The organism is Mucilaginibacter sp. P2_D11 (genome assembly GCF_056404435.1).
Window position 1 is genome coordinate 1 of the sequence record NZ_JBFUEA010000016.1, and the last position, 57671, is coordinate 57671.

42 protein-coding genes, 1 tRNA gene, 1 pseudogene and 1 riboswitch (1 of these 45 running past the window's edge) are annotated in these 57671 nt (G+C 44.8%); of the genes and pseudogenes, 16 read left to right on the forward strand and 28 right to left on the reverse strand.

Annotated features, from left to right (window positions below):
• The 7 genes and pseudogenes from AC1DXC_RS22110 to AC1DXC_RS22140 all read right to left on the reverse strand — a co-directional run.
• Positions 1 to 307, reverse strand: a 307-nt coding sequence (locus AC1DXC_RS22110) for a BACON domain-containing protein (protein WP_477461344.1), incomplete at its 3' end; no start/stop codon positions are given.
• A gap of 136 nt (positions 308 to 443) precedes the next feature.
• Positions 444 to 1916, reverse strand: a complete 1473-nt coding sequence (locus tag AC1DXC_RS22115) for a cellulase family glycosylhydrolase (protein ID WP_477461345.1) — start codon at positions 1914 to 1916, stop codon at positions 444 to 446.
• A 61-nt stretch (positions 1917 to 1977) separates the two neighbouring features.
• On the reverse strand, positions 1978 to 3474 hold the full coding sequence (locus tag AC1DXC_RS22120) for a glycan-binding surface protein (protein ID WP_477461346.1): 1497 nt from the start codon (positions 3472 to 3474) through the stop codon (positions 1978 to 1980).
• A gap of 25 nt (positions 3475 to 3499) precedes the next feature.
• The gene (locus AC1DXC_RS22125; RefSeq protein WP_477461347.1) at positions 3500 to 5089 is read right to left on the reverse strand and encodes a RagB/SusD family nutrient uptake outer membrane protein; all 1590 of its coding nucleotides are present in this window, start codon (positions 5087 to 5089) and stop codon (positions 3500 to 3502) included.
• Between the two features lie 31 nt (positions 5090 to 5120).
• Positions 5121 to 8312, reverse strand: coding sequence for a SusC/RagA family TonB-linked outer membrane protein (locus AC1DXC_RS22130; RefSeq protein WP_477461348.1), 3192 nt, complete (start codon positions 8310 to 8312; stop codon positions 5121 to 5123).
• A gap of 555 nt (positions 8313 to 8867) precedes the next feature.
• Positions 8868 to 11192: a hybrid sensor histidine kinase/response regulator transcription factor gene (locus tag AC1DXC_RS22135; RefSeq protein WP_477461447.1), complete on the reverse strand. Its 2325-nt coding sequence runs from the start codon at positions 11190 to 11192 to the stop codon at positions 8868 to 8870.
• Positions 11193 to 11534: 342 nt separating this feature from the next.
• A pseudogene (locus AC1DXC_RS22140) lies at positions 11535 to 12980 on the reverse strand (ligand-binding sensor domain-containing protein); the annotation flags it as partial.
• Between the two features lie 789 nt (positions 12981 to 13769).
• Here AC1DXC_RS22140 and AC1DXC_RS22145 point away from each other — a divergent pair.
• Positions 13770 to 15476 carry a cellulase family glycosylhydrolase gene (locus AC1DXC_RS22145; protein ID WP_477461349.1) on the forward strand — a complete coding sequence of 569 codons (1707 nt, stop codon included), beginning with the start codon at positions 13770 to 13772 and terminating at the stop codon, positions 15474 to 15476.
• A 430-nt stretch (positions 15477 to 15906) separates the two neighbouring features.
• Here the strand turns inward: AC1DXC_RS22145 and AC1DXC_RS22150 are convergent, their stop codons facing one another.
• The 3 genes from AC1DXC_RS22150 to AC1DXC_RS22160 form a co-directional block, all read right to left on the reverse strand.
• Positions 15907 to 16602 (reverse strand): VIT1/CCC1 transporter family protein, encoded by a 696-nt coding sequence (locus tag AC1DXC_RS22150; protein WP_477461350.1) that lies wholly within the window; start codon positions 16600 to 16602, stop codon positions 15907 to 15909.
• Between the two features lie 112 nt (positions 16603 to 16714).
• Complete coding sequence (locus tag AC1DXC_RS22155) at positions 16715 to 17965, reverse strand: sensor histidine kinase (protein ID WP_477461351.1); 1251 nt, start codon at positions 17963 to 17965, stop codon at positions 16715 to 16717.
• Positions 17962 to 18639, reverse strand: coding sequence for a response regulator transcription factor (locus AC1DXC_RS22160; RefSeq protein WP_477461352.1), 678 nt, complete (start codon positions 18637 to 18639; stop codon positions 17962 to 17964). Before AC1DXC_RS22160 ends, AC1DXC_RS22155 begins: the two co-directional genes overlap by 4 nt.
• A 186-nt stretch (positions 18640 to 18825) precedes the next feature.
• Between AC1DXC_RS22160 and AC1DXC_RS22165 the strand changes: the two genes are divergently transcribed.
• The 3 genes from AC1DXC_RS22165 to AC1DXC_RS22175 all read left to right on the forward strand — a co-directional run bounded on the left by AC1DXC_RS22165 (position 18826) and on the right by AC1DXC_RS22175 (position 20619).
• Positions 18826 to 19500 (forward strand): cytochrome b/b6 domain-containing protein, encoded by a 675-nt coding sequence (locus tag AC1DXC_RS22165; RefSeq protein WP_477461353.1) that lies wholly within the window; start codon positions 18826 to 18828, stop codon positions 19498 to 19500.
• Positions 19490 to 20269 (forward strand): hypothetical protein, encoded by a 780-nt coding sequence (locus tag AC1DXC_RS22170; RefSeq protein ID WP_477461354.1) that lies wholly within the window; start codon positions 19490 to 19492, stop codon positions 20267 to 20269. Before AC1DXC_RS22165 ends, AC1DXC_RS22170 begins: the two co-directional genes overlap by 11 nt.
• A 74-nt stretch (positions 20270 to 20343) precedes the next feature.
• Positions 20344 to 20619 (forward strand): hypothetical protein, encoded by a 276-nt coding sequence (locus AC1DXC_RS22175; RefSeq protein WP_477461355.1) that lies wholly within the window; start codon positions 20344 to 20346, stop codon positions 20617 to 20619.
• Here the strand turns inward: AC1DXC_RS22175 and AC1DXC_RS22180 are convergent, their stop codons facing one another.
• From AC1DXC_RS22180 to AC1DXC_RS22235, 12 genes are all read right to left on the reverse strand, one after another.
• Positions 20620 to 21843 carry a DUF3570 domain-containing protein gene (locus tag AC1DXC_RS22180; protein WP_477461356.1) on the reverse strand — a complete coding sequence of 408 codons (1224 nt, stop codon included), beginning with the start codon at positions 21841 to 21843 and terminating at the stop codon, positions 20620 to 20622. It lies immediately after the preceding gene.
• 16 nt (positions 21844 to 21859) lie between these two features.
• On the reverse strand, positions 21860 to 22132 hold the full coding sequence (locus AC1DXC_RS22185; protein WP_477461357.1) for a DUF4266 domain-containing protein: 273 nt from the start codon (positions 22130 to 22132) through the stop codon (positions 21860 to 21862).
• Complete coding sequence (locus tag AC1DXC_RS22190) at positions 22089 to 22982, reverse strand: FAD:protein FMN transferase (protein WP_477461358.1); 894 nt, start codon at positions 22980 to 22982, stop codon at positions 22089 to 22091. Before AC1DXC_RS22190 ends, AC1DXC_RS22185 begins: the two co-directional genes overlap by 44 nt.
• Before the next feature lie 43 nt (positions 22983 to 23025).
• Positions 23026 to 23466, reverse strand: a complete 441-nt coding sequence (locus AC1DXC_RS22195) for a thioredoxin family protein (protein WP_477461359.1) — start codon at positions 23464 to 23466, stop codon at positions 23026 to 23028.
• 12 nt (positions 23467 to 23478) lie between these two features.
• Positions 23479 to 23904: a QcrA and Rieske domain-containing protein gene (locus AC1DXC_RS22200; protein WP_477461360.1), complete on the reverse strand. Its 426-nt coding sequence runs from the start codon at positions 23902 to 23904 to the stop codon at positions 23479 to 23481.
• 414 nt (positions 23905 to 24318) lie between these two features.
• Complete coding sequence (locus AC1DXC_RS22205; RefSeq protein ID WP_477461361.1) at positions 24319 to 25764, reverse strand: rubredoxin; 1446 nt, start codon at positions 25762 to 25764, stop codon at positions 24319 to 24321.
• Complete coding sequence (locus AC1DXC_RS22210) at positions 25761 to 29270, reverse strand: molybdopterin-dependent oxidoreductase (RefSeq protein WP_477461362.1); 3510 nt, start codon at positions 29268 to 29270, stop codon at positions 25761 to 25763. Before AC1DXC_RS22210 ends, AC1DXC_RS22205 begins: the two co-directional genes overlap by 4 nt.
• 57 nt (positions 29271 to 29327) lie before the next feature.
• Positions 29328 to 30632, reverse strand: a complete 1305-nt coding sequence (locus AC1DXC_RS22215) for an MFS transporter (RefSeq protein ID WP_477461363.1) — start codon at positions 30630 to 30632, stop codon at positions 29328 to 29330.
• A 37-nt stretch (positions 30633 to 30669) separates the two neighbouring features.
• On the reverse strand, positions 30670 to 31542 hold the full coding sequence (locus AC1DXC_RS22220; protein WP_477461364.1) for an ABC transporter ATP-binding protein: 873 nt from the start codon (positions 31540 to 31542) through the stop codon (positions 30670 to 30672).
• Between the two features lie 30 nt (positions 31543 to 31572).
• Positions 31573 to 32358 carry an ABC transporter permease gene (locus AC1DXC_RS22225; RefSeq protein WP_477461365.1) on the reverse strand — a complete coding sequence of 262 codons (786 nt, stop codon included), beginning with the start codon at positions 32356 to 32358 and terminating at the stop codon, positions 31573 to 31575.
• Between the two features lie 75 nt (positions 32359 to 32433).
• The gene (locus tag AC1DXC_RS22230; RefSeq protein WP_477461366.1) at positions 32434 to 33651 is read right to left on the reverse strand and encodes a CmpA/NrtA family ABC transporter substrate-binding protein; all 1218 of its coding nucleotides are present in this window, start codon (positions 33649 to 33651) and stop codon (positions 32434 to 32436) included.
• Between the two features lie 27 nt (positions 33652 to 33678).
• The gene (locus AC1DXC_RS22235; RefSeq protein ID WP_477461367.1) at positions 33679 to 35286 is read right to left on the reverse strand and encodes an alginate export family protein; all 1608 of its coding nucleotides are present in this window, start codon (positions 35284 to 35286) and stop codon (positions 33679 to 33681) included.
• Positions 35287 to 35712: 426 nt separating this feature from the next.
• Here AC1DXC_RS22235 and AC1DXC_RS22240 point away from each other — a divergent pair, with 426 nt between their 5' ends.
• On the forward strand, positions 35713 to 36408 hold the full coding sequence (locus AC1DXC_RS22240) for a Crp/Fnr family transcriptional regulator (protein WP_477461368.1): 696 nt from the start codon (positions 35713 to 35715) through the stop codon (positions 36406 to 36408).
• On the opposite strand, the gene nirD is transcribed toward AC1DXC_RS22240, so the two are convergent.
• On the reverse strand, positions 36409 to 36759 hold the full coding sequence (gene nirD / locus AC1DXC_RS22245; RefSeq protein WP_477461369.1) for a nitrite reductase small subunit NirD: 351 nt from the start codon (positions 36757 to 36759) through the stop codon (positions 36409 to 36411).
• Positions 36760 to 36912: 153 nt separating this feature from the next.
• Entirely contained in the window at positions 36913 to 39408 is a 2496-nt protein-coding gene (gene nirB, locus AC1DXC_RS22250; RefSeq protein WP_477461370.1) for a nitrite reductase large subunit NirB, read from the reverse strand.
• Positions 39409 to 39698: 290 nt separating this feature from the next.
• Between nirB and cobA the strand changes: the two genes are divergently transcribed.
• Together cobA and AC1DXC_RS22260 are read left to right on the forward strand one after the other, a co-directional pair.
• On the forward strand, positions 39699 to 40478 hold the full coding sequence (cobA, locus tag AC1DXC_RS22255; RefSeq protein ID WP_477461371.1) for a uroporphyrinogen-III C-methyltransferase: 780 nt from the start codon (positions 39699 to 39701) through the stop codon (positions 40476 to 40478).
• Positions 40441 to 40788 (forward strand): DUF7009 family protein, encoded by a 348-nt coding sequence (locus AC1DXC_RS22260; RefSeq protein ID WP_477461373.1) that lies wholly within the window; start codon positions 40441 to 40443, stop codon positions 40786 to 40788. The genes cobA and AC1DXC_RS22260 overlap by 38 nt, the downstream gene beginning before the upstream one ends.
• A gap of 44 nt (positions 40789 to 40832) precedes the next feature.
• Here the strand turns inward: AC1DXC_RS22260 and AC1DXC_RS22265 are convergent, their stop codons facing one another.
• Positions 40833 to 42020 (reverse strand): winged helix-turn-helix domain-containing protein, encoded by a 1188-nt coding sequence (locus tag AC1DXC_RS22265; protein WP_477461374.1) that lies wholly within the window; start codon positions 42018 to 42020, stop codon positions 40833 to 40835.
• A 243-nt stretch (positions 42021 to 42263) separates the two neighbouring features.
• Here AC1DXC_RS22265 and AC1DXC_RS22270 point away from each other — a divergent pair, with 243 nt between their 5' ends.
• Positions 42264 to 43454 carry an acetyltransferase domain-containing protein gene (locus AC1DXC_RS22270; protein ID WP_477461375.1) on the forward strand — a complete coding sequence of 397 codons (1191 nt, stop codon included), beginning with the start codon at positions 42264 to 42266 and terminating at the stop codon, positions 43452 to 43454.
• 30 nt (positions 43455 to 43484) lie between these two features.
• Here the strand turns inward: AC1DXC_RS22270 and AC1DXC_RS22275 are convergent, their stop codons facing one another.
• Positions 43485 to 44738, reverse strand: a complete 1254-nt coding sequence (locus AC1DXC_RS22275) for a peroxiredoxin family protein (RefSeq protein WP_477461376.1) — start codon at positions 44736 to 44738, stop codon at positions 43485 to 43487.
• 209 nt (positions 44739 to 44947) lie between these two features.
• Between AC1DXC_RS22275 and AC1DXC_RS22280 the strand changes: the two genes are divergently transcribed.
• From AC1DXC_RS22280 to AC1DXC_RS22290, 3 genes are all read left to right on the forward strand, one after another.
• Positions 44948 to 45868: a family 2A encapsulin nanocompartment shell protein gene (locus tag AC1DXC_RS22280; RefSeq protein ID WP_477461377.1), complete on the forward strand. Its 921-nt coding sequence runs from the start codon at positions 44948 to 44950 to the stop codon at positions 45866 to 45868.
• Positions 45852 to 47765, forward strand: a complete 1914-nt coding sequence (locus AC1DXC_RS22285; RefSeq protein WP_477461378.1) for a family 2A encapsulin nanocompartment cargo protein cysteine desulfurase — start codon at positions 45852 to 45854, stop codon at positions 47763 to 47765. The genes AC1DXC_RS22280 and AC1DXC_RS22285 overlap by 17 nt, the downstream gene beginning before the upstream one ends.
• A 96-nt stretch (positions 47766 to 47861) precedes the next feature.
• Positions 47862 to 49118 carry a cation:proton antiporter gene (locus tag AC1DXC_RS22290; RefSeq protein ID WP_477461379.1) on the forward strand — a complete coding sequence of 419 codons (1257 nt, stop codon included), beginning with the start codon at positions 47862 to 47864 and terminating at the stop codon, positions 49116 to 49118.
• 54 nt (positions 49119 to 49172) lie between these two features.
• Here the strand turns inward: AC1DXC_RS22290 and cysM are convergent, their stop codons facing one another.
• A complete protein-coding gene (gene cysM / locus AC1DXC_RS22295) occupies positions 49173 to 50045 on the reverse strand; it encodes a cysteine synthase CysM (protein WP_477461380.1) in 873 nt (290 codons plus the stop codon).
• Between the two features lie 5 nt (positions 50046 to 50050).
• Positions 50051 to 50866 (reverse strand): serine O-acetyltransferase, encoded by an 816-nt coding sequence (locus AC1DXC_RS22300; protein ID WP_477461381.1) that lies wholly within the window; start codon positions 50864 to 50866, stop codon positions 50051 to 50053.
• An 815-nt stretch (positions 50867 to 51681) separates the two neighbouring features.
• Between AC1DXC_RS22300 and AC1DXC_RS22305 the strand changes: the two genes are divergently transcribed.
• From AC1DXC_RS22305 to AC1DXC_RS22325, 5 genes are all read left to right on the forward strand, one after another.
• Positions 51682 to 52800: a cysteine desulfurase family protein gene (locus AC1DXC_RS22305; RefSeq protein ID WP_477461382.1), complete on the forward strand. Its 1119-nt coding sequence runs from the start codon at positions 51682 to 51684 to the stop codon at positions 52798 to 52800.
• An 8-nt stretch (positions 52801 to 52808) separates the two neighbouring features.
• Positions 52809 to 52880 (forward strand) — tRNA-Cys (locus AC1DXC_RS22310).
• 109 nt (positions 52881 to 52989) lie between these two features.
• Positions 52990 to 53098, forward strand: a riboswitch (SAM riboswitch).
• Between the two features lie 97 nt (positions 53099 to 53195).
• Positions 53196 to 53768, forward strand: a complete 573-nt coding sequence (locus tag AC1DXC_RS22315; protein ID WP_477461383.1) for a TlpA disulfide reductase family protein — start codon at positions 53196 to 53198, stop codon at positions 53766 to 53768.
• A gap of 316 nt (positions 53769 to 54084) precedes the next feature.
• Positions 54085 to 57273, forward strand: coding sequence for a SusC/RagA family TonB-linked outer membrane protein (locus AC1DXC_RS22320; RefSeq protein ID WP_477461384.1), 3189 nt, complete (start codon positions 54085 to 54087; stop codon positions 57271 to 57273).
• 4 nt (positions 57274 to 57277) lie between these two features.
• A protein-coding gene (locus AC1DXC_RS22325; RefSeq protein ID WP_477461385.1) for a SusD/RagB family nutrient-binding outer membrane lipoprotein crosses the window boundary here: on the forward strand, positions 57278 to 57671 show its 5' portion. It continues 1046 nt past the right edge of the window; only the first 394 of its 1440 coding nucleotides appear in the window; the start codon lies at positions 57278 to 57280; its stop codon lies beyond the right edge, outside the window.

A 57671-nucleotide genomic window follows, 5' to 3' on the forward strand; every position in this document is an offset into this window, starting at 1 on the left:
TGATAGTCACTATCGCCGCGCGGGTAGCCCCGGTGTTGTTAGCGTTCGCGGTTAATTTAAGCGTAACATTTCCCGGGCCTCCCGATGATTGATTTATCGTTAACCATGGCAGTGAGGTGTTGGCTGTCGCCGTCCACTTAACATTGCTGGCGATAGAAACATCGGAATTACTTCCTTCCGGTTCAAAAACAACTTGTGAGGAAGAAACCGTGAATTGAATCTCAATCTCTTTCTTCTTACAGGCAAAAGAAGGCAATGTGACCAGGAACAGTAAACCTAAAAACACTCTCTGAATTCTATTTTTCATATTTATAACATTGTTCTTTTTTGTTGTTGAATTATCTTTTCGCAATCAATACCATTCATATACGTCAAAAAAAGCGGTACTGTGTGATTTGTTCACAGTACCGCTATTTCAACGAAGTTTTAATCCAACATCAATTTTACTTATATCCTTCCTTAAGGGCATTATACATGGCCTGGTCCTTTATCACATTATTTTTTCTGTCTAACATAAAACCTATCTCCCAAAAGAATGGCATAAGGCCATTCGCTTTCATAGTTTTGGTCGTAAAAGTTGTCCAGTAATCTACCGACTTATTGTGCATAGCCAGATCCTTAGGAAGATAGTTACTGTTGGTGGCGGCAGTCCTTCTCCAGGCTGCATATTCACCCATTATCACGGGGATACCTTTATCAACAAACTTTTTTAACTTTGCGAGTTCAGTAACTACCTGATCCTCTTCTCCAAAGGTGGCGTTGCGCTCCGGCTCAATAGTAGAATGGTTCCCGGCCCCCCAGTAGTAAACCATCTTGCCCCAACTTGCGTCTCCATCCGTTAGTAGCGTAAATACAGAAGGCGTGTAGTCATGCACCTCGAGCATCAACTTGTTGGGAATATTGTCTGTTGGCATAGTATTCATCCAATCAGCAGTTTTATTAGGGTCTGTGCTCGGCCCCTGCACAACCAGCACGCGGTAACTGTTCCTGCCCCCGGTAGAGCGAACTGCCTTGATGAATGTTTCGTGGTAACCATTAAGTATGGCCATATCCGCGGCATTATTAACCGCAGGTTCATTCGCACCGGCAAAAATAAGGTGCTCATCAAAATCGCGCATGGTTGTAGCAATCTGCTCCCAAATTGCCTTTTGCATTGCATTAACAGAATCTCGCTTTATGGCATTGACATTATTTTCCAGCCATCCACTATCCCCGTGAGCATTCAGCATCACATATACATCATTAGCCACACACCATCCAACCACTTCTTTCACCCGGGCAAGCCATGCAGGGTCAATTGTTGCTTTTTTCCGGTCGCTTAAATGGCTCCAAACCCAGTTACATGGAAGCCGTATAGCAGTGAAACCTGATTGTTTTATAAATTTTATATACGATTCGGTAACTTTACTATTCACCCAGTCGGCTTCGTTTGGCGATTCCATGGTATTGCCAAAATTTATTCCCATTCCCGTACTCATTTTCGCCGCCAGTTGTACAGCATTGCTGCTCATTCCGGTCGCATCAGGCGCTATGGGCGATGTATTATAACTTTTGTATATGGTGGGGGCCTGGGTAACCGTCACCCTCCTGGCCTGGCCATTGGAAGCACTTATGTATAAAATACCAGAGCGGCTTGCTCCTGTACTATTTTCCGACAAGGTTGTTACATGAATAACGGTGCTGCCGCTGTTACCTGACGTTGCGCTTAATTGCAGCCACGAATAAACAGGGTTACTAATGTCCCAATCGCTACTAGAGGTAAAAGATAAATCTTGTGTTCCGCCTTCAGGCGTAAATGCGATAGCAGATTGGGTAACCGTTAGTTCCGGGGCTACGTTTTTTGTCTTTTTACAGGAGAATAAAGATATAACTGCAATAACAGTTATCAATATTGTAAAACAATACTTAATTTTCATTTTGTCTTAATTTTAATTATTTAAAAAGCCCCACAACGATATGCTGCTGTGGGGCTGTAGGCTATTTGATCTTCACACACCTAATATTGTCAATAGCGGCATAAAAACCGGTCGCAGTTGGCGAACCACTGAAATTTTTAAGGGTCATATTATAACTATTTGCACCGGTAGACCCTAATAGATCGCTTATGCGAGTAATTGATAAACCATCCCCTAATTCGTCAACTTTTGATCTGAACTCAGATAAAGGAATAGTTACAGTTTGCCAACCTTTCGTTTTAAAAGCTTTGGTAACATTTGAATTAGGAATTTTCCATGGCTCATAACGCGCAACATAACTGTCACCCGCAAGATCAGTTCTGATATAAAGCGTACCTCCATTCCATGGCTGAATCACACTTATTTCAAATTGAAGAGCCCAGCTTGAAGGAGGATCTGTAATATTTGCCGCAGGAACCCAGTGATTACCCGTATTAGAATTACCCAATGGGGCGTACTTACTGGCACCGCCAGCTAAAACAGGAGAATCAAAATAGATATACATCGTATTATTTGTTCCCATCGAACCATTATAATCGGCTATAGGGCCGAAAGCCAATTTGTCATCTCCCCACCAGGGATAACCAAAATTATCACCCCACTCAAAATTTGCTAAAAGGCCTTCAGTAACGCCATTTTGAGTATTTACTTTATAAACAGTAGAAACCGTTCCAAAACTGGTAACAATGGCCACTGGTCCACTAGCGTAGCTGTACTTACCCGGAGCCGCAAACTTAACATAAGCGCCATGTGGGCCTTCTGTGAAATTTGTAATAGTAGCACCGCCAAAAGTAATTGACTGGACCGTCTTAAGGTAAGCACCATAAACATAAACCGAATCACCAAGGTCGGGATTAGCGTTGGAAATGCCTGCAATGATCGGCTTTGCATTTATGGTATCCAGGGCAATACCACCTTTAGTGGTTACCGTAATGAATTTGGTAGGCGTTAATGCCGGCATCAAAAAGCCAAGGGAGTCCCCATGAAGGCTCGATTTAAATTTGGGGATATTGGTGCCCCCATATACCAGGCTTTGAACCAATACTAAATTTGCACCAAAAAGATAAACCGAATCGCCCGGGTTGGCAAATACGTCAGATACAGCATAAACAGTTGGCGCAGGCGGGCCTAATTTAAAGGCGAACGTTGTTGTGCCTGCTGGCGTAGCATATTCTACCGTATAAAGTTTGGCTGTATCAATTTTTGAAAACTCTATAGGGGGTATTTGCACCACGGCGCTGTTAGGCGCAAATAATGTGGAATTGAATGAGGCCGGTACACCATCAAAATTTATTTTAGTTGCATTTTGCAAATTCTGCCCGGTTATTACCACCCATTGGCCCTTTGCCACAGCACTATTCAAAACCGTGTCGTTTGGCGAAGCAACGTAACTCTTGATGCTTGCAATAACAGGAGGAGCACTGTTGGTTGCAGCATCTTTTTTACAAGCCGGCAGGAAAGCCACCAGCAGCAGGAGAAGCGGCAAATAACATAATTGTAAAAATGATTTATTTTTCATAACAATATATTTAAGTTTTTTTTGATTAATAATATGGTACCGGTGGCTGGGCCAATTTAGGGTCGCTGGTAATCTCTGATGAGGGGATCGGCAATGTAAATGAATTGATAGTTGCCGGAAGCGTAGATGGCGGGGCGATAGTATCCCTTTTGGCTATTTTAGTTGTAGGGTCATAAGTAAACGAGATCCGGCCATGCGTGGCATCCTGGTCATTCAGGAACTTCACCGCATTGCTCGGATCGTAATAAGAATACCTAACCAGGTCTATCCAGTATTGCCCTTCAAAAGCAAGCTCAACCCTTCTTTCCGTACGCAACGAAGTGGGGGTTATCGAAGTTACAATATCCACGCCGGCCCTTGCCCGCACTTTATTAAAATAAGTTAGGGCGTCGCCATCGCTCGTGCTCGCATTATTGCCCAAAATAGCTTCGGCATATACCAAATACACATCGGCCAACCTAAGGATCGCATTATGCTCGATGGATGACCATATATCCATTGTTGGCGAATTGTTGTCTTTTTCGTTGCCAATAATGTGTTTCTTCAGCCCGGTGCCTGTCGCCTTAAAACCACCGGAGGCTTGAAGCAATTCGGGATAAACATCTCCGTTGAGCATAATAGTGGCTTTGCGCCTTACCGTATCCTTAGCCGAATACATCCGGTATAGATCATACGTTGGTTGTAAGGCCTGCCATCCGCCTTGCTTTTGAGGAAGTACCTCCGCGCTTGGTGAAAAATAAGTTTGTAAAGTATTGCCATTTCCATAACCTACGCCCGCGGCCCATTGAATGGAAAATAAGGACTCCTGGTTATCGTTGTTTTGCGCCTTGAAAAGGTCATAATAGCTGGGCAATAAATTTATATTGCTATTTTTACACACATTGCCTGCGTACTTTTTAGCACTGTCAAGCAAGGCCTGGTCGCGGCTACCGCTTTTGCCTACGCCTGCCATTGTTAAATATACTTTGCCCAGCATCCCCTGCGCCGACCAGGTAGTTACCCGGCCCTTTTCGTCTGTTTTGGGAAGATTATTTGCTGCATAAGTCAGGTCGTTGGCAGCGAATTTATAAACGTCTGTAATAATATTACGCGGAATCAGCGGATCTTTGATCAGTTTGCTGTTGTCTTCTATAATGGGCACAGCGCCCCAATACACCGCCAAATGATAATACGCTATGGCACGGATAAATTTTGCCTCGCCTATGGCCGCATTTTTGTCTGCTACAGAAATGGACGGGTCCGCCTGCTTTTCTATGGCATTGATAACGCCATTGCATTGCCCTATAACATTGTACAAGCCAACCCAGCCATTTGTTACCAGGCCATTTTGCGCGGTAATGGTGCGTGTAAAAAGCTGTACCAAATCGTTGCTGTACTGAAAGCTGCCGGTGCCGCTTAATACGTCGCCAAGCGGTATCAGGGCACCATTGCTCCATTGGAACCACAGCGCACCGCCGTAAAGGCTTGCCGTAGCCAACCGTAGATCGGACCTGGTTTTGTAGAAATTGGTAGAACTTATCTGCGAATTGGACGGGCGGTCCAAAAAGCTCTTTTTACATCCCGCCGCTGCTGCCGTGCATAGCAGGATGATGATGATTTTGTGAATTGATTTCATAAACATATATTTTTAATCGGTGATCGTTTTATTATTTCAAGGTTATGTTTGCACCAATGGTAAATACTCTTGGCTGCGGGTAATAACCGCCGTCCCAACCTGCCTGGAGCGGGTTCCACGAACCTATTTCAGGATCCATGCCTTTATATTTGGTAATGATAAATGCATTGGATACATTGGCATATACCCTAACAGAACGCACAGATATTTTTGATAAAAGACTTTCTGATATCCGGTAACCTAAAGTGATATTTTTGCATCGCAGGAATGAACCATCCTCGATCATCAAGCTGTTAGGGCGGTTGTTGCTGTTGGTATTGTCATTTCTCATCCCTACTACTGTTGTTGTTGGGTTGATAACATATACATTGTCAACATCGGTTGCAGAGCCGGCAGGATTTACCAGGGCCAGTTGCGCATAGTTTAGTACCGATGTAAAAAAAGTGGCATGATTTCCCGGATTAGTTTGCTGTATAGCCATTTGATTGAACACTTTGTTGCCATAGCTACCGCTGAAGAAAATATTCAGGTCGAAGTTTTTGTAGTTGAATGTATTATTGATACCGTACTGGAATTTCGGGATCGGGGAGCCCAAAAATGTTTGGTCCTTCGAGTCGATAACGCCATCGCCATTCAAATCCTTGAACATCCGGTCGCCATACCAGATACCACCGCCCGCTGCAGAAACCGGGTAAGGGTTACCGTTTGCGTCGGCAGGCCGGGCATGGTTTTGCAAATCACTTGGGGTTGCAAATATCCCGTCAAATACATAGCCGTAAAATTCGCCAATGGGCTGGCCCACCACTGTTTTTTCAATTATATCGTTAATTACGTACGATTTCTGGCTTAAGTTGGCCTGGTCTCCACCTGCACCTAAACTGGTTACTTTGTTAATATTCCGCGATATGGTAAAACCGGTTTTCCAGGTGAAATTTTTTGAATTGATATTGGTGGTATTGATCTGGAGGTCGGCCCCTTTGTTGCTTAGCGAGCCCACATTGGCAAAAGGCGCTTGCATGGATCCCGGGCCCCAGCCCCCTACAGTACCGGAGTATGCCGGAAGCGGCACTTGCAGTAAAAGCCCGTGTGTTTCGCGGTCGTAAACGTCTAAGGAGAAACTTAACCGCCCGTTTAAAAACGTCCCGTCAAGTCCTGCGCTGTAATAATTTGTCTTTTCCCACTTCACGTCCGGGTTGGCCAAATTGTTCTGGAACTGCGCTGTGCCTGATAAGCCATTTGAAACCGTTGCAAGCTGCGTTACATAAGTATTGCCCGGTATGCCCTGGTTGTTGGTTAATCCATAACCAACCCGCAGCTTCAGTTCGTCTATCGATTTTACATCTCTTAAAAACGCCTCTTTATTAATTTTCCAGGCAAACCCGCCCGAATAGGTAGTAACCCAACGGCTGCCAGCCGGGAAATTGGAAGAACCATCGGCACGTATATTGCCGGTGAGCAGGTACTTATCGTCCCAGGAGAAATTGGCGCGGCCGAAATAGGATTCCTGTGCACTGCCGCCCGTAGGGTTCGATTGTGAATTATCGCCCGAGTTTGTGGCTGTGGTAGCGTCGCCGGCATTAATCGCCTGTACATTGTCTGAAGCAAAATTCCTTCGCCCGGCGCCAACATTTTCAAAAGTGCTCTCCTGCGCTTCGTGCCCTGCTAAAGCATTGAAATGAAGTTTTTTGAAATTATGGTTATAATTCAGGAAGTTGCGTATTACGATATAAAAATTCTGGCCGGCGGAAGAGGAACCTCTGTTAGGGCTGGGAGTGCCTTTGCCAAAAGAATAGACCGGCGAAAAATAGTCTGCTGTATTAAAATCGAAATTACCGGATACCTCGTTCCGCAACGACAGGTCACTAGTAAATTGTATTTCGGCATACAGGTTGCCAAATACCTGGTTCCTCCTTTTTTGGTCCTTGATAATTTTCGCCAATGCCACCGGGTTGGCAACAGGCTCTACATAACCGGCGGGGTCGGTAACACCGCCAAAGGAGCCGTCAGAGTTGGTTACCGGGACATCAGGGCTAATGCTTAGCGCGGTGCCAATTACACTATTGCCGGTCGCACTTACATTTTCATCAACGTGTGCCAATTGAAGGCTCGTACCTATTTTTAGCCAATTGGTGGTTTTATTATCCAGGTTCAACCGTACCGAGTATCTTTTAAAATCAGACCCAAGGGCTATCCCCTGCTGGTTAAAATACGAGGTCGACAGCAAATATTGGGTCCGGGTATCCCCGCCGCTTACCGTAATGGTGTGATTCATCATCGGAGCCTTCCGGAATAATTCTTTCTGCCAGTCGGTACCAAGGCCCAGGTATTGAGGGTTGGCAAATTGGGGCCTGACATCAAAGCCCCAGGCAGCGGCCCTGGCGTTAATGATAGTGGCAAACTGTTGCAGGTTTACGGTAGGGAGCCGCTTCATTATTTCCTGGTAGCCCGAATAGACATCATAAGTTATCTGCGGTGCCCCCGATTTACCCCTTTTTGTAGTAATAACAACCACGCCATTGGTTGCCTGCGAACCGTATATGGCTGTTGCCGAAGCATCTTTCAATACATCTATCGATTCAATTTCGGCGGGATTGATGCTATTTAATGGGTTGGAACCTTTCCCGGGATCACCAACCGGCGGGATAATAATACCATCTATGACGTACAGCGGCGAATTAGAGCCGCTTATGGACGACACGCCACGTATTTGGATAGATACACCGCCGCCGGGCTGGCCCGATACCTGTTGAACCACAACGCCCGCAACCTTGCCCTGCAGGGCCTGGTCGAAAGTAGTGGGTTGGGTTTGGCGCAGGTCGTTCCCCGATATTGAACTTATCGCACCGGTAAGGTCCTTCCTTTTTGTGCGGGCATAACCGGTTACCACCACTTCATTTAAGTTACTGGAAGTAGAACTCAGCTTAACATTTATTGCACCGGTTAGTTTAACGTTTATCTCCTGGGTGGAGAAACCTAAAAAGCTAAAAACAAGTATATTACCCGGCGCGGCCGCTATGGAATAGTTACCGTCTACACCCGTTACGGATCCGATAGTTGTCCCTTTAATCCTAACGTTTACGCCCGGCATGGACTCGCCACTCTCGGCACTTGTTACTTTTCCGGTGATATTTTGCGTTTGTGCATGGGCCGAAATAAAAAGAAACATGCCCATAATAATTAATGAAATTCGGTATTTCACTCTCTTTTGTAAATTTTTATCCATCTTTTAAAAGGATTTTAAGGTTTTTTAATTGGTTCATTGGTGGTTGGTTGGTTAGGTTTTCAATCTTGGTTTTTCTTCATAATCTAATAGGTGATCTTTATTGGTTTTAAAATTTATTGTTCAATATTCAGGTGTGCCCCCAAAAGCTAGTCTTCCAATTATCCGCTCATATCAAAAAGGCTTTATATTGAGGTTACCCTAAAGCAGGGAACTCTCAAGTAAAAGGATTCCTGCAGGGTGAAAAAATCAAAAAAGCCAAAAACGCGTAAATGCTATTTTTAGGAATAATCTAACTTGTTGGTTTATAAATCAGGGTTTACATATAATAAGTTGGTCGTATTATATTAAGGTAAATGTACCCTGTGTGCCCAGATTGCCGAGTGTGCTAATGTGGGTGATTGGTATGAAAAATGTTAATCTTATTAAAAGTCAAATAATTGACAATTAGATTATTAAGGTAATATACGGGGGAAAAATGTTTATAGTCGCCCTTTGCAAAGGGCATTTTTTTTACGACTATAAACTATTTGAATCGGTGGGATTGAGGTGAGAATATCAATCTATACTGTCCAGGTACTCGGAAGGCGTCATCAAAAATTCTTCTTTAAATACTTTAGAAAAATATTTCGCATCATTGAAACCCACCTCATAGGCAGTTTCGGCTATGGTGAATTGTTTTGTGACCAGGAATTGTGCTGCTCTTTTTAACCTTACCGACCTAATAAACTCAACCGGAGTTTTGCCAGAAAGATTAAATACCTTATTATATAACGTTGTGCGGCTCATATTCATCTTACTGCTTAGCAATTCAACTGAAAAGCCGGCATTCGGAATATTCTCTTCAATAACCGTCAATAACTTTTTCATAAACTTCGTATCCGGAGTTTCGATTTCCAGATCGCCCGGCTTCGCTTCAATTTGCCTTCGATACGTTTCTTTTACCACCTGTTGATTCTTAAGCAAATTATGAACCTTAAAGCGTAATATGTCAAAATTAAAAGGTTTTGAAAGGTAGTCGTTCGCCCCCGTCTCCAAACCGACCAGTTGCTTTTCATCGCCGGTAAAAGCGGTAATTAATATAAATGGTGTATGTTCGGTGCGTTTATCGCTTCGGATCTTTTTGCAAAAATCAATACCATCAACTTCGGCCATATTAATATCGCTGATGATCAGATCGGGGTGTAAAGCCAGTGCCTTTTGCCAGCCGTCTTTACCATTTTCGGCTTCGGCAACTGTATATAAATGTCTAAGATCATCTTTTAGACAGGCCCTAAAATCGGGGTTGTCCTCTACAATTAAAATGGTAATATTTTTATTGCGTTTTTCCTGATTTGGCCTGTCGGGTTTAGGAGCTAGCACTTCTTCGGGGGTATTTTCAATACCGGTAAAATTATTTTTCTGGGATATCTTTAAGGGCAGCCGCACAATAAAACAACTCCCTTTCCCATGTTCACTTTCAACAGAAATGGCGCCACCCATCAAATCAATAAACTCTTTTGTAATTGACAAGCCAATACCACTTCCCTGGTTAATTAACGAAGCAGGCATGTCATTCTGAAAAAAACGCTCAAATATTTTATTATGTTTTTCGGCCGGAATACCTACACCCGAATCTATTACCTTAATTTCGAGCAAGGTCATTTCCACGCTATTGGATTCCAACAACTTTGCTTCAACGGCCACACTACCAAAGTCGGGGGTAAACTTAAATGCATTTGAAAGCAGGTTAAAAAGTATTCTTTCAATTTTATCCTGATCAAGAAAAGCGAATCCCGAATCAGTATCACACTTAAATGAAAAACTAATGTTTTTTTTATCTGCCAGATCGGTAAACAAATCGCTTGCTTCCTTTATAATTTTAATGATATCAGCTTCACGCAGGTCAAGCTGAAGTTTTTTAACTGTCATTTTACTAAAATCCAATAGCTGGTTAATCATATTAAGCAGCCGCTTAGAGTTTTCGTGGATCATCTGAAGTTTTCGCCGGCTATAATTATCATCAGCCTGTTTTAACAACTTTTCAACTGGCGCCATAATCAGGGCGATAGGCGTTCTGAATTCGTGACTAACGTTTGTAAAAAAATCTATTTTCATTATATCCAGCTCGTGCTTATCCTGTGCTTCCTTTCGCACGCGCTCTATCTCAAACCGGGTTTCTATTTTTTTAATCCCCTGTTTGCGGATGTAATACAAGACCCCAAGTATGGAAAATACATAAATAACATAAGCTATTGGCGATTTCCAAAACGGGGGCAATACCCTAATTTTTAATTTAATATAGCTGGGTTTCCATTTTCCTTCCTGGCCAATTGCCCTTACCTTAAAGGTATAATCGCCTCCGTCAAGGTTGGTATAGGTAGCTTTCCGGGTAGCATTGTCTGCGGTAAGCCACCCTTTATCAAAACCCTCCATCATATACTGATGCGTTATTTTATTGGGGTTAAAGAAATTTAACGCGGCAAATTCAATGGTAAACACATTTTCGCTGTGATTTAGCGTTATCTCCTGTGTGGCCGAAATGGCTTTAGTTAATACAACATGGCCGTCAACTGCTTCATTGGGTGCGATGGTTTTGTTGAATAATTGAAAACCAGTGAAAATTAATTTAGGCTTCTCTATATTTGGATGTATGCCCAGTGGGTCGAAAATATTAAAGCCGTGCGAACCGCCAAATATCAATTCCCCTTTATCGGTTTTTAACGCTGCAAATGGACTGAACTCTCTGCCTTGCAGGCCATCTGTTTCATCAAAGGTTTCAAACTGAAACTTATAGGTGCCATTGCCTGGTGCCAACGTTACCCGGCACAGCCCGTTTGATGTACTTACCCACATGGCTCCCCTGCTATCTTCCAATACATTCGAAACCTGGTTGTCTGGCAACCCGTCCTTTTTAGCCAGCGAGATGAACCGGTTTGTTTCCGGGTTCAATATACTCAGTCCGTCCCTTGCTGCTATCCACATCAAGCCGCGGCTATCCTGAATAATACTATTAATGTCATCACTGATCAAACTGTTAGGGTCGTTTTTCTTTTTATTATAATGTATAACGCCACGTCCATTTTTTAATATTTTGCTTATGCCAAAGTACCCTCCTACCCAGAGATTACCCTTGGTATCCTCGTGGAGTGCTGATACATAAGGCGACGTGATATCAGCTTGTTTAAAGGGAGAAGAAAATATCTTTTTGTCCCTGTCAAATATTTGCAGCCCCGCCGCAAAAGTGCCTATCCATAACCGGTTTGAAGAATCTTCCAGAATACTCCATATCCGGTCATCGGCAATGCTGGTGGGCACCTTGTCATTATGTTTGTAATGGATAAATTTTTTGCCGTCAAAATGGTCAAGCCCGCCAAAATAGGTACCTATCCATAGTTGTTGGTTATGGTCGATACATAAACTGACAATAATATCACTGCTGAGGCTGTTCGGGCTTCTCGGGTCGTGTTTATACTGGGTAAACTTGCCTGTTTTGCGGTCAAAATAAATTAAACCGCCCCCATTTGTCCCGATCCATAAATTGCCATGTTTATCCTCAACAAACTTGTTAACATCTTCAAACCCAATGCTCGCGGGATCTGAGGCAAAGTGCCTATATAACGGGAACCTGATAATATTTTTATGATAGTAACTTACCCCCTCTTTAAGCGTGCCGGCCCACATAATGCCAGTGTTGTCTTTATAAAGCAATACAGTGTTCTGTCCCAATGATTTCGGATCATCTTCCCTGTTTAGCAAATAAGTAATTTTGAGGTTTTTTTTGTCCAATACGTTTATCCCGCCATGATCGGTGGCGATCCATATAAGGCCGTCATCGGCTTGAACAATATTCATGATGATGTTCGACGTAAGCGGTGTTTCTGCCGCTTCTTTTGAAATTTTCCGGAACTGCCCTGACCGGGGGTTGTAATAATAGGCGCGGGAATCCATATTCGGATTAAACACCCAAAGGTCGCCATCCCTGTCAACAGTTATCGAGTAGTTCCTGCCTTTACTGTTAGCGGCTTTGCTAAAAATATCTGTATGGTACGTAATTGCATTGCGTTTTACATCAAATAGCTCTACTACCCCGTCGTTATAAACAAGCCAAATATTGCCGCGTGCATCCTGTTTAATGTCTGTAATGAAATTTGAATATAAAGATGGGCTGGAATTACGGTGATGATGATAACGTGTAGTAGTTCCTTTCAGTTTATTATACCTGTAAAGGCCCGAATCAGGGCACAAAAACCAGAAGTCGCCTTTTCCGATGTGAAGTATTTTGGAAACAGTCGGATACCCGGGAAGTTTAAAAGAATAGAGCACCGGCGATACATCATTATTAAACTGCTCCGTTTCGGGGTCGTAAAAGGAATACCCGGCCCGGGTTGTTACCCATAATTTTTTGTCGGGGCCTTCACAAATATTAGTTACAAAATCGTCATTAATGGAGTTCTTGTTATTTACGTTGCGCTTAAAAACTTTAAAACTATAACCGTCATAGCGATTTAGGCCCGATGCCGTGCCGAACCACATGAAGCCGTTGGGATCTTTAAATATGCAATTGACCTGGTTGTGTGATAGCCCGTTGCTTATATTGAGCCGCGAAAATTGATATTGGCTGTTTTGCGCAAAATTGTTGGTGTAAGCAAAAAATAACACCGAAACGACAATATAAAGTTTTACACGCATTAAAATTTAGTTGAGATCTTCGAAATCAGGAACCTGCCCTTGGCAAGCCGGTACACTACGATAGTATAAAAGTAAGATTAATTTGTAATTAACGAGGTAAAAGTGGCAATTCCTTATCTAATCGCCAGGATATAAATAACCTGCCTCTAAAGCAGATGAGTTGCCGATGCTATGGCAGGGGCCATGCCTGAACTTACAGTGAAATAAAGCTTGTTACGGGTTGTCGTTTAGCAGGCTATTCGGATCATCCGGTTAAAAAAAAGCGATGACATGCCCTTAGTTACAGTTAAGAACTTGACATTTAGCATCCTATTTTCTGACTTTTATCACCCATCATTAAATTATCTCTTCTGTAGTTTTACTACTCAATTAATAAACCTGGTACCAATTCAACTATTGAAAACTAAAACATGCCCGTTGTTCCAACGGCTGTATTATGTTGACTTTAATTGCATTGTTTTCATTAATTGTACTTCTCCTTTCTGAAAAACAAGATTTAACCAATTAAACAAATAAACCGGATCAGGCCCGTTTTATCTTATCGAAAAATGAAACCAATGTTAAACTCCGCCTTATGCGGAATGGCAACTGCCTTTTCATTATTTTTTTTAATACCCCGTTGGCTAAAGGTAGTTATCAACATAACGGCCTGCACCAATAGCTATATAAACCTTATAGGCAATCATAAATATATCCTCCTTTTACCTGATTGTCTGACACTTTCACACGCAATTAACCAGTTTATTAATAGCGGCAGATTTAAATATCGCCAACCTAACCATTTTTTTTATGAAGAAAACTTTAAGTTATTTTTTATGCATTCTTGCAATCCCCGCATTGACAAGGTGCAGGAAGTCACAAATCGCTTCTCCGGATATAAAACCGCTTGCTGAAACGGGCACTATGGCGCGCTCCGCCACCAGTTATCCGAGTTACAACATTTCGCCGCTTGCGCCTGATCAAACCGGGATGACCAGTACAGCAACTCAAATTGCTGCTAATATGACGTTAGGTATTAATATTGGCAACACATTGGATGCCCAATATAACGAAAACGCATGGAGCAATCCTAATATTACCCAGGCACTCATCGACGGCTATAAACGAATGGGCTTTACCGCCATAAGAATCCCTTGTAATTGGAGTTGGTCACATGTACCAGATTCAACAACTGCAAAAATAGACCCGGCCTGGCTTGCCCGTGTGCAGCAGGTTGTGCAATACTGCATTAACGATGGGATGTATGCGATATTAAATATACATTATGACGGCGGATGGTTGGAGAACAATTGCACAACCGCCGCGCAGGTTGCTGTTAATGCCAAACAAAAAGCACTTTGGGAACAAATTGCAACACAAATGCGTGGTTTTGACCAGCACCTGCTTTTTGCCAGCGCGAATGAACCTAACTCCGCAATTGATGCAACAGGGATGAGCGTTCTGCTTTCTTATCATCAAACTTTTATCAACGCGGTAAGGTCGACCGGCGGGCACAACAGTTACCGGACGCTGGTAATCCAGGGCCCCAAAGGAGGTGATATGATTTATACAGACAGCCTGATGAACACAATGCCAACTGACCCGGCATCGAACCGTTTGATGGTGGAAATCCATAACTACACTCCCTGGAACTTCTGTTTGATGGACGTGGACGCGTCATGGGGCAATGTGTTTTATTATTGGGGCTCGGGATATCACAGCACCTTCGATGTTGCGCACAATCCTTACTGGGGCGAGGAATCGACCCTTAGCGGAGAATACCAAAGGATGCAGAGAAAGTTTACAAGCAAAGGCATCCCGGTAATAATGGGCGAATTTGCAGTAATGGAGGAGCGAACCCTTACGGGAGACTCTTTAAATTTCAATCTTGCTTCCAAAGCATATTGGTATAATTACAATGTGCACACAGCATTGGCGAACGGTTTACACCCATTTCTTTGGGACATTGGGCATCTTATCAACAGGTCAACTTACGTGGTACAAGATCAACGTGAATTAGCGGCCCTTGTACAAGGGGCACAAAACAGCTCAACTCAAACATTTCAGGTAGGTGGTGTGTACCAGATTATCAATAGGTATAGTTTTAAGCCTTTGGAGATCGGTGGCTGGGCAACTGCTAATGGGTCGCTGGCAGATCAATGGGATTACAATGCCGGAGCAAATCAGCAATTTAAAGTGCAAGCTGCTGCAAATGGCAGCTACCTGTTAACCCCTATGCACGTTAGCGGGAAATGTTTAGAGGTATGGGGTTGGTCTGGCTCTGACGGCGCGGCCGTGGATATGTGGGATTATACCGGTACTGGCAACCCCAATCAAAACTGGTTAATTCAGCCCACCTACGATGGATTCTATGAAATCATCAACGTAAATAGCGGAAAAGCCCTCGAAGTTGCGTTAGGAAATAATACGGCAATCCCATTCAGAAATGGTAGCGTGGCCGACCAAAATGCTTACTTTGGCGGCAAAAACCAGCAATGGGCGTTTGTGAAAATATAAGTAAAATAAAAGAAATCAATTAAGCTATTTCACAAAATTGCCAAAAATCTCTAATGCCTCTGTTTTAAATGAGGTATTAGAGATTTTTTGTTGGGTATTGATGGCTTGAATGATTTCCACTGGTCAGAAAGGGCCAGACCAGCAAGCAGCCATTTGTTCAGATAGTTATTTTCATGTTGCAATGGTCCTCTATAAAAAAGTTTTTAGCAATTAATTTCAACGAACGTCGGCTTTTATTAAATCAAACTGTTTGTTTTTCAACAACATACAACGTAAAAGTAGTTTATTTCTGTTTGGGATATCAGTAAAATCCTTTGAAAAAGATTGGAAAGTATGGCTGGGGCCGAAGGCAACAGCAAATTATCTCATTATACAGATTCTTGTAAACTTTTAACAAACTGTATTTCATAAATTTAGAGACGGAAGGATATTATTGCGTTTTTACGCCAAACAAATGGCCCACCAGGGCCGACATCCCCATCGCAACGGTGCCCCAGATACAAATGCGGACAATTGATTTAAGCATGTCCGAACCACCCGCTTTAGCAGCTACCGCGCCCGAAAAAGCTAAAAATATAATGGAGAAGCCGTATTGGTAAAAAATCATTTCCTTAACGGGCGCAAAAAAAGACACCAGCACCGGCAACGCGCCGCCTACTGTAAACGCCAATGCTGATGCCAGGGCTGCGGTAAGCGGCTTGGCTTGTGTAATCTCATTTATACCTAATTCATCCCTGGCATGAGCTCCTAACGCATCGTGTGCCGTCAATTGAGTTGCAACTTGCCTGGCAAGGTCGGGCGTCAGGCCTCTTTTCTCATAGATATCTGTCAGTTCTGCCAGTTCGGATTCGGGCATTTCAGATAGTTCTGATTTCTCGCGCGCCAAATCGGATGTTTCTACGTCTGATTGAGAGCTGACGGACACGTATTCTCCCGCGGCCATTGACAACGCACCGGCCACTACGCCGGCAATTGCTGCAAGAACAATAGGGTTACGGGTTTGGCTCGCCGCAGCTATGCCAATTGCAAGGCTGGTTGTTGAAAGGATGCCGTCATTAGCGCCTAAAACTGCAGCCCGAAGCCAGCCGCTCCGCGTTATAAAATGTTTTTCTGTTTGCGTTTCCATTATCTGTATATTAATAAGCCAATCTTAAAATTCAGGATTCAAGACCTGATAGAATCTAGCGGGGGGGGCCAACCAGGTCAAGCATTACAGCTTTAACGCGTACAGGCACCCATTAAAATTGAATGGAAAAAGTGTGAAAACCACCTTTATATTCATATTGCAAAGTCCAGTTATACGTGTTGCAGATGTTTTTTACGATAGTTAAGCCAAGCCCGGCACCCTCCGAATTATTCCCTTTTTGAAAGCGATCAAAAATCCTGTCGCCAGCCAGCGGGCGCGCTGCGCCTGTATTTTGAAACGTAAGCTGCTCTTCGGTTAAATAAATATTGATAGTGCCGCCACTTATATTATGCCTTATTGCATTACTGAACAAATTATTAAGCAAGATATCGACCAGATACTTACTTACTTTAACCATCTTAAGGGTTGGTTCGCTGTTTGTAACAATGGCTTTCGAGAGCGACAACTCTTGAAATTGCCTGATTTTTTCTCCAATGAGTTGGCCCATATCCAATTCGTCGACGTCTGTTATCAGGTTATTCTCGATTTTAACCAATAGTAATAATGATTGGCTAAGCCTTGATAATTTACCGGCGGCACTGTAAATATCATTTATTTGGTCAAACTGTTCCTGCTCCAGCGAGTCGTCTTGTATTAAGGTATCTAACTTTGATTTTATAACCGAAAGCGGCGTCATCATTTCATGAGAAGCGTTTTCGGTAAATTGCTTCAAGTTTTGATAATCGCTTTTAACGCGGTTCGCCATGGATAGAACGGCGGCATCTAACTCCAAAAATTCGGTTACCCGGGTATCCGCGGGCGAAAATTTTACGGGGGAAGCCAAATCAAATGATTTTAAATTCGCTACCATTTTGTAAAAAGGTCGCCAAAGGCCGTTTAAGAAATACTTGTTTGCCAAAAACAAAACGCCAAATAACCCACACATTAATAATAATGTGATGATGCCAATCATTTGCACGAGGTATTCGGCGCTTTCGCTGGATATAATAATGATGAATTTATAAGATTCGCCCTTAAACGACAATTTTCCCTCCACCGCCCGGCCAGACCTCTCGCTAAATTTCTTCGGATTGTAGTAAACGGTATCGAAAAACCTTGTTGGAACCTGCTGCCTATTTATTTTAAAGACCTTAGTTTGATCATCATCAAAATCAGCCTGATTAGGTAATTTCTGCTTAGCGTTGATATAACCCAGCAACTCAGACACTTCTTCTGATAGATGGTTATCAAGCAGCTTTTCCGCTATGTTATTAATAGCAAAAAAATAAATTATAGCACCAACAGACAACACAGATAACGTCACCAGGATGCTCACCCTGTTATAATGCGAAGCTAATTTCATCTATCGGTAAATTTATAACCAATGCCATAAACCGATTTCAAATAGTCATTTGGCGTAGCGTCGAGGATTTTTTTGCGCAGGTTTTTGACGTGTGAATATAAAAAATCAAAATTATCGTGCATGTCTATTTCATCCCCCCACAAATGCTCGGCTATGGCGGTTTTGGCTATTACTTTACCCTTGTTAGCGATAAGATATAATAACATGTCATATTCTTTTCGCGTAAGCACTACTTCGGCACCATTGATAACAACATTTCGCCCGTCGAGGTCTATCGATATTTCATTAAAAACCAAGCTATTGTTGCTATTTCCCGCTTTACGCCTAAAAACTGCTAGTATCCTCGATTTTAGTTCGGCAAGGTGGAAGGGTTTCACAAGATAGTCATCCGCACCAATATCTAAACCTTTTATCCTGTCATCCAAAGAGTTTCTTGCAGATATGATAATTACGGCTTCGCTCCTTCGCTCTTCTTTTAAAAACCTTAGCACCTCGAATCCTTCGCCATCGGGCAAACCAATATCCAACAAAACAAAATCGTAATTATAGCAAGCCAATTTAGCATTTGCACCGGCCAAATCTGTACAGCTTTCACAAACGTTATTATCGCCGCTTAAATAGCTGAGCATATTTTCACGCAAGCCTTGCTCATCTTCAACAATAAGTATTTTCACAGTATATTAATCTATAAGCGCCTGTACAAAACCATAGTTGACCGGCCAGGCTGCTAGTTAACCAAATAATCTGAATACAATCTGTATTTAGTATACTATTGATGCCAAATACAATCAGGCCAAGGGGCTTCAATCCAGTTTGTCTTCAGATTTACCCACTATTTTTATCAAAGATAAACATACCACATGGCCATTATTGAACCCACCCGGCGTGATGTAAAGCACCCGTCGAAATTTAAAAGATACTCTTCATCCTTACGCATTTGGCATTGGGTTAACCTAATCGCTATCAGTGGCTCGTTAATAACAGTACTCATCAACTCCACAATTACTGATGACAGGGCTACCGGTACGTTGATAAAGAGCGAATTGGGAAAGGCCGGCACGGTGGTAAGCGACGAACAAGTAAGGCCTGCCGCGCATGCCTTAAGCGATAGTGTATGGGGGATACATATTTATTTTGGTTATGCGTTGGCGGCTTTATTAGCATTCAGGCTGATATTGGAGTTTTTTCAATTAGCTGATCAAAAATTTATCCGGCAAATAAAAAGCGCTTATCATCATTTCAATACGATTAAAAAAGAGCGGGAAGAGGCAAGGCACGAGCTTGCTGTTAAATCTATTTACGCCCTATTTTACCTGTTGCTTATTATAATGGTAGTAACGGGTTTGTTCCTGGCTTTTGAGGACGCGCTTGCCGCTTACAAATCAATAAGGCACTCGGTTAAAGAAGTACATGGGTTTTGCATGTACCTTATTATCGCTTTCATCGTGGTGCATATTGCAGGCGTTTTGCTAGCAGAACGCAAAGACGGAAAAGGGATTGTTTCAGACATGATTAACGGAGGAAATGAAAACTAATAACGGCTTGAAAACTTTATGCATTTTTGCGCTTTTGCTGTTGGCAGCTAGATTATGCCGGGCGCAAGACAATTACGAAATACAGGTGTACGGTTCGCCTACTGTGGAAAAAGGCCGCACTATGCTTGAATTGCATAGCAACTACACAGCCAGCGGCTTTAGGGAGGGCAGCAACCGCGAGTTGCCGGATAACCATGTAGTACACGAAACAATTGAAATTACCCACGGCTGGACAACATGGTTCGAAACCGGCTTTTACATTTTTACTTCGGAGGGCAACCAGGGCCGCACGGCTTATGTGGGGTCTCACATCCGCCCCCGTGTAACAGCCCCTGCAAGCTGGAAACTGCCCGTTGGTTTAAGTCTATCTACCGAATTCGGTTTCCAAAAAAGGGCCTTTTCCGCAAATACCAGTTCTTTGGAAATCCGCCCGATTATTGATAAGCAATGGAAAAAATTCTATGTATCGATAAACCCTACACTAGAGAAGAGTTTTAATGGCCCCGATGAAAAACTTGGGTTCATCTTTTCGCCCAATGTGAAAGGCAGCTACGACGTTAGCAACGTAGTGGCATTGGGCTTAGAGTACTACGGCAGCACAGGCCCATTCTTCCACTACGACGCTTTTCAGCAGCAACAACAGCAAGTGTACATAGCTACCGATTTAGATTTTAACCCCAATTGGGAGTTCAATGCGGGGGTAGGATATGGATTTACCAAAAACACAGACAAAGCAATCTTCAAGATTATTTTAGGCCGGCGGTTTTAGCCGGCAAACTTCTATCGGGAAACAGTTTGCCGTTCCAGATAAGATTACCCGGAACAATATTTAATTAGAAATTGATGGAAAAACAACCAGCCATATACCGATCGTCCAAATCGCGGCCGACTGCCAGGCAATTAGAACATATTAAAACTAATGAAGTTATTGTGGCATTTATGACCACGTTTTCCGAACCAAAGGATGCCGAATTTTTGTGGCTGGAAGCAAGTAAACAAGGCCATAAAATGAGCATGAGTTCATTTTATGGCCGCCTTAAAAAGCTTGTTGAATTAGGTTTAATTACTAAAATACATGTAGCAAACAATAAGTTTGCTTATAAAGTCACCCCGTATTAACTATTTGAATTTCAGCGCCAGCGTTACGATGTTTGAATTTAGCCCGGTAGAACGCATATAATGCCCTGCCCTTAATTCCAACGAAGTGAAATGTTCTGAGCCAAACACCCCTTTTGGCGGCGACAGCCTTATGTTGGCACCTACGAAGTTGCTGTGCAGGCTCGATAAGTCGTAATCGCTGGTGTAAAAGGTTGCCGATGGATCATGCTGACCATAGGGCGCAAAATAGCGGGTACCGGTTTGTGTATTATACCTGTAAAAAGGGCTTACCGATACAAAAGAGGTTAGCTTTACCGGGATCTCTATTTCGGCTGTGTGCGCCCTTATACCCCAGTTATCCATGTAATACCTGTAAAAAGTACGGATGATAAAGTGGTCGTCTAAAAAGTAGTTGAATCTTAAGCCGATGGGTAATTTATAGCGGCTATCAGGCAAGTTTTCCACCCGTTCAGATCCATCCGTGAAATAATCGCGCTGGTACTTGGTTGCAAGCAAGCCGTGCTGGTAAGATGGCTCAACAATTACAGCCATCTGCAGGCGCTGGGTCAATACCTGCGATAGCGAAAACGAGGTACTGAACGAATTTCGGGGCTTGTAGTCAACAGGCCGTTTATCTTCCTTATCAGAGCCTGATCCATACCCTGCGGGGCGAAGCTCTACCGGTAATATTACCTTCCACTTATCTAAAAACACTTGCGCCTTAAAATCAAACTGGGTGTTTTTATCTTTTGATACCCGGGTAATGTTGATACCGCCGCCGAACGACTGGTAATCAAATTCGCGCGAGTAAGAGCCCGCTAACCCGAATGCATTGCCTGTTTTATCGTTAGATACGGTCCAGTTAAGCGATGGGTAAATACGCAAATCCTGCCTTGATGCAGAAGAGATGCTGTTTGGATCTATTTTATCAGAAGAAGCCGAAGTGTAGTGGTCAACACCTAATTCGAAATTAAAGGAGTGCTTCAAGCCCATTTTGCTGTATTTAGACATTTGCAAATCAATTGTATTCGCAAAGTCGGTGAGGTTTTCGGTACCTATACCACCTGTTACGGCAGAGTTGTTGCCATCCTGATGATAATATGCCGAAACAAAATTGATCTCATCGATTTTCAGCTTACGCGACTCGTAATTGGTAGAATCTTTAACCGGTTGCGGTTTAGTTTGCGCGTGTGATGCCAGTATGCCAAGGTACATGGCAAGTACACCTAAATATATTTTTCTCATTTAATGCCTTTCGATTTTAGTTACAGCCACAACCACCGCCACTTTTACCACCGTTGGCTCCTGAGCTACCTTCGCGGTAAAGCTGGAAGCTTTGTTCGAACTTTTGTGATTTCCTGGCAGTGAGATCCATCTCGCTGTCGTTAAGGCGGTTTTTTTGATACGGTTTAACTGAAACACAGGATGAAAGGCTATACATTGCCAACAGGCAAAGGATAGTTATTACTCGTAGGGGGCGTTTTAGCATTTTATTTGATATTGATATTTTTAGAAGTATAGAGCTTGTTGTCATCGGTTATGACCACGCAGGCTACGTTTTGCAGTTGATTGACTAAATCGAGCCCTACATAGGCACCCATAACCGTAACAGGTGTAGCCATGGCATCGGCAAATTCGGCGCTTGGGCTTATAATGCTTACGCTTTTTATGCCGCTTACCGGGAGGCCGGTTTTTGGATCGATGGTATGCGAGTATTTTTTGCCGTCGATTATTACATACTTAGCATAGTTGCCCGATGTGGCAATAGCCAAATTACTGATGTTTAATGTGGAGAACGGCGTTGCGTCATGGTCTGGGTCGGCAATTGCAATTGTCCAGGGTTTTCCGTTGGGTTGTGTACCCCAGGTAATCAAATCCCCTGCTGCATTAACGATTCCACTTTTGACACCATTTTGCTGTAAAACAACTTTTGCTTTATCGGCAGCATATCCTTTACCTATACCACCAAAGCCTATGCGCATCCCCACTTCTTTCAAAAAAACAGTGGTTTGCTCACTGTCCAGTATCACATTTCTGTAGTTAATGAGCCGTACAGAAGCCTTTGCGGTTGCAGCGTCGGGCAAGGCTTTCATACCCAGGTCGAAATTCCAAAGACTTTTATCTATGGAACCGTAGGTAATATCAAACGCACCTTGCGTAAGCTCGGAGATTTTAAGCGACCGCGCAATCAAATCAAAAACCTCGCGGTCAACCTTTACCGGGGCAATACCAGCGTTGGCGTTTATTTGGTTGGTTTGGCTATCATCGCTAAAGGTGGTCAGCAGCTTTTCTATCCGCTGTATTTCAACAATGGCCATATCTATCCGTTCTTCCGCCCAATTTGCATCTTCGGCTACAACGCTTATCTCAAAGCGATTACCCATAAGCTTAAGTACCCGCTTATGAGCTTTTTCAAGGTTCGAGGTCTCAATGGCCTGCATTGGCTGATTCGCTTATTTGCGCAACAAACTTCTCGGGCGACACACCGGGGAAACCTTCCCATTTTTTGATCACCTTGCCGTTTTCATCAACCAGCAGCGTGAGCGGGAATTCACCGTCAGGGTTGTATTTGTCTGCTAAGGCTTCATTCCTTTTTACCTGATCTTTGGGCAATTGGTTTTTCTTTTGGCGAGGAAAATCTGCCCGCACCAACACCAAATGATCTGAAGCGTAATCCTCAAAGCTTTTGGTTTCTAATATCTCTTTGCGGGTGCGGATACAAGGGCCGCACCAGTCGCTACCAGAAAAATTGATGACGATAAGTTTATGCGTTTTTTGTGCTTCTTTTTGTGCTTCGTTAAAATCGCCCAACCAGTTGATCGCCGGCGTTGTAAAGGCAAATAAAAATAGAACAAGTAAGTATTTCATGACTTTTAAATTTTAAGAGTATATCCTTAACGATGTTCCGGCAAGCGTAGTATTATAGACCGCTAAGGACCTACTTGTTGGCCCGCCCGTAACTACGCCTTTTTCGGTAAAGGTAGCGCCATGGTTATTACAATAAAACCGGCTGCTGCCTCCCTGATATACTAAGGGGTAATTTTCATGTGTGCATGACTCCTGTACTGCAATATACGCGCCAGATGCGGTGCGAGCCACTAAAATGCCATGGGATATTAAATAACCGCCATTACTTGTTAAGGCTGCATTAGCCGATGTACTAAGGTCCAGTGTAAAATCAACGCCGGTAGGTGCCGGTGTAGAACTATTTGTAGAATTTGAGCCTTTACTACAGCCAAAACAGCTCATCACCGCCAGGGACGCAGCGCCTAAACCCATTGATGACAGGAATTCTTTTCTATCCATGCTTAATTAACGTTTATTGTTGTATCTAAAATTATGACCGGTATGGAAAAGTTACTTTAGAGTGTCGACAAAAAACTTAATTGTATCGACTAAATAACCTATGGTACTGATTGACAACAATAGTAGCAGGCAAATCTGTAGACAGTATGAAAACAAGATATTTTAACATGTTTTTAACAAAACGATACTATAAAAAAGGATTGTTGAACCGCCTAACGACACGCTTCAATTTATAGAATAGAGGATTTTTATTACCCGGACTTATGGATCAGGAACTATCTTTACCTTACTTAACACCCGTGAGAATTTAGACGGGTAATAATTTATATTCACGTAAAATATTGAATATAAGAGCACTATAAGGCAATAAAACCCCGCCGGCTTCATTAAAGCTACAGGCGATATCAGGCGCAATTAGGCTACTGCTGTGGAAACCGCACTAAACTCGTCTTTTCCGGCTTCACAAACCGGACACACAAAATCAACCAAACTCGCGAAAGACGTTCCCGGCGACGCACCGTTCAGTTCATCCCCATAAGCTTCGTCATAGATGGTTAAACAACAACCACATTGATACACTTGCTTTTCCTTAGTCTTCGGTTCTACTTTAGCAACAGCCTCCTTTGGTTGCGAAACTTCAATTTGCCCGGCATAAAACTTATCGCAAAGCGCAATTAGATGTTTACTTAAATTTTCTCTTAATGCGCCCTCCTGGTAAATCACCGCTTCTTTCCTGTTGGGGTTAAAATCGAGGGTATGAGCTATTTCGAACAAGCCGTTGGCGCGTTCGCGTATGATAACAGAACCGTACAGCCCCGATTTTGGCGACCGCTTAACCACAAAACTAAGTCGATAGGTGCGCAGGTCGGCTTCCTCAAATTCGCGAACCAACTGCTGCTTAAGCTGTAGGCATTGACTGCACAAGTCCTCCACCTGCCAATTAAGCTCATTAGAAGCATGGCGGATGTTTACCCGGTATTTATTGAGGATATTGCCCCACAAAGGGCGGTCGGCAGGCTCTATATTTTTTATCAGTAAAGATTTCCAGGGACTGATGTAGAGCTGTCCTATACGAGTTTGCATGCAAAGCTTACAAATGTCCTTTAACAGTTCAACGGCAAAAAGCTCATCGCGGCGGTATATGCCCAGCCAATATTTATTGCCCTGTTTGTTAAAACCTTCGTAGTATGGCAGCTGAAAATCGGGCAGTTTTAAAGGCTGATTTATCTGCTGGATTACAAAATCATTCCCCGCCGATACCATTTGATGGAATAGGTTTGAATCAATTTCCGGCTGATCGTAAAACAGCTGCTTATTGCTGAATATCACTTCCTCTGCCGCTTTGGCTGTAGCAGGGATATCGTCCGAATAAATTAAAGATGGCCAGCTGTACAGGATATTAGTTTTGGGGTATCTTATTTGCAGGTACCAATAGTTACTTACAGATGAGGATATAAAATTAAGGTTCCCTGTAAAAAAGGGTGCGAAGGTTTGGCTGCTATCAACCAGGTTAATTTTCAGCAGGGGCATATAATCAAACAGATCGAAAATATCCTTATAAACACCCTCCTTCAGCCAGTTCTCCTGGTTAAAAATACCATCGGCAATATAGGAGCTTACTATGTTGGGGTATTGCGCGGCATCTGCTTCATAATCAATACCGGCGTTCAACAGCACTAAATCCAAAGCGTCCAGTTCCTGGCTATCTACCTCAAAATACAATTGCTGGCGATTACCAAAACGCACGTGTTCGACACCGGCATTTTGCGCCAATACTAAAATCTCATAAAGATCGCCGGCCGCCACTACACCACCCGGGAGGTTTATTTTAATCTGCTTTTTACTGTTGCTTTGCATCATACCGCATTTACCGTTTGCATTTCTCCCAGTAACCGTTTTACTTCGGGCTTGCAACTGCCGCAGCCCATACCGGCTCCGGTTGCTGTGCAAAGGCTGACGAGGTTATCGCAGCCCGCCTCAATTTTGTTGCGGATATTGCCCGCGCCCACATTATTGCAACTGCATACCAGTTTACCCAAAACCGGCTCGGCAGTTTTGCCGCTGCGAAGCAGCTTGAGCCGTTTATCGCTGAGTTCGGTCTTGTTGGCAATGAGTTCCTTAAACTCTAAAAACTCGCTTTTATCGCCTATCAAAATTGTACCTACCAACTTATCCTGGTGTATGATGCACTTTTTGTAGTAGCGTTTGGCCTTATCAATAAATACAACTTCCTCGTAGTCCTTATCATCCGGGCAATCAGAAAGGCCAATGCTGCACAGGTCGAAGCCGTGGATTTTGATAATATTCATAAACAGGCTGCCCTTATAATAGCTGGCAATATCGCCGTTCATGTAAGCGGCAACCACTTCTGCTTGCTGCTCGGCAGCGGCAGTGATGCCATACAGGGTGCCATTAAATTCGGCTATCTCGCCAATAGCGTAGATAGATGGGTCGCTGGTGAGCAGCCGTTCGTTCACCAAAACGCCGCGTTTACAATCCAGTCCACAGTCTTTGGCTATCTCCAGGTTAGGCGTGGTACCAATGGCCAGTATCATGGCATCGCAGTTTATTTTGCGCCCGCTCCGTAAACCTATACCGGTTAGTTTGGAGCGGCCAAAGAACAGCTGCACTTCGTCATCATAAAAAATATCGCAACCCTGGTCGGCCATTTCCTCGTGCAGCAGGCGGCTACCTAACTCATCCAGCTGCCGGTTTAAAAAACGGGATGTCCGCTGGATAATAGTAATAGTAATGCCTATCTCGCGGAGCGAAGCGGCCATTTCCAGCCCCAATAAACCACCGCCGACTATAACCACATGCCCACCTTTTGGTACGTGCTTTTTAAAGTTATCGGCATCGTTACGGCTACGCATACTGAATATACCGGGCAGTGATGGTACATTTTTAGGGATAGATGCCCGGCTGCCGGTTGCCAGCAACAGCACATCATAATGAGTTTTTACACCCCGGCTGTCAATAACAAACTTGTTAACGCGGTCTATCTTTTCTACGCTTACGCCGCGCAGCAAGCGGATGTTGTAGCCCGGTTCTTCCTCATCGGTCATTTTAACCAGCTGCTCCCAGCGTTGCTCGCCGCTGATGTAATCGGGCAGCATTACGCGGTTGTAGAACGGAAAATCTTCTTTACTAAAAATAGTGATTTCATCATCCCTATTCAGTTCGCGATACGATTTTACGAAGCCATAGGCACCGGCACCGGCCCCAACCACCACAATGCGCTGGAACGGCTTTTTATATTTTTGAACGCTTACCGCGCAATATTTAAAATCAGGCTCTTTTGAAATAGGGTCTACCGCGTCGTTGGTTAAATTGTTTACACGGTTAAGGTCGTTACCCAATATTTTACCCCAATGCATTGGCATAAATACCACGCCTTGTTTTATTTCTGCAGATAGTTTTGCCTTCACCTGTACCTCACCCCTGCGGGATGTAATAACCGTTACATCTCCTTCTTTGATGCCCAATTGCGCGGCATCCAGCGTGTTGATCTCTAAAAACGCCTGCTTAATATGCTGGTTCAGCTTATTAACCTTACCCGTTTTGCTCATGGTGTGCCAATGGTCGCGGATGCGGCCGGTGGTGAGGATAAGAGGGAAGCTGCTATCCGGCAGTTCGCTGTTCAGCGCATCAGGCACGGCGCTGATGAGGGCGTTTTTGCTTTCGGTATAAAATTGTTTATCGGTAAATAATCGTGGTGTTCCTTTGTTTTTCTTCGATTTATAAGGCCATTGAACAGTGCCTTCGCGTTTTAATATTTCATAACTCAAGCCACTAATATCAATCGTAGTTTTAGCAGTAAGTTTGGCATGTTCAGCATAAATTTCGGCAGCGTTTTTAAAATCGAAACCTTTATACCCCATCTTTTGCGCAAAGCGGCAAATGATCTCGCTATCGGGCAAAGCCTCGCCTGGGGCTTCCAATATCTTCTCCAAATAACTAATGCGCCGCTCAGAATTGGTCATGGTGCCTTCCTTTTCGGCCCAGGCAGCGGCAGGGAGTATCACATCGGCGTAGGCCAATGTTTCGGGCTTATTGCTTACCTCCTGCACTACCACAAACTTCGCTTTTTTGAGGGCCTCCTCGGCCAAACGCACATTAGGCAGGCTGGTAAGCGGGTTGGTACACATTATCCAGATGGCTTTCAGGCGGCCATCGTTCAATGCCTCAAACATCTCAGTAGCGGTAAGGCCCGGCTTGGCGGCAATTTCTGTTCCGCCCCAAAACTTCTGCACCTCGGCCCTGTGCAGTGGGTTGGCCAGGTTGCGATGAGCAGGCAACAAGTTGGCTAACCCGCCAACTTCACGCCCGCCCATTGCATTTGGCTGCCCGGTTAATGATAGCGGGCCCGAGCCCGGCTTACCAATGTGCCCGGTTATTAAATTGAGGTTTATAAGGCTTAAATTTTTGTTTACCCCTATGGCGCTCTGGTTAAGCCCCATCGTCCACATGGAGATAAAGCCTTTGGCCTGCCCTATGTAAAGGGCGGCAAGGCGAATGTCGTTTTCGGCTACGCCACAGATCTGTGCCGCATCAGCCACGCTGCGTTCAAACACCAAGCGACTATACTGTTCAAAACCATCGGCATGGTTGGTGATAAAATCAAGGTCGATATCTCCGTTTTCTATCAGCACACGGCCAATGGCATGGTTAAGTGTTATATCGGTACCGGGGTTTAGCTGCAGGTGCAGGTCGGCAATACCACAGGTATCAGTAGCGCGGGGATCTACCACGATGATCTTTACATCGGGATTAGCGGCCTTATGCGCTTCCACTCTTCGCCACAAAATTGGATGGCACCAGGCCGGGTTGGCGCCGGTTACATAAAAGCAATCGGCCAGTTCTATATCGTCATAGCAAACCGGTACGCTATCTTCGCCTAAAGCTATTTTGTATCCCACCACCGCGCTGCTCATACACAGGCGCGAATTGGTATCGATATTATTACTGCCGATGAAGCCCTTCATCAGCTTGTTTACCACGTAATACTCCTCGGTAAGGCATTGCCCCGAGGCATAAAAGGCCACCGAGTCGGGTCCGTATTTTTGGATGAAGGTTTTAAAAACGGCTGCTGTACGCGCTAATGCATCGTCCCAGCTTACCCTTTGCATTGGCATGCTTTTACCGTAGCGCATTTGCGGGTACAGTAGCCTATCGGTTTTATCGTTAACGGTGTAGTGCAGGTTTAGCCCCTTGCTACAAAGCATCCCTTTATTTACCGGGTGAGCTTTATCGCCTTCCAGCGTAATACTGCCGTTTTTTTGTTTATTGATAACAACGCCGCAACCCACCCCGCAATAGCAGCAGGTACTTTTTTGAGTATGAGCGGATAGTTTTGTGTTAGACATTGTTATTTTGAGCTGAAGGCAGAACGCTAAAAGCAAAAAGCCTCATAAGTACTTTCTTTATGCGATGCTTGCCTCTAAAACAGGCTCTTCGGCTTGCTTTGGCTGGGCTTGCTTCTGAAAACGGGTGATGAGCACAATTACCGATACCGCAATAACCGCATACCCTATATAGGTAAATGCCTGCACATAGGTAATAGATTCCGACTTGAATAAAAAGCCGAACATCATGCCGCCCAGGTTACCGCCTGCACCCACAATACCGCTTACCAACCCTACGTTTTTAGCGTTTACAAAAGGCACAATGCCATAAGTGGCTCCGTTAGACATTTTGAGGAACAGTGCGAACGTAAGCATGGTAACAATAGCCATCACCAACGAACCCGAATGCGCGAACAGTACCAGCCCTGCACCTTCCAGCAGCAGCACGCCGGCTAATAACAAGCCCTTGCCGCGCATGCCAAATTTGCCGCCTACTTTATCTGATACGATACCGCCAAGTGCACGGGCAAAAATGTTCATGAAACCGAAGATACCGGCCCAGAAACCAGCCGAGCTTTGCGAAAGTTTAAATGTATCTACAAAGTGCAACGAGGCTACGTTATCAAAGGTGATCTCCATACCAAAGCACATGGCGTAAGCAAGGGTAAGCGCCCAGATGCGCCAATCTGCTAATACCGACCAATCGGTTTTTGCAGAGTTTGCTTTAGTATAGCCAACCTCGTCGTAATTGCCATCAGGCGTATCCTTGGTATACTTCCAGTACACTAAAGCAATAAGCAGCATCATAGTACCAGGTACAATCATCGCGTAGCGCCATGCTTCTGCCTTGGTGTAGCCAAAACCTACGATAGCGGCAAAAATTAAGGGCATTACCATATTGGTTACGCCGCCGCCCAGGTTGCCCCAGCCACCGGTTACCGCGTTTGCAGTACCTTTTATATTAGGTGCAAACATCATCGAAGTATGGAACTGGGTAATCACAAACGATGCGCCGATAACGCCAATAGCCAATCTGAACAACAGGAAGGAGGTATAATCGTGCGCCAGGCCAACTAAAAACACCGGCAGGCAGCCAACCAATAGCAGGCGTACGGCTGTTTTGCGTGGCCCCCAGGTATCACAAAGCTTGCCTATAATAAGGCGGGCGATGATGGTAGCAGCTACCGACGCGATGATCGTATTACCCACCTGCCCTTTTGTTAAATGCAGTTCGGCCCGAATGGTTGGCATTAATGGTGCCAGGCCGAACCAGCCAAAAAAGCACACAAAAAACATAAGCCAGGTAGTATGGAAGGTGCGCATTTGCACGCCTTTAAGCGAAAATATGTTGAGTTTGGTAAGTTGTTTTCCTGTTTGATTCATGATTGAGCTATTTGATTTTTTATGTTAAATGCGCCTGTTATATATCAGCAATAGAGAACTTATCTATCAACAGATTCAATAGTTTATCGTGTATTTTAATGTATGCGGGGTCGTGAACAATGTCCTTTTTATTGCGGGGGCGGCTAAGCGGTATATCCACAATTTCTTTAATGGTAGCCGCCGGGCCGTTATTCATAACCACTACCCTGTCTGATAAAAATATGGCCTCTTCAATATCATGCGTTACCATAATGATGGTTTTTTGCCTATTATCCATCACCCAAAGCTTCAACAATTCGATGTGCATGCTGCTTTTTGTCAAAGCATCCAGCGCACCAAAAGGCTCATCAAGTAATAGTATTTTGGGATTGATGGAAAAAGCGCGCGCTATGGCAACCCGCTGTTTCATCCCGCCCGATAGCTGGCCCGGTAATTTATCTTTATGCTCCCATAAGTTAACCATTTTAAGGTTGGTTTCAACCAACGCGGTTTTTTCGGCAGATGTTTTATCTTTCAGGGCAGCATCAACGGCAACATAAATATTCTTATAAACCGTAAGCCATGGCAACAGCGAATAATTTTGAAAAACTATCCCCCTGTCGGGGCCCGGTGAGGTTACTTTTTTGCCATTAGCAAACACCTCGCCACTGGTAGGTTTTACCATGCCGCTTATCGTGCTCATCAGGGTTGATTTACCGCATCCCGAGTGGCCTATCAATGCCACTATTTCGCCTTTCATTACCGTCAGATCTATCTCCTTTACGGCAGTGTATAAGCCTTTAGGCGTTTTAAAGCTTACGGTTACATTACTTACCTGTATGCTTACCGGTTTAGTACCCTGATCCAAAAGATCTTCATCAACTACCGAAACGCCTTCGTCTGATAGTGATATTGTTGATGTATTACTCATAAATTACACTTTAATAATGATCTTAAATTTTTAAGCCGCGTATGAGAATTTCTTCTGTAGCCAGGTAAAACACATATCCAGTAGTGAGCCTACTATGCCTATGATAATTATCGCCACCAAAATTTTGGCTACGCTGCCGCCGTTAAAGCCTTCTTCCCAAACAAAATTGCCCAGCCCTATTCCGCCGGATAACATTTCGCCGGCAACAATAACCATCCAGGCAATACCAATAGATAGCCTAAGCCCTGTAATAATATGCGGCAAACTAAAGGGTAATAGTATTTTGCTGAGGTAGCTCCAGGTAGAAAAGCCGAATGCCTTGCTCACGTTTTTATGATCCTGCGGAATGCTGGATGCTCCAAAAGCGGCGTTAATTAAGGTTGGCCATATACAGCATATAAAAATCATGAAGATACTTGCCTTTGGCGAATCCTGAAAAATGGCCAGCCCCAACGGAAACCAGGCCAGCGGCGAAACAGGCTTTAAAATTTGCACCATAGGGTTAATAATGCGCATAGCTATTTTGCTGCTGCCCATCATAAGCCCAATAGGAATGGCAAACAGGCTGCCTAAGCCAAAACCAATACCCACCCTGGCGAGCGAGCTTAGTAACTTGGTCATGATCCCCTTCTGGTCGGCATCGTTTTGAAAAGGTTGCTGTATTACCTCCTTAAATACCGCCCAGGTAGCCAGCGGAGTAGGTATCTCATTTTTGGTAAGTTTGGCTATCAGGGCCCAAATACCGCCCATAATTATCATTCCCGCCACAAAATACCCTACCGACACCGCGGTTTTTATCGAAAATAAATTCTTCATATCATTTTAAGTGTTTTAGCAAATTTTGCCGGGATAAACAGCACCCGGCAAAAATCCACTTCAATTAACTACTAACTATTTCTTTGAACCTGCTATGTATGGCGCAGGGTTTTTCGGATCGAAGACGATAGTTTCCAGGTTGGTTTTAAAGGGCCTCATATCCTCCTGTATGGGTACATTCATGCTTTTTGCAACTTCGGCGTACAAATCGTCCATAATTAATTTCTGCGCTATTGTGTTGTAATCGGGCGCCGTGCTAAGCATGCCAAAGCGCACGTACTGTGCCATAAACCATATACCGTATGATAACTTTGGCGTATTTACCACACCATTGTTGTAAAACGTCATGTAGTCGTCTTTATACTTTTGCACGCCCAAATCGCAGCCAATTTCGGTAGTACCCATTAACCGGGCCTCAATTACCTGCACCGGTGCATTTACATAGTTTGGCTTACTTAGCAGCAAGGCAGCTTTTTTGCGGTTGCTCATCACATCAAGCCATCTGCAGGCTTCAATAAGGGCTTTCATTACATTTTTAAGGTCTTCCTTGTCGGTTTCGGCGAAGGCTTTATTAACTACCAGCGCTTTTTCGGGGTGGTTTTTCCAGATGTCCTGGCTGGAGATCTGCGTGAAGCCGATACCCTGAGTAGCAGCTACGCCATTCCAAGGTTCGCCAACGCTAAAACCTTCCATGTTATCAACCCGCATGTTGGCAACCATCTGCGGCGGCGGTATCGTAATAATACCTACCGATTTTGAATTTACACCGCAAGCAGCCAGCCAGTTACGCAGCCATATATCGTGCGTGCCACCCGGAAACGTCATGGCAAAGGTTACATCCTTGTGCGCCTTTACAGATTTGATGGCCGCCGCTACGTTCTTAAGGTCTCTGAACCCAACCAGCCCGCAAAAATCTTTAGAAAGGGTAATGGCCTGCCCGTTGTTATTTAGTATCATGGCTATCTTCATTTCGGAACCGGCCTTGCCACCTATACCTGTATAAACCGAAAACGGCATAGAGAACAGGCAATGCGCACCATCCAGCTCGCCATTTAAAATTTTATCGCGGATCACCGCCCATGATGCTTCTTTGGACAGCTGTACGTCAACCCCGTACTTTGCAAAAAAGCCCATCTCTTTTGCAATAACCAGGGGAGCACAATCTGTTAAGGGAATAAAACCCAGTTTAACAACCCTTTTGGGTGGCCTGGCAGCAGCGCCGCTTACCAGTATCAACACGCACAAACTCCATAATAATAATGGCTTGCAATATTTTTGTATGTATATATTCATTTTAGGGGTAGTTTATATTGTTTTAAATTATTGTCTGATTGCAACCGGCTTGGCGTAAAAAAAGTCGGGCGTGAATTTTATCATTACATAAGCCCAGGTAGCTGTTTTATTAAAGGTAGCAGCAGTGGCATCGTTTACAGCCTGTGCTTTGGCAAAGGGCATGCTATCGGTACCTTTCATAAGCGAGTAACCAAATTCTATATTGGTAAACTTGTTTGCGGTATAGCTAAAAAGCAGGTCGCCTTCTTTACCCAGGTTTTTGCCAATAACTGTTCCGTCGGCTTTTTTCATATCCTTATTAAGCGAAAACGAATGCAGATCGAGCCCTAACGCAAAGGTGTTTGCGGTGTATTTGAATTTGAGATAAGGGTTATTTAAACCACCTTTAGGCGATCCGGTGCCTGCATAAAAATAATCCATGTAGCCCCAAAACTTATGCGGCGTGCCGTACAATGGGTCGAAGGAGTTGTTTTTACCTGCGGCAATATCTGAAGTTGAGCTACCCGAAACCACATCGTAACCCGGGGTGATGCTAAACAAGCCCTTTTGATAGGTGGCCGCTATAGTATAATGGTACGCGTTCATCTTCTTCTCGTCTCTATCCTTGCCGGATTGACGGTAGTAAGCTGCCTGTATAGCTATCTTACCAAAGCCCGATGCATTGCCAATAGTAGGGCTAAGCATTAAGCCATAGGTATAGCGACGGTTTATGCCATAGTCATAGGTGTCTGCTATGCCGTTTGGCACAAACCGGCGGCCATAAACATATCCTGTGGCGGCAGCTCCTACTGAATCGAGCCGGTATTTACCAAAATTATCATTGAAGAGCAGTATCGATAGCTTGGTTTGGTCAATTTTTTTGCTGATGTACAAGCTGGTGAACGACTTATAGTTTTGCGTTGCGCCATTGGTACCTGCGGGATTTGTAAATACGGGGGTGCCCGCTTTTGAGCTATTATTTGCTGCGCTGCCACCAGCCGCTAACGGCAACAGGCCTGCCGGCAGCGGTACAAGCGTACCTGCGCTGTTTTTAATATAAGCAGGTAAATTACCCGGCAGGTAATTGCTGTTGGTTATACCGGCGGCATCGGTATTTTGGTTATATGCAGCGCCGAGATCTACCTGCCAGCCGTGGTGCATAGCCTTTAATAAGACCATATCGTGTTGGCGCGCCTGCTGTAGCCAGTCAAGGTTACCAATAAGGCGCGAATCATCATAGATCAGTTCCTGCCTGCCTATTTTTAAGGTAAGCATATCCAATAGCTTAAACCTTACGTTGGTATCGGCTTTGTTGGCCAGGGTTAGCTCTGCCCAGCCTTCGTGCAGCATAAAGCGGTTGCCATCTGCGAGTGATATAGTAGAAGCATCCGCCCCCCACACCCTTATGTCCTGCACGCTAACGCCAAAGGTTAACAGATCCCATTTGTAGCCAAAATTCAAACGGGTGCGCTGAGAAATAAAGTCGGCATTTTTTGCGCCGTTTGGCACCAGGTTACCGTAACCGTTACGGTCTTCGGCGCGTACGCGCAATTGCCCAACCAGGCTAAACTGAGCCTTTACTGTGGTGATTTGAAAACAGCCGAAAATTAAAAATACGGCAAATATTATGATTTTATAACGTACATTTTTATACATTTGGTTTGGTTTTTTATTTGTTAAAGCGATTAAAAACTGTTTAACCCTGTCTGGGAATGCGACCTCCCGGCAGGGCTTTTTTATTGTTTTTTTATTTTTATCATAGGCGGGGGCAATTGTTGTTTTTAGAGTGATTCATTATTATAAATATATCATAATTAATGATTAAATGCAATTTTTATCGTTTTAAAATCAATTTTTATGATTAAAATCATACAATAAGTCATTTTTTAATAAAAATCTAAATTTATGCCACAAAAAATTGCTCAAAATATAGTTTTGATAATTTTCAAGGCACTTTAAAATGCACTTTAGTGTGAAAATCTATGATATATCTTATACTTAACAGATATTTTACACTAAAAACAGCAAATAACCATTCATTTTGTCATAATTTAGCCAACAAAAAGCACAAAAAAGCTATAAATGAAAAAAAACACCCAATGCGATAACCAGTCTTGCTTTTTGTGCAGGAGCTGTATAAAAGAGTGGCTACCGGCAGTTGCCGCCAACAAAAAAAACTTTGTTGCTAAAAAAGGGCAAGTAATTTTCAGCGAGGGCGACTCGGTTACCGGGATCTATTTTGTTTACGAGGGAAATGTAAAAGTGCACAAGAAGTGGGGGGCCGATAAAGAACTCATCATTCGCTTTGCTAACAAGGGTGCTATTTTTGGGCACAGGGTTTTAGGCAAGCAAGCCGCTAATTACCCTATATCGGCTACGGCTTTAGAAGAAAGCCTGATATGCTATGTGGATATGGAATTTTTTGAGGCCACCATGAAAGTAAATCCCGGCTTTACTTATGACTTGATGCTGTTTTTTGCCGAGGAATTAAAAGAGGCGGAACGCAAAATGCGCAACCTGGCACATATGCCGGTGAAAGGGCGCGTAGCCCAGGCATTGATATCCCTTAAAGAGCAGTTTGGGACAAATGATGAGGGGCATGTAGACATAGAACTTACCCGGCAGGATCTGGCCTCCTACGCAGGCGCTACCTACGAAACCGTTTTTAGAGTAGTGAACGAGATGATACAGGAAGCTACCATTATTGCCAACGGTAAAAAAATAAGCATTACCGATACAGATAAGCTTTTTGCATTAACACAGGATACCAACCTTTGATTAAGCTACGCCTATAAAAACCTTACCGTCTTCCACTTTTACCGGGTAAGTTTTAATAACCATATCATCTTCGCCAAGGCACTCGCCGGTAAGTAGCGAAAATGTTTTTTTATGAAACGGGCAAGCCACTTTGGGCTCGCAGCTTTCGCCGGCACTGCCTATCATCCCACGCGAAAGCGCCATTTGCTGTTTATGCGGACAGAGATTTTGGGTGGCATACCATTCGCCGCGGCGGCTAAAGTTAAATATGGCAATTTGCTCATCGCCATGCTTAATGCACGATCCGCCGTTATCCGGCACATCATCTACATAGCAGGCCAGTATCCAGTTGGTTGTTAATGTTGTTTCCATATCTGTATGTTTTAATAGCGGCAGACGCCTATTTTGATCAACCTTTTGTAATGCATGCGGACTAACACACCCCTCCGCCCCTCTCAAGAGGGGAATCGCACCCAGCCCGCGCTTTTTTTTTGAATTTTTACTTTTGAGTTTTGACTTAAAACCCTACCATTCTTTGGCCCGCACCTGTTCGCGCATGGGTTCAAATTGGGCGTAGGGATCTTTTTCCTCGGGGGCATTTATAAAATGCGAGAAGCGTTTACGCATGGCAGGGCTTTCTATCACTTCCTTCCATTCGCAGTGATAGGTGTTTACCAATGCCTGCATTTCTTCTTCCAGCTGCTCGCCCAAACCCAGGCTATCGTTAATGACAACATTTTTGAGGTAACTCATCCCGCCGTCCAGTTTGTTCAACCAGGTTGCAGTACGGGTAAGCTGATCGGCTGTTTTGATATAGAACATCAAAAAGCGATCGAGGTATTTGATAACGGTTTGGTTATCTATATCAGTAGCCAGCAATTGTGCATGCTGCGGTTTAGAGCCGCCGTTGCCGCATACGTATAAGTTCCAGCCTTTTTCGGTGGCTATGATGCCAAAATCTTTTGATTGCGCTTCGGCACATTCGCGTACGCAGCCACTTACGCCACCTTTTATTTTATGCGGCGCACGGATGCCTTTATACCTGTCTTCTATTTCGATGGCAAAGGTTACGCTATCGTGCAAACCAAAACGACACCAGGTACTGCCCACGCAGCTTTTAACCGTACGCAGGGCTTTGCCGTAAGCGTGCCCGCTTTCAAAACCGGCATCAATCAATTCTTCCCAAATTGCCGGTAAATCATTTAAATGCGCGCCGAACATATCTATACGCTGACCACCGGTTATTTTGGTGTAAAGCCCGTATCTTTTAGCCACCTGGCCAATTACAATCAATTTATCGGGCGTTATTTCTCCGCCGGGGATGCGCGGCACCACAGAATACGTGCCACCTTTTTGGATGTTGGCCAAAAAGCGGTCGTTACTATCCTGTATCACCTCTTGTTTTACAATTACATCGTTCCAAAGGCTGGAGAGGATGCTTGCCACAACGGGCTTACAAACTTCGCAACCATCACCTTTACCATAATGATCCAGCACCAGGTCGTAATTCTTCAGGCCGTTTATTTTCACCAGGTCGAAAAGCTCCTGGCGCGAATAATCAAAATGCTCACATATCACATTTTTGATGTATTGGCCGTTAGCTTTCATCGTACCCGCTATCAGATCCTTCACCAATGGCACGCAGCCACCGCAACCGGTACCGGCTTTGGTGCATTTTTTCATGCCATCTATGTTGGTGATACCCTGCTCGTTCACCGCGCCGCAAATAGCAGCTTTAGTTACCGCCTCGCAGGAACAGATAAGCGCATCATCGGGCAGGTTCATTACGCCTGCGCCTTCGCTTACTGCACCACCGCGTGAACCTAATATCAAATCCTCCGGATCGGGTGGAAGTACAATTTTATTATTTACGGTTTGCAGCAGCATGTTGTAAGCTTCCGCTTCGCCAATTAATATACCGCCCAAAAGCTGCTTCCCATCGTTACTAATGTTAATGCGCTTGTAAATACCCTTATGCGTATCCTCAAACAATATGGTACGGCAATCGGGCTCGGTGATAAACGCATCGCCAAAGCTGGCCACATCAACACCTATCAACTTTAGCTTGGTGCTCATATCGTAGCCGTAGAAAGACTTATCTGCTTTCGTTAAATGAGCGGCAACTATATCGGCCATCTCATAACCCGGTGCAACCAGTCCGTATATCATCCCTTCATACAGGGCACATTCGCCAATAGCGTAAATATGCTCGTCGCTGGTTTGCATTTTTTCGTTCACGATAATGCCCCCGCGGGTACCAACGTGCAGCCCGGCCAGCTTAGCAAGCTCGTCGCGCGGGCGGATGCCTGCCGATATCACCAGCATATCAACCGGTAGCAGGCTATCATCGTTAAAACGCAGGGCATCTATCTTTTTACCGCCCACTATGGCGGCAGTGCTTTTATTTAAATGAATATGCAAACCCAATTGATTAAGCTTCAGTTGCAGCATATTGCTACCTGCCGAATCAATCTGTCTTGGCATCAGCCTTGGCGCAAACTCAATTACATGCGGCTCGGCTATGCCCAGGTCCATCAATGCTTTGGCTGCCTCCAGCCCAAGCAAACCGCCGCCCATTACCGCGCCCGATTTTGCAGTGGCAGCGCAGGCCTTTATCAGCTCCAGGTCTTCTATAGTACGGTAAACAAATACGCCCTCTTTTTCGATACCCGGGATATCGGGCACAAAAGCCGAGGAGCCGGTAGCTAATACCAGGTAATCGTAATGTAGGGTTACGCCTTTTAGGGAGTGAATAGTTTTTTGAGCGCGGTTAATTTCCTGGATAGGATCGCCGAGGTGCAGTGTGATGTCGTTATCGGCATACCAGGAGTGCGTAGAAAGCGAAAGATCGTCAGCAGATTTCCCGTTGAAATACTCGCTGAGGTGCACCCTATCGTAAGCGTGGCGGGGTTCTTCGCCAAAAACAATTATCTGGAACTGTGATGAGCGGGCCAGAAGCTTCTCGCAAAACTTGTAGCCTACCATGCCGTTGCCTGCAACAATAATGATTGGTTTTGACATTGTAATATTTTTTAAGTGTTAAAGCGATATTTCAGAACTAAATACATCAAACTGCGACCTTAAATGCATTTACATCACAATTATAATTCAAATAATCATCAAAAAGAAATAAAAATTGAATTTTTTATTAAATAAATCATACAATTTGTCTTTATTATTCATAATTTAGAGCATTAAATATAATTTAAATCAGTTTTTATGATATTTTAATTGCATTTTTGTTATAAAAGCGATTAAAACACAGTAACTGATTGATAAAAAGCTCTTTTTTACCATTAAATTTTAATAAAATGGAAAATAAATCAATAAAACCAGAATTATTTGTGTTAGGAGCCGGCCCGGGCGATCCTGACCTGATTACGGTAAAAGGATACAAAATACTGCAGCAAGCCAACGTAGTATTATATGATAACCTGGCCAATACCGAATTGCTGGCCCTTTGCCGCGAAGACTGCGAAAAGGTATATGTAGGTAAACGCCCCTACGGCGATTACACCCCGCAGGAAAACATCCACGAGCTGATTCGCCATTACGCTTTTACCAAAGGCATGGTTGTAAGGCTTAAGGGCGGCGACCCGTTCATCTTCGGGCGTGGTTTCGAGGAAATCATCTTCGCACGGCAGCATGGCATTAAAACGCATTTCATCCCGGGCATTACCAGCATGCAAGCATCGGGTTTTGAAGATATCCCCCTTACCCATCGCGGGGTAAGCGAAAGCGTATGGATGATAACTGGCACCAAAAAGGATGGGGGGCTATCGGCCGACCTGAAATTGGCCATACAAAGCAATGCGACTGTAGTTATATATATGGGCATGAAAAAACTGGCAGAGATAGCTAAAACCTATATGGATGCCGGTTTTGGGAACACCCCGGCGGCTATTATCCAACATGCATCGTTGCCAAGCCAGCGCAGCGCAGTTGGCATGGCCCGCAACCTGGAGTGGCTGGCAGAGCAGCATAAATTAACCTACCCGGCTATAATTATCATAGGCGATGTAGTAACCGTTCAAACACAAGAAATATTATGTTATGAAGATAAGGATAAAGGGCAATTCGCTGCGGTATAGGCTTACTAAAAGCGATGTGGCCAGCCTTGCCATGAACGGCTTTATAGAAGAAAGCACCAATTTTGGCGCGCAGGTGTTTAAGTATGCCTTGCGCCGGGGCATGGTTAATTCACTATCGGCAAGTTTTGAGGATAACACCATCACTATACACATGCCCGGCAAAATGATTGAGGAATGGGTTTATAGCGACCGCATAGGCTTTGAAAACAGCAACAGCGCCATATACTTATTAGTGGAGAAGGATTTTGTTTGCCTGGATAATGTGGCTGAGGATCAAAGCGACAACTACCCCAACCCATTATTGTGCTAAAAAAAAGCTTTTTTATTATTGCAGTGCCAATTACCTCGGCCGCATCATAAACTCTTTTTCAAAGCGTTGAGGCATGCCTCGTTATTTGATTTGGTGAACACAATATCCCGGCATTGGTTAAATTGCACAAAGGTTTTCAGCGCCTCTGTAATTTTTTCGATCATCGTTTCGCTAATATCTACCGGTTCGAAGTGCAGGTTGTGAACGATGAGTAGCTTTTGTTTCCGGTCGGCTTTTGCATCCATACGGGCAACGAATGTATCACCCACCAATACCGGCAAAGAGAAATAGCCATACTTTCGTTTAGGAGCGGGTACAAAGCACTCCACCTGGTAATCAAAATCAAAAAAGTCTCTCAAGCGATGCCTGAAAACATTCAGGATATCAAAGGGCGATAAGATAAATGCATTACCCGCCAATTCCACCTCCGTATTTTGATTGGGCAACATGTACAGCGGCGCGCTTTTCAATCCCTCTACCGCTACAGTCAGCACCTCTCCCGCTGCCACCATCTTCGCCAGTTCCTGTTTTACCAAATTGCCTTTTACGTAACGGGCACGCCAGGCCATCTCTTTTACATAAGCAATGCCCAACGCCCCTAGCGTGCGCCGGATTACAAAACGCGCGTATTCCTCCGCCGATGGAACCTGCAAATCCAGATCCGCCGGCAATAAGTTCATTGGCAAATCGTATAGCTTATGAAATTTTTTGTCTCGGGTTATCATCAATTCGCCGCTGAGATACAAGCGTTCCAGCGCAACCTTTGCGGGCCGCCAATCCCACCAACCAGAACTGGCCTCTAAGCGGTCGTTCTCAAAATCCCCAACCATCAGCGGGCCTTCCCGCCCTATCCGGTCGAGCACCTGCTTTATCAAATTAACTTCTGGTTTCGTGAGTGTATTCCGTTGGGCAAATGCCTGTTTTACCGGCAGCGAGAAGCGGAAATCCTTCATTGGGATATACCCCGCATCAGAAGTGAAATACTCAAAAATCCGGCCTTCTTCTGTAAGTTCTGCCAGCCAAGCGGTTTCATAATCGGGTACCCGCGCAGCCATTACATGATGATGCGCGCGCTCCACCACGTAATTGGTATCCAGTTGCACAAAGCCCAGCTGATCTATCAAGTGATAAACAGCTTCTATACCTGTACCGAACTGCCCGTGCCGTGCAAGACCAGCGGCCTCAAGAATAATCTTTCGCGCCTGCAATTTGGAAAGTAATATTGGTTCCACATCAGCAAAATAAGTAATTATTTGCGAATGCGGCTATTTACCTTGATGATATGCTATTAATGATAACTGGGCTATTCTATTTATTATTTCTGGCCTATATAACTAGTCCACAACACCTATAATTTTATATCATATAACAGACTATAATCAAAGCTGCCATAAATCGCGAAACACCAGTACTGCCTCGCATGTAAATTGGCAGCTAAGCAAATCAACGGCATTATTAAGTTCAACCAAACACCAATGACCACAATTTTAAATTTAAGAAACAGGATAACCTCAATCGATTTCCTGCGAGGCACTATCATGATCGTCATGGCGCTTGACCATGTGAGGGATTACTTATATTCAGGTTCGTTCCTTTTCGACCCTTTGGACCTTACTAAAACAAGCGGCATCATATTTTTCACCCGGTGGATTACCCATTTCTGTGCGCCGATATTTATGCTCTTGGCCGGCACCTCGGCATACCTCATTGGGCAGCGGAAGACTAAAAAGGAACTATCTATATTCCTTGTAAAGAGAGGCATATGGTTGATATTTCTTGAACTGATAGTAGTTAACCTGGGCTGGAATTTCAACCTCACGTTTCCTATGTTCTTTTTCATCACCATTTGGGCCCTTGGCATAAGCATGATTATCCTGGCAGGGGTTATCCATTTGCCCGTAAAAGCCATCCTGATTGGTAGTGTTTTGATTATAGCAGGGCACAATCTGCTCGATGGAGTTCATGTCGATGGCGATTCCCTACCGGCATTCGGCTGGTCGCTTATCCACGATCAACGGTTTTTCACCTGGCACGGCGAACTTTTTTTGGTAGGCTATCCAATTGTGCCGCTGATGGCGGTTATGCCTTTGGGGTATTGCCTGGGTACCTGGTTTGCCACAGGGTACGACAGCAGCCAAAGGCAGCGGAATTTATTGCTGGCCGGTGGGTTATGCATAGCCGTGTTTGTAGCCTTGCGTTACGCCAACGTGTATGGAGACCCGTCAGCATGGTCGGTACAAAAAAACGCGTTTTTCACCTTCCTCTCATTCATTAACGTCAGTAAGTATCCGCCCTCTCTTTTATACCTGCTGATAACCTTAGGCTCGGCATTCTTATTCCTGTCATTTACCGAACGATTGAAAGGGCGATTAGTTGAGGTAGTTTCTGTATATGGCAGGGTGCCGATGTTCTATTACCTTATCCACATATACATCATCCACATCATCGCCATCGTAACGTCGGCAGTTACTGCGGGCCAGGATTGGAGAATATGGATACTTACCAAACCCATCTGGTTCACACGGGGTTTGGCAGGGTACGGTTTTTCTTTGCCTGTTGCCTACCTGGTTTGGTTGGGGATAGTAATTGCGTTATACCCCTTATGTAAACGTTATGATGCTTATAAGCAAGCGCATAAAGAAAAGTGGTGGCTGAGCTATTTGTAATGCTCAGCCACATGATATGATAACCGTATTTTAAATTGCACTTTGATTGGTAAGTTTAGTCACTTCTTCGTTAAACTCCTTAATAAACTGTGTATAATATTTACCCGTGGCCGGGCCGGTGAATCCTGTATAAATCTTATCAACGTTCCCTTTTTTGTCTATAAACAAAATAGTTGGGAAAGACAGGAAAGTATTTAAAGCAGGGAACGATTCGGCTACGGCTTTTTTGTCCGCAATACCGCCAAATACCTCGGTGTAGGTAATGGCAAAACGTTTCCTGAAATTTTCCAATGCGTTTTTAACGTACGCAGCGTCTGCCTTGCGCTCAAACTGCACCCCTACTATCTCTACCCCGCGGTCCTTGTTCTTTTTATACCAGGGAGCCATAAACGCAGCTTCATCCATGCAGTTGGGGCACCAGGTGCCGCCGATAGTGATGATGACTACCTTATTCTTAAACTTCTCGTCCTTTAGCGATATTTTGTTCCCATCGCCATCAGGCAGGGTAAAATCTAAGCTGGTGTAGCCATCTTTAAGGTAGGTGAGCTTATATGGATCTGGCAGGGCTGCGGCAGCATTTTTCTTAGCCGTAAAAGGCTGACCATTTGCGCTGCCACTAAAATTACCGGCAGAATCGATGGTGCCCGTGTAATACGAGGCACCGCCGCCAATAAAAGCCGATAACTTAAATTGATTGCCTTGCACAACCCCTTCCAGAAACCTGGAATCGCCGGTAATGCTCATGAAGGTGGCATTGAGTTTACTTCCGTTTTGCTTAAACAAGCCAACTTTTTTCTCTTCGGCACCATTACGCAATTTGAAAACCACATCATAGGTTCCCGAAATATCGGCAACCGGCTTTTCACCGTTATCGGCAAAGCGGTAATCATCACCAAAAACAGCATCTACACGTGTAGTGCGGCCGGTTTGGTCCTTTTTGCGCAGCACGCCGCTAAGGTTTTTGCCATCGGCTTTAAGGGCCAGTTCGTTATCAAACTGGTCGAAAGCAACAAAAATCGAATCGCCTTTTGATACGATACCACCGGTTTCAAAACGTTCGCCGCCATTGAGCAGGTAAATCTTAGCTGTGGCAGCAGTTTTGCCTTTTACTTCAAAATTGAAGGGGACATCCGTGCCATCAGGCTGATGGAACACGCCACGCCATTTACCCTCGGGAATGAAATTTTGTGCAAAAGTGGTGGCTGATAGCCCGCCTAAACCTAAGGCCAGGCAGGTAAGCTTCATTAAATATTTCTTTGCTATCGAAGTAGAATAGATGTTCATGTAATGGTTATTGTTTTTTATACGATGTTATAATTTTTCAAAATCTGCAATATCTCTTTCGTAGAAATCTCAGTAAGAAGGAAACCTGAAGCAAACATAGATAAAATATTTTTTTAAACTATTAAATCTATAGACTTTATATATTATAATTGCAAAGGCAGTTCTCTGCTCTATTAGCTTGTTAATTTACATACACACTTATACCCAATATGGCAGAACCAAAACACCAACAAACCGCACTTGGCGACGTAGCCGCCAGGCAATTGGCCGTAGCAACCCGCACGGTCCCTCAACTCTCCATCATTACGCCACGCTGGCTTACTCATTTGCTAAATTGGGTACCGGTCGAATCGGGGGTTTATCGCTTAAACAAAGTGGTTGATGCCAACAATGTTGAAGTAGATTGCTCTAACCGCGATGAGCGCGAACTCCCTTCCACGTATGTTGATTACGAGGAGAACCCCCGCGAATACAACCTTAGCGCGGTAAACACCGTTTTAGATGTACATACGCGCGTATCAGATCTTTACAGTAAGCCTTATAACCAAATAAGCGAGCAATTAAGGTTAACGATTGAGATTGTTAAAGAGCGCCAGGAAAGCGAACTGATCAACAATGCGGAATACGGTTTGCTGAGCAGTGTGGCAGCATCGCAAAAAATCAAAACCAGGCTTGGCCCACCAACGCCGGATGACCTGGATGAGCTGATTACCAAAGTTTGGAAAGAGCCAGGTTTCTTTTTGATGCATCCCTTAGCTATTGCAGCCTTTGGCCGCGAATGTACCCGCAGAGGCGTACCGCCGCCCACCGTTTCGCTTTTTGGCTCGCAGTTTATAACCTGGAGGGGCATACCGCTTATCCCATCAGATAAAGTGCCTATCGTTAACAATAAATCAAAAATCATACTGCTGCGTACCGGCGAGAGCCGCCAGGGCGTAGTAGGCCTGTTTCAACCGGGATTGCCCGGAGAGCAGTCGCCCGGCTTATCGGTACGTTTTATGGGGATCAATAATAAAGCCATTGCCTCTTATTTAGTTTCCCTTTATTGCTCGCTGGCCGTTTTGGTTGATGATGCTATAGCAGTTTTGGAAGATGTTGATTTAGGTAATTATCATGAGTACAAATACTAATCAGGCCAATTTACCCGGTGTGGAAGAATTGGAGCAACTGGCCAACCAGTTTTTCAAATCGGGCCCGGGTGTGTTTGCAAATCAACTCCCCGCACGGCCGGAACAACCTGCGCCATCGGCAGCTACTTTACAGCAATCCGATTTCGCGCCGAATACAGCGCCGGTACACGGCGCAGCAGGCTCTGTTCCGCAGCAACTGTCGCCGCCGGCTTCGGCTTCTGGCGGCGGTGTTTCGCCATCGGCGATCAACCAGGGCAACGCCGTAAACCTGCAAAATCCGCAAACCGGCTTTGCACATCCAGGCTTAAGCGGGCCGGAACAGCCTGCAGCACCAGTGGAAAGAGGGCTGCCCTTCGCACCGGATTTCAATTATTCATCTTATTTACAAAATACGGGCGCAGGGCCGGTTCCGACTTCAAAAACAGACCTGGCGCCTAAGCCTAACACAAAAGTACCCGACAACTTATCGGCTCTACCTTATCAGCAAGACCAAAATTTTGATATCGAACTAAAGGAGTTGCTGGGCGGGATAAAATCATCCGACGCGCTGAGAAGCTTGCCATCAGGTGCCCCAACGTCAGTTATCGAAAGCCCTTTTTACTTTCTATCGCCAAGCTTTGGGCTGCCGCAATTTAAGCCGCAGCAACAACAAAGCTCAAAAGTTGGCGTAAGCAGTATCGGCACGCCCCCTTTTGATGTAAACCTGGTTAGGAATGATTTCCCTATACTGCAGGAACAGGTGAACGGGAAGCAATTGATTTGGCTGGATAACGCGGCAACCACGCAAAAACCCAGGCAGGTGATAGACCGTATCAGCTACTTTTACGAACACGAAAACTCCAACATCCACCGCGCAGCGCACGAACTGGCAGCAAGGGCTACGGATGCTTACGAGGGCGCGCGCAAAAAGGTGCAAGCTTTTTTAAACGCAGGCTCTGTAAACGAGATCGTATTCGTGAGGGGCGCTACCGAGGCCATAAACCTGGTGGCCAAAAGCTGGGGCGAACAAAACCTCATCGCCGGCGACGAGATTATCGTGAGCCACCTGGAGCATCATGCCAACATTGTCCCCTGGCAGCAGCTTGCCGGTAAAAAAGGCCTGAAAATTAAGGTTATCCCCGTTGATGATGACGGGCAGGTATTGATTGATGAATACCTCAAGCTACTCGGGCCAAAAACAAAGTTGGTGTCATTTACCCAGGTATCAAACGCACTGGGCACGGTTACGCCGGCTGCGCAGATAGTCCAACTTGCACACCTGGCAGGGGCTAAAGTATTGGTTGACGGGGCACAGTCGGTATCGCATATGCCGGTTGATGTTCAGGCGTTGAACGCCGATTGGTTCGTTTTCTCGGGCCACAAGGTGTTCGGGCCAACAGGTATCGGTGTACTTTATGGCAAAGAGGAATTGCTTAACCAAACCCAGCCATGGCAGGGCGGCGGCAACATGATTAAAGACGTAACCTTTGAGCACACCCAGTACCATGAAGCACCTGCCCGTTTTGAGGCCGGTACGGGCAACATTGCCGATGCGGTTGGCCTTGGTGCAGCTATAGATTACGTAACCCGCCTTGGCATGCCCGCAATTGCCCAATACGAACATTACCTGCTGGTGTATGCCACCAGCCTGTTAAAAGAAGTAAAAGGGATACGACTAATAGGCACCGCCCATGATAAGGCAAGCGTATTATCGTTTGTACTGGACGGCTTCAAAACCGAAGAAGTTGGTGCCGCATTAAACAAACAAGGTATAGCGGTGCGGTCGGGCCACCATTGTGCCCAGCCAATATTAAGGCGCTTCGGCGTAGAAGCCACCGTGAGGCCTTCGCTTGCGTTTTACAATACCTGTGCTGAGATTGACCTGTTGGTAGATACCCTCCACAAGCTTAAGCGCTAAATACAAAAAAGAATACCCGGCCGACGGCCTGCCCGTCGGCCTTTTTACCATCAACGCCCTATCAAACTGGGCAAATACTATTTGCTATAATTCGCCATGGTTTCTAAACTCAGTTCATCAGAGATAATACACTTCCTGCTTATTTTGTTAATTATACTGATACCTGCCAGGTTACTGGGCGAACTATGCCGCAGGTACAAACTCCCTGCCATCATCGGCGAAATTTTAGCAGGCATCGTAGTAGGCCCTACCGTACTGGGGTTACTATTCCCGGCAGTGTTCGATAATATTTTTCTATCCGCGCCGCATGCTTTTGAAGCCTTTGACGGCATTGCCAATATCGGTATCATCCTGCTGATGTTCATCGCCGGTTTCGAGGTGGACCTAAAACAAATCAGGAAGGATGGCAAACAGGCTGTAAGTATAAGCCTTACGGGCATTATCTTCCCGTTTGCTATAGGCTTTGCCGCGGTTTGGTTCCTGTACGAAAGCCATTTTACCAATGGCGCCAATAACCAGTTGGTTACTTCGCTGTTTTTTGGGACGGCCCTATCCATTACAGCCCTTTCAGTAATCACCAAAATATTGCTCGATTTAGATTTGCTGACTACGCGCATCGGCAACATCGTTTTAACCGCAGCCATGGTTGATGATTTTTTGGGCTGGATATTGTTCTCCGTCATCATTCAGCTGATGCATGTGGGCAAAGGCGAAGCGTCTTTTTGGTCGGTAATTATCGTGGTGCTGTATGCGATTTTTATGCTAACCGGCGGGCGTTGGCTCATACACCGGCTGATGGAATATGCCGGCAAGGGCGAGAAACCCGGTCGGGCGCTCACCATGGGCGTTTGCCTATGCCTTATCAGTGCCTGCGTTACCGAAGCATTAGGCGTACGTGGCATATTTGGTGCGTTCCTGGTGGGTATTGGCATTAACGATTCCAAATACTTTACAGATAAACACAAGCATGTTTTGCATCAGTTTACCATCAACGTGCTGGCTCCCCTGTTTTTTGCTTCGGTGGGCCTAAGGTTGAATTTCATCGCCAACTTTAACCTCGAAATCGTATTGATCATACTGGTTATTGCCTGCGTGGCCAAACTGGTTGGTGCCGGTATTGGCAGCGCCTTGAGCGGCATGACCAAAAACGAATCGATAGCGGTAGCTTTCGGTATGAATGCGAGGGGTTCGCAGGAAATTGTGCTGGGCTTGTTAGGCATGCAGGCCAAAATAATAAGCGGCCCTGTGTTTGAGGGGCTTGTGATTATGACGGTAGTCACCATGGTAATATCAGGCCCTATTATGAAGTATTATTTCCTTAAAGAGCAGAAATTGGTTTCTGCGCCAGCCTGATTGCTTACCCGTCAATAAAAAAGGATACTTATTTAGTGATTTAATCGACTCGAATTATCCGAATAACGGGCTGCTCAAATAACGGTCGCCGCGGTCACAAGCGATAAAAACAATAGTGCCCTCTGTTAATTCTTCTGCAATTTTTAGTGCAGCCGTGCAGGCTCCGCCAGTGCTCATTCCGGCAAATACGCCTTCTTCTTTAGCAAGCCTGCGGGCCATATGGGTGGCGTCCTGCTCCGAAACGTCTAACGTCCGGTCAACACGCTTTGCATCGAATATTTTGGGCAGATAGGCCGGCTCCCAGCGACGGATACCCGGTATAGACGAGCTTTCTGTTGGCTGGCAGCCGATAATTTGCACATTTGGGGCCTTCTCCTTCAGATAACGGGAGCAGCCCATAATGGTACCCGTTGTTCCCATTGCGCTAACAAAATGGGTGATTGCGCCGTTAGTATCATTCCAAATTTCGGGTCCGGTGGTTTTGTAATGGGCCATATAGTTATCGCTGTTGGCAAATTGGTTCAGCAAAAAATTCCCTGCGGCGGCACCTTTCTCTTCCGCATAATCGCGGCATGCTTCTATGTTGTCCAATAACGTAACCTTTGCTCCAAACGCTTCCATGGTCAACGTTCGCTCCCGCGTGGAGTTTGAGGGCATAACTAATTCTATGTCCAGTCCATAAAGGCTCGCGATCATGGCCAGTGCGATCCCTGTATTACCGCTGGTAGCTTCAATCAAACGCGTGTCCTGGTTAATGTCCCCGCGTTCTATCGCGCTGCGTATCATGTTGAGCGAAGCCCTGTCTTTAACACTGCCACCCGGGTTGTTCCCTTCCAGTTTGGCAAATACTTTTACGTTTGGGTTAGGGTTTAATTTTGTAAGCTCTACCAGTGGGGTATTGCCAATAAGGTCTATAATGCCGGCCATATAATCTATATTTCAGACTTAACTTCTATTCGTAATTGATGGGTGTTGAACACGTTAGAATAAGGCTCCACACTTTTGGTTAAAAATACGCTGCCGCCTATAATGCTATCGTGCCCTATAACCGTTTTGCCACCTAATATGGTACTACGGGCGTATATGGTAACATTATCTTCTACCGTGGGATGGCGTTTGGTATCTTTGAGGCCCTTACTAACCTGTGCTGCACCGATGGTTACACCCTGGTAAATAGTTACATTTTTACCGATGATGGCCGTAGCACCGATAACAATGCCTGTACCATGATCGATACAAAACGGAACGCCTATGCGGGCGCTAGGATGAATATCCACCCCTGTCCTGCCATGTGCATGCTCGTTTAGTATTCGTGGGAGGATGGGTATGCTTAATTGCGAAAGCTGATGCGCAATGCGATGAACTGCTATTGCATAAAAGCCGGGATAAGAAACAATTACCTCGTGCACACTGCCTGCCGCCGGGTCTTTCTCGTACATGCGGGCGGCATCGGCCCGTAGGTCCTGGTATATTCGTTCCAATGCGGCGTAAAAATGCTCCACAGCGTAATCAATATCAATGGCATCGATATCCAGGTAGCTCAACAAGATATTTTCCAGTTCTATCTGGTTCTTTTTCAGCTGGCCTTCGTAAATAATTTTCTTGTTGAGCCTGTTGTTAGGGAACAAAAATTCCAACAGGTCGTTGAGCCAATGGATGGCCTGTTCGTTAGATGGCGTGGCCTCCCATTCGGCTTTGTGCGTTTGAAAAAGTAATTCAATAAAGCTGTTGAGCTGTAAATCTTTCATGTTATTTCTTAGATGCTGAGAGAGGTTAATTAATGCGCAGCCACACTGCACAGGTATTTTTTTCGAAAAGGTGCTGCGTTTCAAAATAGGTTAAACGCAATAGTGGCCGCTACCGACCCTGAAAAACTAATTCAACACGTTTGCATAAAATACATTGTGGATATGATTGATAAATAGCACCTGCTTCTCACAAATAAGGCACACAATTATAGTATATTAATACTATAGAATTAGTGTGAAACCTAAAAAAAGATGTTTATGAAGTGTCACAAATAACGTTCATATTAAATTATGTAATGAGTTCAAGGGCGTGGATATGACCTCTTAATATACGTCGAAAACAATGCCGAAACTTGATTCGTAATAAGAATGATGCCCTATCTTCTCCTTCCGGGCCACTTACAACCTGCGGTGGACCTAATTGCTGCTAATATCCTGCTCCCAATTCTGGTCGGCGCATTAAAAAGGAAAGAGTTCCTGATGGGCAGGAACTCTTTACAACCAATTATAAACCTGAATGAAGAGAAAGTTCTTTAAAGAGCTACAAGACACTTAAACAATTTCAAAAAAACATTACACTGCAAATATAAAATATATTCTACTATTTCTATGGGAATTATAGAATTAATTCTACTTTTGTCTCGATAAGTATTTACTGATTTTATTAATTGTTGGTTAAACCAGAGCATCCTTGTCCGCAAGGATGCTTTTTAAACTGCTACCATGAAACTGCGCCTGTATTGTTGTTGCTGAAAAATCAAGCTTAGCCGCCCCGGCTTTTAAATAATATCATCGTTTTATTCTATTTCAGTATTATGGGTATTTACCTCGACAATGCATCCTCTACTCCCATCCATCCGGATGTTTTCAGCACTATGGCGCCTTATATATTAGAACACTTTGGCAATGCAAGCGCAAACAATGCATACGGTCGAAAAGCCAAAGAGGCTATAGAAAATAGCCGGAGTATAATAGCGGCGTTATTGAAAGTGCCTGCGGAAACAATCGTTTTTACATCAAACGGTACCGAAGCAAACAACATGGCACTGGCTACCGCCGTTGCCGGGCAAGGCATAGATCATATCATTACCACGCCTTTTGAGCACGGCGCTATTTTGCAAACCATGGGCGTGCTGCAAAAGAAACATAACGCAAGGATAAGTTATTTGAATACAGACAGGATTGGCCGGCCCGACCTTAACCACCTCGAATACCTGTTGCGTACCAATACGCGCAACCTGGTATCGGTAATACACGCCAATGCCATTACCGGGTTGGTTAACCCGATAGCAGACATTGCCGAACTCGGACACAGCTATGGCGCTACCGTCCATTCAGACACGATACAAACCCTTGGCAACTATGCCCTTTATCCCGAAAGGTTGAAGCTCGATTTTGCATCGGCGTCGGCAAATAAATTCCATGGGCCACTCGGAGCAGGGTTTTTAGTTAACCGCAGCGGCAAGCGCATTAGCAAACTCGTTTACGGCAACAGCCCGGAACAGCAAACAGGTACCGAAAACGTAGCGGCGATTGTTGGGCTTGCAAAAGCTCTGGAAATAGCCTACTGGGATATTGAGGATAAAATCAATTATATCAAGGCCCTAAAAATAAGGATGATCACAAAACTGCAGGCATTGGTTCCGGGTGTGCGGATAAACGGCGGCAAACCCGAAGAGAACCTCGCTACAATCTTAAGTGCCAGCTTCCCTGATTGGGGCGGGCTGCCTTTGAGCAACCACCTGGACGATATCGATATTATCGTTTCGGGCGGTTCCGATTATACGGCACAATCAATCCCGGTATTCAAAGGCTTAGGCATAGCAACGGACATGGAAACCATCAGGTTTTCGTTCAGTTACAAAAACACGTTAACCGAGATTGATGAAGTAGTGGAAAACCTGGCTACTCAACTGAAATCGGTGGCCGCCTAAATTACTATGGTGGAGTGGCCGAGTGGTTAGGCGGGGGTCTGCAAAACCTCAAACGGCGGTTCGATCCCGCCCTCACACCTCAAAAACACAAACGCAGATCAACAAAAAAAAACGATATGACAATTAAATTATATAAAGCCCATGGGGATAGTAGAATTAATTCTATATTTGCATCGTAATCGTTCTTAATAATTATCAAGAAAGACTGAGGGAAAGGCCCGATGATGTCTTAGCAACCTGTACGCCATAGGTATAAAGGTGCTAATTCCTGTCTGCAGCAATGCAGAAAAGATAATGTCCGCAAAATTATTTGCAATACCTGTAAAAGGTGTTCATTACGTCATCCTCCCTCTTTCCGTCTTCTTGCTGTTATTCGGGGCACAACACATCAACACATGAAAAATAAATACTTATTATTAACAGGCATCCTGCTGTTATCTGCACTTTTTGCAGAGGCGCAATCTGTAACGCCGGCAGCCCCTGCGGCAGATGCCGACCGCGGCTACATCGTTAAAACCAGCGATCTTGCCCCTACAGATTTTGAACTGCGACTTACCGACGGCACAAAAACTTCACTAGCTCAGCTTAAGGGCAAAATCGTTATCCTGCAGTTTACAGCAAGCTGGTGCAGCGTATGCCGGGAAGAAATGCCTCATTTGGAAAAAGAAGTGTGGCAGGCCTATAAAGACAAAGGCGTTATCCTGATAGGGGTTGACCGCGACGAACCCCTGGAAAAGGTAAGCGCCTTTCAAAAAGTAATGAACATCAGCTACCCGCTGGCATTGGATCCGGGTGCTGATATCTTCGGGCGGTTTGCCAACAAAAAAAGCGGTGTAACCCGCAACGTGGTGATAGACCGCGACGGCCGGATAGCCTACCTAACCCGCTTATACGATCCACAGGAATTTGCCGGCATGCTGAAAGCCATTGACGGCCTTGTAAATAAACCCATTGTTGCCCTTAATTAATCCCTAAATAGAATTAACATAATCGATATCATATGAACACCTCTACTATCAGCCCTTACCGAAGTCTCTGGTTTGCCAATCACACCTTACATTTTAACAGCCTGATGGCTAGCTACCTCTCTTCTATGTGTTGTTATTGCTAATCCTTCAGCAAGGTTCCGGGCATAAGCCACCGCTTTAAAGCCCCCGGAGAAAATCAGCTTTCCATTCTTTACAAAGTCAACAAGCCCGCTGGTATTACACCTTTTGTGTAAACCATAGCGCGAGCTGCATGCATTCGTATTGATATTTTTTTTGACCCATTCATTAACAAATCATGTTTAAAAATTACAAATCGTTACTGGCAATCGTATTGCTATTCTTCACCCTGCAGCAGGCAAACGCCCAGTCTGTAAAAATAAGCGGCGTGGTAACCGCCAAATCCGATGGGCAGCCCCTACCCGGCGTAACCATCGGCGTAAAAGGTGCAACAACCGGCACCCAAACCGATGTACAGGGTAAATTTACCATCTCTGCAAACGCCAATGATGTATTGCGGATCTCTTATATCGGCTTCAATACGATCGAAGTTCCTGTAAACAACAGCGGTGAACCACTGAAGATAGTGTTGGAAGAAGCACCCAATTCATTGAACGAGGTGGTTGTTACGGCCCTAAACATCTCGAAAGATAAAAAATCACTGGGCTATGCGGTGCAGGGACTTAAGTCGAGGGACATTGCTGAGGCTAAAGAGAGCAACCTCATCAATGCCTTATCGGGCAAAATAGCGGGTGTAAACGTTACCGGCAGCCAGGGGGATATGGGCTCATCCCGTATCGTTATCCGTGGCGAAACATCGGTATCGGGCAATAATCAACCACTGTTTGTAGTAGATGGCGTTATTGTAGATAACTCCCAGTTCCAGGGCACGAATGGTTCAAGGGATTTTGCCAATGCTATTTCCGATTTGAATTCAGAAGATATCGAATCTATCAGCGTGCTGAAAGGGCCAAACGCAGCGGCCCTTTACGGTTACCGTGCTGCGGCGGGCGTTATCCTCATCAAAACCAAAACCGGCAAAGGTGCCAAGGGAGCAGGTATTACCCTCAATTCAAACACCTCTTTTGCTACCCTCAAGGTATTCCCCGATTATCAGAACGACTTCGGGCAAGGCTCAAACGGCAAATTCAGCTACGTTAACGGCGCTGGTGCAGGCGTAAACGACGGTGTAGACGAAAGCTGGGGCCCGGCATTGAACGGCCAGTTAATTCCGCAATTCTTCTCAAACGGGCAGCCTGCACCTTTCGTAGCACATCCAAACAACGTGCGCGATTTCTTTAGAACAGGCGTTACGCTCAACAACGGTGTTGCTTTAGCAGGCAGCAGCGATAAATTCGATTACCGTTTATCTTACAACAACCTGCACCAAACCGGCGTGGTGCCCAATTCTTCGCAGGGCAGGAATTCGTTCTTGCTGAACACTACCTTCCGCCCCAATTCAAAACTAACCATTACTACCATCGCCAATTATATTAAAGATGATGCCGATAACCTGCCTGGCGCATACGGCAGGCGTGCTACCAGCACCATGCTGCAATTTACATGGTTTGGCCGCCAGGTAGACGTAAGCCAACTTAAGAATTACCGCGATGCCAACGGCAACACCTTCAACTGGAACAATAGCTACTATAGCAACCCATACTTTATAGCGTATGAGAACACTGTTGGGCAACACAAAAACCGCATTATTGGTAGTATAGAACTAAACTACAAGATAATCGAGGGCTTATCAGCCAACTTCCGTACCGGTACGGATTATTATAACGACAGGCGCAAAATTAAGATTGCTTACGGTACCAATGGCACGCCGTTCGGCTCTTATGAAGAGGATGCCTACACAGTTAATGAAACCAATACCGAAGGCCGCTTACAATACACCAAAAAATTAAACAAAGATTTCACCTTCGATGGCTTTGTGGGAGGCAACATCAGCACTATTTTAAATGAGCAGAACGACCAGATAGCGCCTAAGCTGGCAGTAGCAGGTTTGTACACGCTAAGCAACTCGCGCGATCCGCTGGTATCGTCTAATTACTACGGCAAATTAAAAACCTATAGCTACTTCGCGTCGGCACAGTTAGGCTTCCGCAACTATGCTTTCCTGAACTTAACCGGCCGTAACGACTGGTCTTCTACCCTTCCGGCATCAAGCCTGTCTTACTTCTACCCGTCTGTAAACGGAAGCTTGGTATTGTCTGAAGCGTTGGATTTGAAGAGCAATACCTTAAGTTATTTAAAACTGCGTGGTGGCTGGTCTAAAGTGGGTAAAGCAACTACGCCCTACCAGTTGATCAATACTTACAACTTTACCGCACCATTCGGCACCAACCCGCAGCAGAGTGCAGCAAGCATCAACCTGAACCCCGATTTGAAACCAGAGACCACAACATCCGGTGAGGCAGGCGTTGAAGCCGGTTTCTTTCACGATCGTGTAAGGCTGGACCTGAGCGTTTATAACACCAACAGCGTTAACCAGATACTCAACGTAGACGTAAGCCAAACAACAGGCTACAGCCAAAAACTAATCAACGGTGGCCGCATCAACAACAAAGGGCTTGAGGTGCAATTGGGATTAACTCCTTTTAAATCTAAAGATTTCACATGGGATGTTACCTTGAACTACTCACGCAACAAGAGCAAAGTTATCTCATTGGATAACGAAGGTAAACTGCAAAGCTACATATTGGGTACCAACCGTACCGTACAGGTATTAGCCGCTGTTGGCCGGCCATATGGAACTTTATTCGGTAATGCTTATACCCGCGATGCTTCGGGGAATATCGTTATCGGTGCGAACGGCACGCCCGTTATCAATCCTACAAAACAATACCTGGGTAAATACACGCCGGATTGGTTGGGAAGCATCAACAACAGCTTTACTTACAAAGGCGTTAACCTAAGCTTTTTGGTGGATGCGCGCATAGGCGGTTCCATCTACTCCAACACCAACCGGACAGGTACTTATACCGGCGTACTGGCCTCAACCTTACCCGGGCGTGGTGCAGCTAACGGTGGCTTATCTTACTACTATCCCAACAACAACACCTCTGCTGCTGCGGTTCAGGTTGCCGCAGGCACAAGCGCACCAGGTGGCGCAACGGTATATGACGATGGCGTAATTTTCAAAGGCGTAAAAGCCGATGGAACCGCCAACACCACTATTTTGCCGGCACAATCTTACTACAAAGGCTTCACCAATGTTGATGAGGCATTTGTTTACAGCGCATCTTACGTAAAGCTTCGCGAGGTTAAACTGGGCTACACTTTCCCTTCGCAGTGGGTTAAAGGCATAGGGCTGCAATCGGCAACGGTATCGCTTGTTGGCCGCAACCTGTGGATCATCCATAAAAACGTACCGAATATCGACCCTGAGACTGCCTTCAACACCGGTAACGGCCAGGGCCTGGAAGATCTAACCCTGCCAACTGTACGAAACATCGGCTTTAATGTTAACCTTAAATTCTAAAACAATGAAACTCAAATATACAACCATACTATTGTCGGGAGCGTTATTACTATCGGTAAGTTCCTGCAAAAAGGATTTGGTAAAAATCAACCAAAATCCAAATGCTTCGCAAAATGCGCAACCTGATTACTTACTGACCGCAGCAACCAAAGCAACCGCCGATACCTATTGGGGTACTGCCAATAATATGGATGCCAGTCTGCTGTTTGTGCAGCATTGGGCCAAAATACAATACACCGATCCCGACCGGTATATTTATACCAACACCGCATTTAACGAATTGTGGAGTGTTGGCTATACCAAGAGCATCGTAAACCTTAACCAGATCATTAAACTGGCCGATGCGCAGGCTAACCCTAATTACAAGGGCGTGGCGCTGGTATTGCGTTCATGGGTAT

Coding starts and splice junctions, on each gene's coding strand:
- AC1DXC_RS22185 (WP_477461357.1), bottom strand. CDS start 22,132: ATGACAACAAGCTCTATACTTCTAAAAATATCAATATCAAATAAAATG.
- AC1DXC_RS22195 (WP_477461359.1), bottom strand. CDS start 23,466: ATGAAATACTTACTTGTTCTATTTTTATTTGCCTTTACAACGCCGGCG.
- AC1DXC_RS22130 (WP_477461348.1), bottom strand. CDS start 8,312: ATGGATAAAAATTTACAAAAGAGAGTGAAATACCGAATTTCATTAATT.
- AC1DXC_RS22270 (WP_477461375.1), top strand. CDS start 42,264: ATGACCACAATTTTAAATTTAAGAAACAGGATAACCTCAATCGATTTC.
- AC1DXC_RS22260 (WP_477461373.1), top strand. CDS start 40,441: ATGAAGATAAGGATAAAGGGCAATTCGCTGCGGTATAGGCTTACTAAA.
- AC1DXC_RS22175 (WP_477461355.1), top strand. CDS start 20,344: ATGGAAAAACAACCAGCCATATACCGATCGTCCAAATCGCGGCCGACT.
- AC1DXC_RS22170 (WP_477461354.1), top strand. CDS start 19,490: ATGAAAACTAATAACGGCTTGAAAACTTTATGCATTTTTGCGCTTTTG.
- AC1DXC_RS22120 (WP_477461346.1), bottom strand. CDS start 3,474: ATGAAAAATAAATCATTTTTACAATTATGTTATTTGCCGCTTCTCCTG.
- AC1DXC_RS22285 (WP_477461378.1), top strand. CDS start 45,852: ATGAGTACAAATACTAATCAGGCCAATTTACCCGGTGTGGAAGAATTG.
- AC1DXC_RS22315 (WP_477461383.1), top strand. CDS start 53,196: ATGAAAAATAAATACTTATTATTAACAGGCATCCTGCTGTTATCTGCA.
- nirB (WP_477461370.1), bottom strand. CDS start 39,408: ATGTCAAAACCAATCATTATTGTTGCAGGCAACGGCATGGTAGGCTAC.
- AC1DXC_RS22240 (WP_477461368.1), top strand. CDS start 35,713: ATGAAAAAAAACACCCAATGCGATAACCAGTCTTGCTTTTTGTGCAGG.
- AC1DXC_RS22305 (WP_477461382.1), top strand. CDS start 51,682: ATGGGTATTTACCTCGACAATGCATCCTCTACTCCCATCCATCCGGAT.
- AC1DXC_RS22165 (WP_477461353.1), top strand. CDS start 18,826: ATGGCCATTATTGAACCCACCCGGCGTGATGTAAAGCACCCGTCGAAA.
- AC1DXC_RS22230 (WP_477461366.1), bottom strand. CDS start 33,651: ATGAATATATACATACAAAAATATTGCAAGCCATTATTATTATGGAGT.
- AC1DXC_RS22155 (WP_477461351.1), bottom strand. CDS start 17,965: ATGAAATTAGCTTCGCATTATAACAGGGTGAGCATCCTGGTGACGTTA.
- AC1DXC_RS22320 (WP_477461384.1), top strand. CDS start 54,085: ATGTTTAAAAATTACAAATCGTTACTGGCAATCGTATTGCTATTCTTC.
- AC1DXC_RS22225 (WP_477461365.1), bottom strand. CDS start 32,358: ATGAAGAATTTATTTTCGATAAAAACCGCGGTGTCGGTAGGGTATTTT.
- AC1DXC_RS22115 (WP_477461345.1), bottom strand. CDS start 1,916: ATGAAAATTAAGTATTGTTTTACAATATTGATAACTGTTATTGCAGTT.
- cobA (WP_477461371.1), top strand. CDS start 39,699: ATGGAAAATAAATCAATAAAACCAGAATTATTTGTGTTAGGAGCCGGC.
- AC1DXC_RS22145 (WP_477461349.1), top strand. CDS start 13,770: ATGAAGAAAACTTTAAGTTATTTTTTATGCATTCTTGCAATCCCCGCA.
- AC1DXC_RS22205 (WP_477461361.1), bottom strand. CDS start 25,764: ATGATGCAAAGCAACAGTAAAAAGCAGATTAAAATAAACCTCCCGGGT.
- AC1DXC_RS22220 (WP_477461364.1), bottom strand. CDS start 31,542: ATGAGTAATACATCAACAATATCACTATCAGACGAAGGCGTTTCGGTA.
- AC1DXC_RS22235 (WP_477461367.1), bottom strand. CDS start 35,286: ATGTATAAAAATGTACGTTATAAAATCATAATATTTGCCGTATTTTTA.
- AC1DXC_RS22190 (WP_477461358.1), bottom strand. CDS start 22,982: ATGGGTAATCGCTTTGAGATAAGCGTTGTAGCCGAAGATGCAAATTGG.
- AC1DXC_RS22300 (WP_477461381.1), bottom strand. CDS start 50,866: ATGAAAGATTTACAGCTCAACAGCTTTATTGAATTACTTTTTCAAACG.
- AC1DXC_RS22200 (WP_477461360.1), bottom strand. CDS start 23,904: ATGGATAGAAAAGAATTCCTGTCATCAATGGGTTTAGGCGCTGCGTCC.
- AC1DXC_RS22280 (WP_477461377.1), top strand. CDS start 44,948: ATGGCAGAACCAAAACACCAACAAACCGCACTTGGCGACGTAGCCGCC.
- AC1DXC_RS22150 (WP_477461350.1), bottom strand. CDS start 16,602: ATGGAAACGCAAACAGAAAAACATTTTATAACGCGGAGCGGCTGGCTT.
- AC1DXC_RS22125 (WP_477461347.1), bottom strand. CDS start 5,089: ATGAAATCAATTCACAAAATCATCATCATCCTGCTATGCACGGCAGCA.
- AC1DXC_RS22290 (WP_477461379.1), top strand. CDS start 47,862: ATGGTTTCTAAACTCAGTTCATCAGAGATAATACACTTCCTGCTTATT.
- cysM (WP_477461380.1), bottom strand. CDS start 50,045: ATGGCCGGCATTATAGACCTTATTGGCAATACCCCACTGGTAGAGCTT.
- AC1DXC_RS22275 (WP_477461376.1), bottom strand. CDS start 44,738: ATGAACATCTATTCTACTTCGATAGCAAAGAAATATTTAATGAAGCTT.
- AC1DXC_RS22180 (WP_477461356.1), bottom strand. CDS start 21,843: ATGAGAAAAATATATTTAGGTGTACTTGCCATGTACCTTGGCATACTG.
- AC1DXC_RS22210 (WP_477461362.1), bottom strand. CDS start 29,270: ATGTCTAACACAAAACTATCCGCTCATACTCAAAAAAGTACCTGCTGC.
- AC1DXC_RS22215 (WP_477461363.1), bottom strand. CDS start 30,632: ATGAATCAAACAGGAAAACAACTTACCAAACTCAACATATTTTCGCTT.
- nirD (WP_477461369.1), bottom strand. CDS start 36,759: ATGGAAACAACATTAACAACCAACTGGATACTGGCCTGCTATGTAGAT.